The 57,671-nt window shown below is 59.8% G+C and carries 51 protein-coding genes (2 of these 51 only partly in view); 28 read left to right on the top strand and 23 right to left on the bottom strand.

Translation table 11 applies throughout. From position 1 onward, the window contains the following. Positions 1-218 carry the beginning of a bifunctional protein-disulfide isomerase/oxidoreductase DsbC gene (gene dsbC / locus ACM6G4_RS21735; protein ID WP_056726158.1) on the bottom strand. 514 nt of this gene lie to the left of the window's left edge, so only the first 218 of its 732 coding nucleotides appear in the window; it begins with the start codon at positions 216-218; its stop codon lies off the left edge, out of view. Between the two features lie 167 nt (positions 219-385). Further along, positions 386-1,282 carry a site-specific tyrosine recombinase XerD gene (gene xerD, locus ACM6G4_RS21730; protein WP_056726159.1) on the bottom strand — a complete coding sequence of 299 codons (897 nt, stop codon included), beginning with the start codon at positions 1,280-1,282 and terminating at the stop codon, positions 386-388. Between the two features lie 107 nt (positions 1,283-1,389). Between xerD and ACM6G4_RS21725 the strand changes: the two genes are divergently transcribed. Next, a complete protein-coding gene (locus tag ACM6G4_RS21725) occupies positions 1,390-3,192 on the top strand; it encodes a cation:proton antiporter (RefSeq protein ID WP_414914601.1) in 1,803 nt (600 codons plus the stop codon). A 147-nt stretch (positions 3,193-3,339) separates the two neighbouring features. Here the strand turns inward: ACM6G4_RS21725 and rplS are convergent, their stop codons facing one another. The 5 genes from rplS to ffh form a co-directional block, all read right to left on the bottom strand. Next, the gene (gene rplS / locus ACM6G4_RS21720; protein ID WP_003175895.1) at positions 3,340-3,690 is read right to left on the bottom strand and encodes a 50S ribosomal protein L19; all 351 of its coding nucleotides are present in this window, start codon (positions 3,688-3,690) and stop codon (positions 3,340-3,342) included. A 45-nt stretch (positions 3,691-3,735) separates the two neighbouring features. After that, on the bottom strand, positions 3,736-4,488 hold the full coding sequence (gene trmD / locus ACM6G4_RS21715; protein WP_007897583.1) for a tRNA (guanosine(37)-N1)-methyltransferase TrmD: 753 nt from the start codon (positions 4,486-4,488) through the stop codon (positions 3,736-3,738). Positions 4,489-4,490: 2 nt separating this feature from the next. After that, positions 4,491-5,027, bottom strand: a complete 537-nt coding sequence (rimM, locus tag ACM6G4_RS21710; protein ID WP_056726161.1) for a ribosome maturation factor RimM — start codon at positions 5,025-5,027, stop codon at positions 4,491-4,493. A gap of 5 nt (positions 5,028-5,032) precedes the next feature. After that, entirely contained in the window at positions 5,033-5,284 is a 252-nt protein-coding gene (rpsP, locus tag ACM6G4_RS21705; protein ID WP_007972721.1) for a 30S ribosomal protein S16, read from the bottom strand. A gap of 250 nt (positions 5,285-5,534) precedes the next feature. Continuing rightward, positions 5,535-6,911, bottom strand: coding sequence for a signal recognition particle protein (ffh, locus tag ACM6G4_RS21700; protein WP_056726162.1), 1,377 nt, complete (start codon positions 6,909-6,911; stop codon positions 5,535-5,537). Positions 6,912-7,121: 210 nt separating this feature from the next. Between ffh and ACM6G4_RS21695 the strand changes: the two genes are divergently transcribed. From ACM6G4_RS21695 to rlmF, 5 genes are all read left to right on the top strand, one after another. After that, a complete protein-coding gene (locus ACM6G4_RS21695) occupies positions 7,122-7,934 on the top strand; it encodes an inner membrane protein YpjD (protein WP_414914600.1) in 813 nt (270 codons plus the stop codon). Positions 7,935-7,946: 12 nt separating this feature from the next. Beyond that, entirely contained in the window at positions 7,947-9,179 is a 1,233-nt protein-coding gene (locus ACM6G4_RS21690) for a transporter associated domain-containing protein (RefSeq protein ID WP_056726164.1), read from the top strand. A 262-nt stretch (positions 9,180-9,441) separates the two neighbouring features. Further along, entirely contained in the window at positions 9,442-10,758 is a 1,317-nt protein-coding gene (locus ACM6G4_RS21685) for an MFS transporter (protein WP_414914599.1), read from the top strand. Between the two features lie 236 nt (positions 10,759-10,994). Further along, positions 10,995-13,841 (top strand): valine--tRNA ligase, encoded by a 2,847-nt coding sequence (locus tag ACM6G4_RS21680; protein WP_414914598.1) that lies wholly within the window; start codon positions 10,995-10,997, stop codon positions 13,839-13,841. A gap of 224 nt (positions 13,842-14,065) precedes the next feature. Continuing rightward, positions 14,066-15,094 carry a 23S rRNA (adenine(1618)-N(6))-methyltransferase RlmF gene (gene rlmF / locus ACM6G4_RS21675; protein WP_056726168.1) on the top strand — a complete coding sequence of 343 codons (1,029 nt, stop codon included), beginning with the start codon at positions 14,066-14,068 and terminating at the stop codon, positions 15,092-15,094. Positions 15,095-15,166: 72 nt separating this feature from the next. On the opposite strand, the gene ACM6G4_RS21670 is transcribed toward rlmF, so the two are convergent. Further along, a complete protein-coding gene (locus ACM6G4_RS21670) occupies positions 15,167-15,448 on the bottom strand; it encodes an HU family DNA-binding protein (protein ID WP_007905514.1) in 282 nt (93 codons plus the stop codon). A gap of 396 nt (positions 15,449-15,844) precedes the next feature. Between ACM6G4_RS21670 and yejK the strand changes: the two genes are divergently transcribed. Next, a complete protein-coding gene (gene yejK, locus ACM6G4_RS21665) occupies positions 15,845-16,849 on the top strand; it encodes a nucleoid-associated protein YejK (protein WP_007972706.1) in 1,005 nt (334 codons plus the stop codon). Further along, on the top strand, positions 16,849-17,199 hold the full coding sequence (locus tag ACM6G4_RS21660) for a glutaredoxin family protein (protein WP_414914597.1): 351 nt from the start codon (positions 16,849-16,851) through the stop codon (positions 17,197-17,199). Before yejK ends, ACM6G4_RS21660 begins: the two co-directional genes overlap by 1 nt. A gap of 130 nt (positions 17,200-17,329) precedes the next feature. Here ACM6G4_RS21660 and ACM6G4_RS21655 read toward each other — a convergent pair whose 3' ends face one another. The 5 genes from ACM6G4_RS21655 to ACM6G4_RS21635 all read right to left on the bottom strand — a co-directional run bounded on the left by ACM6G4_RS21655 (position 17,330) and on the right by ACM6G4_RS21635 (position 21,241). Continuing rightward, positions 17,330-18,265 (bottom strand): glutathione S-transferase family protein, encoded by a 936-nt coding sequence (locus tag ACM6G4_RS21655; RefSeq protein WP_414914596.1) that lies wholly within the window; start codon positions 18,263-18,265, stop codon positions 17,330-17,332. An 88-nt stretch (positions 18,266-18,353) separates the two neighbouring features. Further along, positions 18,354-18,665, bottom strand: a complete 312-nt coding sequence (locus tag ACM6G4_RS21650) for a GIY-YIG nuclease family protein (RefSeq protein ID WP_056726171.1) — start codon at positions 18,663-18,665, stop codon at positions 18,354-18,356. 40 nt (positions 18,666-18,705) lie between these two features. Further along, a complete protein-coding gene (locus ACM6G4_RS21645) occupies positions 18,706-19,176 on the bottom strand; it encodes a nuclear transport factor 2 family protein (RefSeq protein ID WP_414914595.1) in 471 nt (156 codons plus the stop codon). A gap of 111 nt (positions 19,177-19,287) precedes the next feature. Beyond that, positions 19,288-20,592, bottom strand: coding sequence for a CynX/NimT family MFS transporter (locus ACM6G4_RS21640; RefSeq protein ID WP_414914594.1), 1,305 nt, complete (start codon positions 20,590-20,592; stop codon positions 19,288-19,290). Then, entirely contained in the window at positions 20,582-21,241 is a 660-nt protein-coding gene (locus ACM6G4_RS21635; RefSeq protein ID WP_056726174.1) for a FadR/GntR family transcriptional regulator, read from the bottom strand. The genes ACM6G4_RS21640 and ACM6G4_RS21635 overlap by 11 nt, the downstream gene beginning before the upstream one ends. Before the next feature lie 267 nt (positions 21,242-21,508). Here ACM6G4_RS21635 and ACM6G4_RS21630 point away from each other — a divergent pair, with 267 nt between their 5' ends. After that, positions 21,509-23,134, top strand: coding sequence for a S8 family peptidase (locus ACM6G4_RS21630; RefSeq protein WP_414914593.1), 1,626 nt, complete (start codon positions 21,509-21,511; stop codon positions 23,132-23,134). Between the two features lie 65 nt (positions 23,135-23,199). Here ACM6G4_RS21630 and ACM6G4_RS21625 read toward each other — a convergent pair whose 3' ends face one another. The 4 genes from ACM6G4_RS21625 to ACM6G4_RS21610 all read right to left on the bottom strand — a co-directional run bounded on the left by ACM6G4_RS21625 (position 23,200) and on the right by ACM6G4_RS21610 (position 27,379). Beyond that, positions 23,200-23,964, bottom strand: a complete 765-nt coding sequence (locus ACM6G4_RS21625) for an amino acid ABC transporter ATP-binding protein (protein ID WP_008053474.1) — start codon at positions 23,962-23,964, stop codon at positions 23,200-23,202. Between the two features lie 28 nt (positions 23,965-23,992). Continuing rightward, the gene (locus tag ACM6G4_RS21620) at positions 23,993-25,090 is read right to left on the bottom strand and encodes an amino acid ABC transporter permease (protein ID WP_056726176.1); all 1,098 of its coding nucleotides are present in this window, start codon (positions 25,088-25,090) and stop codon (positions 23,993-23,995) included. 10 nt (positions 25,091-25,100) lie between these two features. Then, positions 25,101-26,282, bottom strand: a complete 1,182-nt coding sequence (locus ACM6G4_RS21615; protein WP_056726177.1) for an amino acid ABC transporter permease — start codon at positions 26,280-26,282, stop codon at positions 25,101-25,103. Between the two features lie 65 nt (positions 26,283-26,347). Continuing rightward, a complete protein-coding gene (locus ACM6G4_RS21610; protein WP_007972676.1) occupies positions 26,348-27,379 on the bottom strand; it encodes an amino acid ABC transporter substrate-binding protein in 1,032 nt (343 codons plus the stop codon). A 468-nt stretch (positions 27,380-27,847) separates the two neighbouring features. Between ACM6G4_RS21610 and ACM6G4_RS21605 the strand changes: the two genes are divergently transcribed. The 5 genes from ACM6G4_RS21605 to ACM6G4_RS21585 all read left to right on the top strand — a co-directional run bounded on the left by ACM6G4_RS21605 (position 27,848) and on the right by ACM6G4_RS21585 (position 33,177). Then, entirely contained in the window at positions 27,848-28,504 is a 657-nt protein-coding gene (locus ACM6G4_RS21605; protein ID WP_414914592.1) for an alpha/beta hydrolase, read from the top strand. Positions 28,505-28,602: 98 nt separating this feature from the next. Next, on the top strand, positions 28,603-30,093 hold the full coding sequence (gene rhlB, locus ACM6G4_RS21600) for an ATP-dependent RNA helicase RhlB (protein WP_056726179.1): 1,491 nt from the start codon (positions 28,603-28,605) through the stop codon (positions 30,091-30,093). A 138-nt stretch (positions 30,094-30,231) separates the two neighbouring features. After that, on the top strand, positions 30,232-31,176 hold the full coding sequence (locus tag ACM6G4_RS21595; RefSeq protein WP_414914591.1) for an ornithine cyclodeaminase family protein: 945 nt from the start codon (positions 30,232-30,234) through the stop codon (positions 31,174-31,176). A gap of 141 nt (positions 31,177-31,317) precedes the next feature. Further along, positions 31,318-32,451, top strand: coding sequence for an NAD(P)/FAD-dependent oxidoreductase (locus ACM6G4_RS21590; RefSeq protein WP_414914590.1), 1,134 nt, complete (start codon positions 31,318-31,320; stop codon positions 32,449-32,451). 84 nt (positions 32,452-32,535) lie between these two features. Then, complete coding sequence (locus tag ACM6G4_RS21585) at positions 32,536-33,177, top strand: helix-turn-helix transcriptional regulator (protein WP_414914589.1); 642 nt, start codon at positions 32,536-32,538, stop codon at positions 33,175-33,177. Positions 33,178-33,261: 84 nt separating this feature from the next. Here ACM6G4_RS21585 and ACM6G4_RS21580 read toward each other — a convergent pair whose 3' ends face one another. The 4 genes from ACM6G4_RS21580 to moaC all read right to left on the bottom strand — a co-directional run bounded on the left by ACM6G4_RS21580 (position 33,262) and on the right by moaC (position 35,527). Then, positions 33,262-34,038 carry an ABC transporter substrate-binding protein gene (locus tag ACM6G4_RS21580; RefSeq protein ID WP_056726183.1) on the bottom strand — a complete coding sequence of 259 codons (777 nt, stop codon included), beginning with the start codon at positions 34,036-34,038 and terminating at the stop codon, positions 33,262-33,264. Positions 34,039-34,358: 320 nt separating this feature from the next. Next, entirely contained in the window at positions 34,359-34,811 is a 453-nt protein-coding gene (moaE, locus tag ACM6G4_RS21575; protein ID WP_414914588.1) for a molybdopterin synthase catalytic subunit MoaE, read from the bottom strand. Between the two features lie 3 nt (positions 34,812-34,814). After that, positions 34,815-35,057, bottom strand: a complete 243-nt coding sequence (gene moaD / locus ACM6G4_RS21570) for a molybdopterin converting factor subunit 1 (RefSeq protein ID WP_223465437.1) — start codon at positions 35,055-35,057, stop codon at positions 34,815-34,817. Further along, the gene (moaC, locus tag ACM6G4_RS21565) at positions 35,054-35,527 is read right to left on the bottom strand and encodes a cyclic pyranopterin monophosphate synthase MoaC (RefSeq protein WP_223548606.1); all 474 of its coding nucleotides are present in this window, start codon (positions 35,525-35,527) and stop codon (positions 35,054-35,056) included. The genes moaD and moaC overlap by 4 nt, the downstream gene beginning before the upstream one ends. A 613-nt stretch (positions 35,528-36,140) precedes the next feature. On the opposite strand from moaC, the gene ACM6G4_RS21560 reads away from it, so the two are divergent. Further along, positions 36,141-36,584: an HIT family protein gene (locus tag ACM6G4_RS21560; RefSeq protein WP_414914587.1), complete on the top strand. Its 444-nt coding sequence runs from the start codon at positions 36,141-36,143 to the stop codon at positions 36,582-36,584. Positions 36,585-36,715: 131 nt separating this feature from the next. On the opposite strand, the gene ACM6G4_RS21555 is transcribed toward ACM6G4_RS21560, so the two are convergent. Together ACM6G4_RS21555 and ACM6G4_RS21550 are read right to left on the bottom strand one after the other, a co-directional pair. Beyond that, positions 36,716-38,110, bottom strand: a complete 1,395-nt coding sequence (locus ACM6G4_RS21555) for a PhoH family protein (protein WP_008050144.1) — start codon at positions 38,108-38,110, stop codon at positions 36,716-36,718. Positions 38,111-38,446: 336 nt separating this feature from the next. Beyond that, positions 38,447-39,571, bottom strand: coding sequence for a polysaccharide deacetylase family protein (locus tag ACM6G4_RS21550; protein WP_414914586.1), 1,125 nt, complete (start codon positions 39,569-39,571; stop codon positions 38,447-38,449). A gap of 244 nt (positions 39,572-39,815) precedes the next feature. Here ACM6G4_RS21550 and yaaA point away from each other — a divergent pair, with 244 nt between their 5' ends. From yaaA to ACM6G4_RS21485, 13 genes are all read left to right on the top strand, one after another. Further along, positions 39,816-40,595: a peroxide stress protein YaaA gene (gene yaaA, locus ACM6G4_RS21545; RefSeq protein WP_056726188.1), complete on the top strand. Its 780-nt coding sequence runs from the start codon at positions 39,816-39,818 to the stop codon at positions 40,593-40,595. Between the two features lie 827 nt (positions 40,596-41,422). Continuing rightward, on the top strand, positions 41,423-42,739 hold the full coding sequence (locus ACM6G4_RS21540) for a nucleotide sugar dehydrogenase (RefSeq protein WP_046041959.1): 1,317 nt from the start codon (positions 41,423-41,425) through the stop codon (positions 42,737-42,739). A 200-nt stretch (positions 42,740-42,939) separates the two neighbouring features. Next, positions 42,940-44,421 (top strand): mannuronan synthase, encoded by a 1,482-nt coding sequence (alg8, locus tag ACM6G4_RS21535; RefSeq protein WP_409078410.1) that lies wholly within the window; start codon positions 42,940-42,942, stop codon positions 44,419-44,421. Between the two features lie 36 nt (positions 44,422-44,457). Then, positions 44,458-45,627 carry an alginate biosynthesis protein Alg44 gene (locus ACM6G4_RS21530; protein ID WP_056726190.1) on the top strand — a complete coding sequence of 390 codons (1,170 nt, stop codon included), beginning with the start codon at positions 44,458-44,460 and terminating at the stop codon, positions 45,625-45,627. A gap of 15 nt (positions 45,628-45,642) precedes the next feature. Then, positions 45,643-47,142, top strand: a complete 1,500-nt coding sequence (gene algK, locus ACM6G4_RS21525; protein ID WP_414914585.1) for an alginate biosynthesis TPR repeat lipoprotein AlgK — start codon at positions 45,643-45,645, stop codon at positions 47,140-47,142. Beyond that, positions 47,139-48,623, top strand: a complete 1,485-nt coding sequence (locus ACM6G4_RS21520; protein WP_414914584.1) for an alginate export family protein — start codon at positions 47,139-47,141, stop codon at positions 48,621-48,623. The genes algK and ACM6G4_RS21520 overlap by 4 nt, the downstream gene beginning before the upstream one ends. A 26-nt stretch (positions 48,624-48,649) precedes the next feature. Next, positions 48,650-50,239, top strand: a complete 1,590-nt coding sequence (algG, locus tag ACM6G4_RS21515) for a mannuronan 5-epimerase AlgG (RefSeq protein ID WP_414914583.1) — start codon at positions 48,650-48,652, stop codon at positions 50,237-50,239. 10 nt (positions 50,240-50,249) lie between these two features. Next, positions 50,250-51,701 carry an alginate O-acetyltransferase gene (locus tag ACM6G4_RS21510; RefSeq protein WP_056726194.1) on the top strand — a complete coding sequence of 484 codons (1,452 nt, stop codon included), beginning with the start codon at positions 50,250-50,252 and terminating at the stop codon, positions 51,699-51,701. Positions 51,702-51,709: 8 nt separating this feature from the next. Next, positions 51,710-52,834, top strand: a complete 1,125-nt coding sequence (locus ACM6G4_RS21505; RefSeq protein WP_056726195.1) for a mannuronate-specific alginate lyase — start codon at positions 51,710-51,712, stop codon at positions 52,832-52,834. Positions 52,835-53,029: 195 nt separating this feature from the next. After that, positions 53,030-54,595 (top strand): MBOAT family O-acyltransferase, encoded by a 1,566-nt coding sequence (locus ACM6G4_RS21500; protein ID WP_414914582.1) that lies wholly within the window; start codon positions 53,030-53,032, stop codon positions 54,593-54,595. An 11-nt stretch (positions 54,596-54,606) separates the two neighbouring features. Next, positions 54,607-55,782 carry an alginate O-acetyltransferase gene (locus tag ACM6G4_RS21495; protein WP_414914581.1) on the top strand — a complete coding sequence of 392 codons (1,176 nt, stop codon included), beginning with the start codon at positions 54,607-54,609 and terminating at the stop codon, positions 55,780-55,782. 14 nt (positions 55,783-55,796) lie between these two features. Further along, positions 55,797-56,453 (top strand): alginate O-acetyltransferase AlgF, encoded by a 657-nt coding sequence (locus tag ACM6G4_RS21490; RefSeq protein ID WP_414914580.1) that lies wholly within the window; start codon positions 55,797-55,799, stop codon positions 56,451-56,453. 208 nt (positions 56,454-56,661) lie between these two features. Continuing rightward, a protein-coding gene (locus ACM6G4_RS21485) for a mannose-1-phosphate guanylyltransferase/mannose-6-phosphate isomerase (RefSeq protein WP_056726199.1) crosses the window boundary here: on the top strand, positions 56,662-57,671 show its 5' portion. Its footprint extends 442 nt past the window's final position; only the first 1,010 of its 1,452 coding nucleotides appear in the window; the start codon lies at positions 56,662-56,664; its stop codon lies beyond the right edge, outside the window.

Below are 57,671 nucleotides of genomic sequence, written 5' to 3'. Positions count from 1 at the left end.
ACGTACTGGCCGTCGGCGCTGGCGTACAGCACACGGCTGCCCTTGAGCTTGACTTCGTACAGGCCTGGCAACGGGCTGGCGGTGATGGTCTCTACCGGCACTTCGAGCTGGAGGTTTTCCAGGCTTTTACGAATGGCTTTGTCGGCCGCGTCATCGGCGACGGCAAAGGTGCTGACCAACGCAATGGCTGCGGCGGCGAAAATCTGGGTCAGACGCATGAGAACTCCTGAAGGCGAACATATGGGACGATCAGAACGCCCGTGCCGAAACACCGGGTCATAACCGCCCATCGTGCAAACCGGCCCAGCCTATCACATAAGGTCCGCAGGGCCGAATGCACCTGATGCAAGACATTTGTGGCTGCACAATCCGACAGGTTTTTCGGTCAACCCCGGGGGTGATGCCTGGCATGCAGATCCTGCAAACGCGCTCTGGCAACATGGGTGTAGATCTGCGTCGTCGATAAATCGCTGTGCCCCAGCAGCATCTGCACCACCCGCAGGTCTGCGCCGTGGTTGAGCAGGTGCGTGGCGAAGGCATGGCGCAAGGTGTGTGGCGACAGCGACTTGCCGATCCCCGCCACCTTGGCCTGGTGCTTGATCCGGTGCCAGAAGGTCTGGCGGGTCATCTGCTCGCCCCGCTGGCTCGGGAACAACACATCGCTGGGACGCCCGCCAAGCAGTTCGCTGCGGGCATCACGCATATAGCGCTCGACCCAGACAATCGCCTCCTCGCCCATCGGCACCAGCCGTTCCTTGCTGCCCTTGCCCATCACTCGCAACACGCCTTGACGCAAATTGACTTGCTCCAGGGTGAGGCTGATCAGCTCGGTCACCCGCAAACCACAGGCATACAGCACTTCAAGCATGGCCCGGTCGCGCTGGCCGATGGCCTCGCTCAAATCGGGCGCCTTCAGCAAGGCTTCCACATCCGCCTCGGACAAGGACTTTGGCAGCGGCCTGCCGAGTTGCGGCATATCAACGCGCAATGTCGGATCGACCGAGATCATCTTTTCCCGCAGCAGGTAACGATAAAAGCCACGCACCCCCGAGAGAAAGCGCGCAGTGGAACGAGGCTTGTAGTTTTGCTCCAGACGCCAGGCCAGGTGGTCGAGTATCAACTCGCGCCCGGCATTGACCAGCTCCAGCCCTTTGTCCTGCAGCCAGCCGTTGAACAGCGCCAGGTCACTGCGATAGGCATCGCGGGTGTTATCGGAAAGGCCTTTCTCCAGCCACAGGGCATCGAGGAATTGGTCTATCAGCGGGTGATCGATGGCAGGCATGGGCACTCGAATCACGCAACCTTGAGGCCGCGCGCAAAATTAAAATTGGACATGGAAACGGCCGCTAGTCTTTCATAGGCCGCCATTTCAAGGAACAGGGAGCAGCAATGAGCGAGCAGCAGATTTTATTGGCATTTGGCGGGATAGGCGCGGCGGCGCTGCTTTGCCAATGGCTGGCCTGGCGCTTGAAACTGCCGGCGATTCTTTTTCTGCTGTTGACCGGCATCCTGGCCGGCCCCGTGCTGCACTTGCTCGACCCGCAGGAAATGTTCGGCCCACTGTTGATGCCGCTGGTGTCCCTGGCCGTGGCGCTGATCCTGTTCGAGGGCAGCCTGACCCTGCATCTGTCCGAATGGCGCGAAATCGGCAGCGTTGTCCATCGGCTGGTCACCATTGGCGCCCTCTCTACCTGGGTGGTCATTGCTGTCGCCACTCACTGGCTGCTGGATTTCGACTGGATGCTGGCCATCCTGTTCGGCAGCCTGACCCTGGTGACCGGGCCGACCGTGATCGTACCGATGCTGCGCGTCGTGCGCCCGAAAGCGTCGATTGCCAACATCCTGCGCTGGGAAGGCATTGCCATCGACCCCATCGGTGCCCTGCTGGCGGTGGTCGTCTATAGCTTCATCATCGCCAGCTCCAAAGGTAACGGTCTCGAGGAAAGCCTGCTGACCTTCGGCGGCGTGATTTTGTGCGGCAGCCTGTGCGGTGTTTTGGGTGGCTGGTTGCTCGGTACACTGATTCGCCGCCAGTGGCTGCCGGAATACCTGCACAACCTGGCAGCGCTCGCGGCAGTCCTGGGTATTTTCATTGGCTCCAATGAAGTCACCAACGAATCCGGGTTGCTGGCCGTGACCTTGATGGGCATGTGGCTGGCCAACATGAAAGGCGTGGACGTGCGGCACATCCTGCACTTCAAGGAGAACCTCAGCGTACTGCTGATCTCCGGCCTGTTCATTCTGCTGGCGGCCCGGCTGGACCTGAACGCCATGATCGGCCTCGGGCCTCTGGTGCTGATTTTGCTGCTGGTCATTCAGTTCATCGCCCGACCATTGAATGTGCTACTGAGCACGGCGGGCTCCAGCCTGGGTTGGCGCGAGCGAGCGTTGCTGGCGTGGATTGCCCCAAGGGGCATCGTGGCAGCGGCAGTGTCGGCGATCTTCGCCATTCGCCTGCATGAGGCCGGTCACCAGGGAGCATTGCTGCTGGTGCCGCTCACCTTTGCGGTGATCATCGGCACGGTGGTGTTGCAAAGCGCGACGGCACGACCGCTGGCTCGCCTGCTGAAGGTGGCGGAACCGGCACCGAGCGGCTTCCTGATCATCGGCGCCAACGGACCTGCGCGCACGCTGGGCAAGGCCCTGCAACAAATGGGCAGTCGTGTACTGCTGACGGATTCGAGCTGGGAAAACATTCGCTCAGCGCGAATGGAAGGCTTGCCTACCTATTTTGGCAACCCGGCCTCGCAACATGCCGATGCGCACCTGGACCTGGTCGGCCTCGGGCATTTGCTGGCGTTGTCCCCCTCCGGCGAAATGAACACCCTGGCGCTGATGCGCTTTCGTCATGAACTGGGCCATCAGCGCATGTTCGGCCTGGCCAGCGGCCAGGAAAGCCGCCGCACCGACAAACACCGTACCAGCCTGGAACATCGCGGCAATCAACTGGGCAGCGAAACGCTGACCTACGCCAAGCTCGCCAGTCAGTTGAGCCAGGGCGCCGAGTTGTACAGCACAACGCTGACGGACGGGTTCAGTTGGGACAATTACCGCGCGCTGCATGGTGAGCGTGCCACCCTGCTGTTCGTGCGCGACGACAGCGGTTGGGTGCACGTGGTAACACCGGACAGTGTATTGAAGCCCACGGCAGGGTGGACGCTACTGGCATTGATCCAGCCCGAAAACCACTAGGGCCAAAAAGATCGCAGCCTTCGGCAGCTCCTACAGGGTGAATATCGTAGGAGCTGCCGAAAGCTGCGATCCTTTCAAACGGGCACCAAATCGCAGGCAACAAAAAAGCAGCCCGCAGGCTGCTTTTTTTTGCATCGGAAGCTGGACTTAAGCCAGTTTTTCCTTGATGCGAGCTGCTTTACCCGACAGGTCACGCAGGTAGTACAGCTTGGCTTTACGTACGTCACCGCGACGCTTGACAGCCATGCTGTCGATTTGCGGGGAGTAGGTCTGGAAAGTACGCTCTACGCCAACACCGTTGGAGATTTTACGAACGGTGAATGCACTGTTTACGCCGCGGTTACGCTTGGCGATAACAACACCTTCGAACGCTTGCAGACGCGAACGGTCGCCTTCCTTCACTTTCACCTGAACGACAATGGTGTCGCCCGGGGCAAAGGTAGGGATCTCTTTGGTCATCTGCTCTGCTTCGAGTGCAAGGATGATTTTGTTAGTCATGCTGTGCTCCTAAGGTAAATCGTCGGATCTACCATCGATACGTTGTTAACTATCGTCCCGCTCGCGGATGTATTCCTCGAGCAGCTTCTTCTCTTCTCCAGAAAGCGAGCGGCTTTCCAGAAGATCGGCGCGTCGTTCAAAGGTCCGACCAAGGGACTGCTGTAAACGCCAACGCCGGATGTGCGCGTGATTGCCACTTAGCAATACGTCGGGAACACGCTGATCCGCATACACCTCCGGTCGGGTGTAGTGCGGGCAATCCAGCAAACCATCCGTAAAGGAATCTTCCTCGGCGGAGTCCGCATGCCCTAAAGCTCCAGGCAGCAGTCGTGTAACCGCATCGATCAGGACCATCGCCGGCAGCTCGCCGCCAGACAGTACATAGTCGCCAATCGACCACTCTTCATCGACATGAGCATCAATAAAACGCTCGTCAATGCCTTCATAGCGGCCGGCAATCAGGATCAATGCATCCAGATTCGCCAACTCGCGTACCGCCGACTGAGTCAGTTGACGGCCTTGGGGGGACAGGTAAATTACCTTCGCCGCCTCCCCGGCTGCTGCCTTGGCCTGAACCAGAGCATCTTCCAGGGGCTTGATCTTCATCACCATGCCCGGACCACCGCCAAACGGGCGATCGTCCACAGTGTGATGTCGATCCGTCGTGTAGTCTCGCGGATTCCAACAGGTGAGCTGCAAGAGCCCCTGTTTCACCGCCCGACTGGTGATGCCGTACTCGCTGATGGCGGAAAACATCTCGGGAAACAGACTGATCACTTCTACGCGCAAGTTAGCCACGCTTAGAAATCCGCGTCCCAATCCACCTTCATCTCGCCCGCTGCCAGGTCGACGGCCAACACGCATTGCTCCGTATAGGGCAACAGGCGTTCGCGATCATCCAGGCTGCCAGCGCAAGGCTTGACCACCATGACATCGTTCGAGCCGGTCTCCAGCAGGTGATCGATTTTCCCGAACAGTTGTCCGAGGGTGTCGATGACCTTGAGACCTTCCAGCTGGTACCAGTAGTACTCGCCGTCGGTGAGTTCAGGGAACAGGTTGCGCGGCACGCAGATCTCATAACCGGCCAGAAGACGAGCTTCTTCGCGATCATCAAGACCCTTGAGCTTTGCGACCAGGAACTTGTCGTTCCCGCGTCCGCTGACCAGCTCTACCTGCTTTACATTACCGTCACGCTTGAGCGTCCAGGTCTTGTATTCCAGCAGGTTTTTGATCGGATCAGTAAAGGAGTACACCTTTACTTCGCCGCGAACGCCGTGAACAGAATAAATCTTGCCGATAACGATCAAATCATCAGCAATGGCTGGCGTCGCGTTCATATTGCTCAGGCCGCAGCCTTAGCAGATTCCTTCAACAACTGAGCAACGCGCTCAGAAGGTTGTGCACCAACGCTCAGCCAGTAGGCTACGCGCTCTTGGTTCACGGACAGACGAACTTCCTGACCACGGGCAACAGGGTTGAAGTAGCCAACCTGTTCCTTGTGCGAACCGTCGCGCGGGTTGCGGCTGTCGGTTACGGTCAAGTGGTAAAACGGGCGCTTTTTGGAGCCGCCAAGGGCAAGACGGATTGTTAGCATGTGAACATCGTTCCTGTAGTCGGTGCTGCAAATCTAAAGGCACAGCGGGCATAGGTGCCCGAAAGGCCGCATATTCTAAGGAATATCCGGACTTTTGCAAATGACTTTTTCCGGCGGTCTATCGGCCGCCATGCAGATTTGCTATAGAGCCGTCGTTGAAAACGGCCGGTCAGCTCCCGCCAAGTGCGGGTTTGCTGGAGATCCCGCTTCCTTGCGGGTCTGCGCCGGTGCGATGACCGGCGCGGATTCTTTACATCTTTGGCATGCCGCCGCCGGGCAACATTCCGCCCATGCCGCGCATCATCTTGGCCATTCCGCCTTTTGCAGAGAACTTCTTCATCATCTTCTGCATCTGCTTGTGCTGCTTGATCAAGCGGCCGATGTCCTGCACCTGGGTGCCGGAACCCATGGCGATCCGGCGCTTGCGCGAACCGCTGATCATCTCAGGGTCGCGGCGCTCGGCCGGGGTCATGGAGTTGATGATGGCTTCCATCTGTTTGAATTGCTTCTCTGCCGCGCCCTGGGCATTGCCCATTTGCGCCAGGTTCACGCCACCCATGTTCGGCAGCTTGTCCATGAGCCCGCCGAGGCCGCCCATGTTCTTCATCTGTTGCAGCTGATCGCGGAAGTCTTCGAGGTCGAAGCCTTTGCCCTTCTTTAATTTCTTTGCAAGCTTGTCGGCCTTGTCCTTGTCGAGGGTCGCTTCCGCCTGCTCGATGAGGCTGAGCACGTCGCCCATGCCGAGGATGCGCGAGGCGATACGCTCAGGGTGGAACGGATCGAGCGCTTCGCTCTTCTCGCCCATACCGATGAACTTGATCGGCTTGCCGGTGATGGCGCGCACCGACAGGGCGGCACCGCCACGGGCGTCGCCGTCGACCTTGGTCAGGATCACACCGGTCAGCGGCAATGCATCGCCGAAGGCCTTGGCCGTGTTGGCGGCGTCCTGGCCGGTCATGGCATCGACCACGAACAGGGTTTCGACCGGGTTGATCGCGGCGTGCAGGGCCTTGATCTCGCCCATCATCTCTTCATCGATGTGCAGGCGACCGGCGGTATCGACGATGACCACGTCGATGAATTTGAGTTTCGCTTCTTTAATAGCCGCTTGCGCGATCTCGACCGGCTTCTGGCTCAGGTCGGACGGGAAGAAGGTAACGCCGACTTCGCCGGCGAGCATTTCCAGCTGCTTGATCGCCGCTGGACGATAAACGTCCGCGGACACAACCATGACCGACTTCTTCTTGCGCTCTTTAAGGAAGCGCGCGAGCTTGCCGGCGGTGGTGGTCTTACCCGCGCCCTGCAAACCGGCCATGAGGATGACGGCGGGCGGAACGGCGCTCAGGTTCAAATCTTCGTTGGCCGCGCCCATCAGGCTTTCGAGTTCGGCCTGGACGATCTTCACGAAGGCCTGGCCCGGCGTCAGGCTGCGCGACACCTCGGTACCAACGGCACGTTCCTTGACCGAATTGACGAAGTCCTTGACCACCGGCAGGGCGACGTCGGCTTCGAGCAACGCCATGCGCACTTCACGCAGGGTGTCTTTGATGTTGTCTTCGGTCAGCTTGGCCTTGCCGGTGACATGGCGCAGCGTCTGCGAGAGACGGTCGGTTAAGTTTTCAAACATTGCGCGATCCTTTCAGGCCCTGTGTAGACCGGGATAATGGCGGCCCGGACCGGACTAAACGTGTGCTCGGCGAGCCTGCGGCGTGGGCAGGTCGCGGATTATAGCGAAGACTGTGGCCGGCGGACACCTCGCTGTCGGGTTGCGCGGTCTTTCGTGCGGCGGGGGTTCTATGCCAAACTCAGCGACTTTCGGGCTTGCCTAACAGGATTTATGCTCCCCTTGTCACCCAGCTTGCTAACTACCCTCGCCGCCGCCTGCTTGTATGCCGCTGCGACCATTTACCAGGGCACTCGCCTGGCGTCCGGCGCCAAGGTCAACAAACGCCTGCTGGTCATGCTCGGCATGCTCGCCGTATTGGCCCACAGCGTCAGCCTGCTCGCCCACCTGCTGACCCCGACCGGCCTGGCCCTGGACTTCTTCAGTGCCGCCAGCCTGATTGCCGTGGCGGTCATCGCACTGACCCTGCTGGCCTGTTCGCGGATTCCGGTGGAGAACCTGCTGGTCCTGCTGTTCCCGCTTGGAGCCCTGACCGTGATGCTGGCGCATTTTGCCCCTGCCGGCACGGTACAGGTCATCGATGAGGAGCCGGGCATCCTCGCCCATATCCTGCTTTCGATCCTGGCCTACGGCATGTTCACCATCGCGGTGTTCCAGTCCTTGCTGCTGCTGATCCAGGACCACCAGCTCAAGCACAAGCACCCCTCCGGGCTGATCAAGAACTTCCCGCCGCTGCAAACCATGGAAAGCCTGCTGTTCGGCTTCCTCTGGGCCGGCTGGACGCTGTTGTCGCTGTCGCTGATTTCCGGATGGTTGTTCGTCGAGAATCTGTTCGCCCAGCATCTGGTGCACAAAACCCTGCTGGCCTGCCTGGCCTGGATCGTTTTCAGCGTACTGCTGTGGGGACGCAATCGCCTCGGCTGGCGCGGGCACAAAGCCATTCGCTGGACCCTGGCCGGTTTTTGCCTGCTGATGCTGGCGTATTTCGGCAGCAAGCTGGTTCGTGAATACATCCTGCATATCTGACGGGCGGCATTAATGGACGACTTGCCCATAGGGCCGATGCTCGCGGTAGTGACCCTGCTGGTTTTATGGTCGGGGCTGTTTACCGCCATCGAAGCGGCGCATCAGCATTTGCTGGCCCAGCGCACCGCAACGCGCTCCAGCGACAAACCGGTGGCGAAACTCAACTTCCCCCTGGCCAGCCTGATTTTTTGCAACACCCTGTGCCGCGCACTCGTGGTGGTCATCAGCACCTTGCTGGCCATTTTCACTTGGGCGGAGAACGGTCCGTGGGTCGCCTGCCTCGGGGCGGGCACCATGTTGCTGGTGTTTTCCGACTACTTGCCACGCGCCCTGGCCGCTCGCTATCCGGATGCGATCCTGGCCCAGGGCAACAACCTGCTGCGGCTACCGCTGAAAATCATCTATCCCGCGGCATGGCTGCTCAATAGCATCAGCCATTTGCTGACGCGGCCATTCGCCCGTAAAGCCAAAGTGGTGCAACAGAGTGAGGACGAAACGCTGACGGAACGGCATGCGCCCTCCGAAACCGTCAGCCGCCCTCACCCGCTGCCAGGCATCCACGCGCTGGACAACATCACTGTCAATGACATCCTGGTACCGCGCAGTGACGTGGACGGCATCAATCTCGATGACTCCATCGAAGAAATCATCGAACAGTTGCGCCACAACAGGCGTACTCGCCTGCCGGTGTTCCACAGTGATATCAACCAGGTCGAAGCCGTCCTCAACACCCGGCACATCCTTCACTTGCTGCCCGATGCCAGCCTGACCAGGGAAGCGTTGCTGGCGGCCAGCCACGAACCGTACTTCGTGCCGGAAAGCACCCCGTTGCAGCTGCAACTGCTCAACTTCCACAAGCAGCAGCGGCGCCTGGGCATGGTGGTCGACGAATACGGCGAAGTGCTGGGCATCGTCACCCTGGAAGACATTCTCGAAGAAATCGTCGGCGAGTTCGAAAGCCAGCAGAGCCTGGACAATCCGCACATTCATCCGCAAGCCGACGGACGCCTGGTGATCGACGGTGCCGCGTCCATTCGCGAACTGAACAAGAGCCTCGGCTGGCACCTGCCCAGCGATGGCCCGAAAACCCTGAATGGCCTGGTTACCGAGGCCCTGGAAACCATTCCCGAAAGCGCGGTGTGCCTGAAGATCGGCCGGTATCGCCTGGAAATTCTCGAGACCGAAGACAACCGGGTCACGCGGGTGCTGATCTGGCAGACCAGCTCGATGCCGGTTGTTATCTAACTGCCAGGCAAATCTTTCGTGGCCACTCAAGCCACTTGTTCGATCGTTAGCCACCTTTCTATAATCGAAGCGCTTACCCAAGCCTCGCCGGCCCCCGTGCTTACCCCGCACTTCGCAGCTTCCGGCCCGTCCATCAGCAAAGCCCGCAACAGACCGCCGACTGTTCCTACCTTGAACAGCGACCGTGCCTCCACCCACATCCCTGGGTTCTCGACCATAATAATTCGCTCCACTGGAGCACATGACAGTCAGGGATAACCGCATGACGACCAGCACGACTTACAGCGCCTCCACACCTGCACAACCGACGAACTCCGCCACCCGCGTGGCCACCGCGAGCTTCATCGGTACCGCCATCGAGTTCTACGACTTCTACGTCTATGCCACCGCCGCCGCGCTGGTGATCGGCCCGGTGTTCTTTCCGCAGACATCCGGCACCGCCCAGATGCTTTCGGCGTTTCTCACGTTCGGCATCGCCTTCCTTGCGCGCCCCTTGGGTTCTGCCCTGTTCGGCCACTTCGGCGACCGTATCGGCCGCAAGTCGACCCTGGTCGCCTCGCTGCTGCTGATGGGCGTGTGCACCACGTTGATCGGCGTGCTGCCGGGATACGACAGCATTGGCGCCTGGGCACCGATCCTGCTTTGCGTCCTGCGCTTCGGCCAAGGCCTTGGGTTGGGCGGTGAATGGGGTGGCGCGGCATTGCTGGCCACGGAGAATGCGCCGAAAGGCAAGCGCGCGTGGTTCGGCATGTTCCCGCAACTGGGTCCATCCATCGGCTTTCTGGCGGCCAACGGCCTGTTCCTGACCTTGGCCGTGGTGCTGGACGATGAACAGTTCCGCTCATGGGGCTGGCGTATTCCCTTCCTGCTCAGCGCCGCACTGGTGATGGTCGGCCTGTATGTGCGCCTCAAACTGCATGAGACCCCGGTATTCGCCAACGCCGTGGCGCGCCAGGAACGAGTGAAGATCCCGCTGTTCGAGCTGTTCGGCCAATACTGGATGCCCGTATTGCTGGGTGCCGGCGCGATGGTGGTGTGCTATGCGCTGTTTTACATCTCCACCGTGTTTTCCCTGAGTTACGGCGTGGCAACGCTCGGCTACAGCCGCGAAACCTTCCTCGGCCTGCTGTGCTTCGCGGTGCTGTTCATGGCTGCCTCCACCCCGCTGTCGGCCTGGGCCAGCGACCGTTACGGGCGCAAACCGGTGCTGATCATCGGCGGAGTGCTGGCGATCCTGTCCGGCTTCCTCATGGAGCCGTTGCTGACCCAAGGCTCGACCTGGGGTGTGGCGCTGTTCCTGTGCATCGAACTGTTTCTGATGGGCGTGACGTTTGCACCGATGGGTGCGCTGCTGCCGGAGCTGTTCCCCACCCACGTGCGCTACACCGGCGCCTCGGCGGCCTACAACCTGGGCGGTATCGTCGGCGCGTCCGCGGCACCGTTCTTCGCCCAGAAACTGGTGGCGATGGGCGGGTTGAGTTACGTCGGCGGTTACGTGTCCGGGGCGGCGGTGCTGAGTTTGATTGCAGTGCTGTGCCTGAAGGAAACGCGGCATAACGATTTGAATCGCATCGACTGATAGACCGCCATCGCGGGCAAGCCACGCTCCCACAGGGTTACTGTCGTACTACATTTTTGTGATCGACACCGACACTGTGGGAGCGTGGCTTGCGCGCGATGGCGTCATTGCAGACACCCCGCCCGAAAAACCACAACTTTCCCCCACCCATTGTCACCTCGCTCTACGCGCATTGGCTCATCCCCGCTATACTTCCCGGCTTTTCCTGAATAAATGCCAATAGGGTCCCGCCGCGCATGGATAAGACCTACCAGCCGCACGCCATTGAAACTTCCTGGTACAACACCTGGGAGTCAGAGAATTACTTCGCCCCGCAAGGCGCGGGCGAGTCCTACACCATCATGATCCCGCCGCCGAACGTCACCGGCAGCCTGCACATGGGTCACGGCTTCAACAACGCGATCATGGACGCCCTGATCCGTTTCCGCCGCATGCAGGGTCGCAACACCCTGTGGCAGCCGGGTACCGACCACGCCGGTATCGCCACGCAGATGCTGGTAGAGCGTCAGCTCGAAGCCAAGGGCCAGAGCCGCCACGACCTGGGCCGCGAGAAATTCCTCGAGAAAGTCTGGGAGTGGAAGGATGAGTCCGGTGGCAACATCAGCCGTCAGATCCGTCGCCTCGGTTCGTCCGTAGATTGGAGCCGCGAGCGCTTCACCATGGACGACGGCCTCTCGGAAGCCGTTAAAGAAGCTTTCGTACGCCTGCACGAAGACGGCCTGATCTACCGCGGCAAGCGCCTGGTCAACTGGGACACCAAGCTGCACACGGCGATTTCCGACCTCGAAGTGGAGAACCACGACGAGAAAGGTTTCCTGTGGAACCTGAAATACCCACTGGCTGACGGCGCCAAGACCGCTGAAGGCAACGATTTCCTGATCGTCGCGACCACTCGCCCGGAAACCATGCTCGGCGACTCCGCCGTGGCCGTTAACCCGAACGATGAACGCTACAAAGCCCTGATCGGTAAATTTGTCGAGCTGCCACTGGTTGGCCGCCGCATCCCGATCATCGCCGACGATTACTGCGACCCTGAATTCGGCACCGGTTGCGTGAAAATCACCCCGGCCCACGACTTCAACGACTACGAAGTCGGCAAGCGTCACAACCTGCCGCTGCTGAACATCTTCGACAAGAACGCCGCCGTTCTTCCAGCGTGCCAGGTGTTCAACCTCGACGGCACGCTGAACGAAACCATCGACGGCAAGATCCCGGCCGAATACGCCGGTCTCGACCGCTTCGAAGCGCGCAAGCAGATCGTGGCCGCGTTCGACGCTGCCGGCCTGCTGGTCAGCGTTGACGATCACGCCCTGAAAGTACCGAAAGGCGACCGCTCCGGCACCGTCATCGAGCCTTGGCTGACCGACCAGTGGTACGTGTCCACCAAGCCTTTGGCCGAGCCTGCGATTGCCGCCGTTGAAGACGGCCGTATCCAGTTCGTGCCGAAACAGTACGAAAACATGTACTTCTCGTGGATGCGCGACATCCAGGACTGGTGCATCAGCCGTCAGCTGTGGTGGGGCCACCGGATTCCGGCCTGGTACGACGAGTCGGGCAAGGTCTACGTCGGTCGCGACGAAGCCGAAGTGCGGGCCAGGAACAACCTCGGCCCGGACGTTGCGCTGCAACAGGACAACGACGTTCTCGACACCTGGTTCAGCTCGGGCCTGTGGACGTTCTCCACCCTCGGCTGGCCGGAAAAAACCGAGTTCCTGAAAAAATTCCACTCCACCGACGTCCTGGTGACTGGCTTCGACATCATTTTCTTCTGGGTTGCCCGGATGATCATGCTCACCATGCATTTGGTGAAAAACGAAGACGGCACGCCGCAGGTTCCGTTCAAGACCGTGTACGTGCACGGCCTTGTGCGTGACGGCCAGGGCCAGAAGATGTCCAAGTCCAAGGGCAACGTCCTGGATCCGCTGGACATCATCGACGGCATCGAGCTCGAAGCCCTGGTGCAGAAACGCACCTCCGGCATGATGCAGCCGAAACTGGCGAAGAAGATCGAGAAGCAGACCCGCGACGAGTTCGCCGAAGGCATCGCCAGCTACGGCACCGACGCCCTGCGCTTCACCTTCTGCTCGCTGGCGTCCACCGGTCGCGACATCAAGTTCGACATGGGCCGCGTCGAAGGCTATCGCAACTTCTGCAACAAGATCTGGAACGCGGCGCGCTACGTGCTGGACAAGGGCGAAGACTGCGGCCAGAACGGCGAAGCCTATGAACTGTCCCTGGCTGACCGCTGGATCATTTCGCAGCTGCAACGCACCGAAGCCGAAGTGACCCGTCAACTCGACCAGTTCCGTTTCGACCTGGCCGCACAAGCCTTGTACGAGTTCATCTGGAACCAGTATTGCGACTGGTACCTGGAACTGTCCAAGCCTGTGCTGTGGGACGAAAACGCCCCCGTCGAACGTCAGCGTGGCACCCGTCGCACCCTGGTTCGCGTACTGGAAGTGGCGTTGCGCCTGGCGCACCCGTTCATGCCGTTCATCACCGAAGAAATCTGGCAGCGCATCGCGCCGCTGGCTGGCATCGATGGCAAGACGATCATGCTGCAACCTTGGCCAGTGGCCAATGAAACCCGCATCGATCAAGCCGCCGAAGACGACATCGAATGGCTCAAAGGCCTGATGCTCGGCACCCGCAACATCCGTGGCGAAATGAACATCGGCCCAGGCAAGCCGCTGCCGCTGTTCCTGAAGAACGTCAGCGCCGAAGACCAGCGTCGCCTGACCGAGAACGAAGCCCTGCTGAAGAAGCTGGCGCGCCTCGAATCGATCACCGTGCTGGCTGCTGGCGAAGAAGCACCGCTGTCCGCCACCGCGCTGGTCGGCGAAATGGAAGTGCTGGTGCCAATGGCCGGCCTGATCGACAAAGGTGCGGAACTGGCGCGCCTGGACAAGGAAATCCAGCGTCTGCAAGGTGAAGTGCAACGAGTCGGCGGCAAGCTGTCCAACGCCGGTTTCGTTGACAAGGCACCAGCCGAAGTCATCGAGAAAGAACGCGCCAAACTGGCCGAGGCCGAACAGGCCCTGGGCAAGCTGGCCGAGCAACATGCGCGGATTGCCAGTTTGTAACGGCAAGTCGCAATGAAGAAGGGAGACCCAAGTGGTCTCCCTTTTTTATCCAAAAACACAACAAATCCCCTGTAGGAGCTGCCGCAGGCTGCGATCTTTTGACTTTGCTTAAAAAACAGGATCAAAAGATCGCAGCCTGCGGCAGCTCCTACGGGTTCGGCGCATTCGCCATCAATGTGGGACAATGCCCGCCACTTTTAGCCATACCCGAATCGACCACCGCCATGACCGCCCCCCGCTCCCCCAAGCCTGCGCGCAAAAAGCCTGCCCCGAAGACCCCGGCCACGGCCGTCGCCCCGAAGGAAAAGGCCAGTCTGCATCCGCGCAATCGCCATCAGGGTCGCTACGACTTTCCGACGCTGATCAAAAGCGCGCCGGAACTGAAGAAGTTCGTGATCATCAATCCGTACGGCAAGGAAAGCATCGACTTCGCCAGCCCGGAAGCCGTGCGGGTGTTCAACCGGGCGCTGCTCAAGTCGTTCTATGGCATCGCTCACTGGGACATTCCGGCCGACTACCTGTGCCCACCGGTGCCAGGCCGTGCCGACTACGTGCACTTCCTCGCCGACCTGCTGGCCAGTGGCAATGACGGTGTGATCCCCCGTGGCGCCGCCGTGAAGGTGCTGGATATCGGCATGGGCGCAAACTGCGTGTATCCGCTGATCGGTTACAGCGACTATCGCTGGCAGTTCCTCGGTTCCGATATCGATGCGACCGCCATCGCCGCGGCAAAGGCCATCGTTCAATCCAATGGCCTGAACAAAGCCATTCAGGTACGCCAGCAGAGCAATCCCAAGCAGATCCTCACAGGCCTGCTGGAGAGCACGGAGCGCTTCGACCTGACCATGTGCAACCCGCCATTCCACGCCTCGCTGGACGAGGCCACGCGGGGCAGCACGCGCAAATGGCGCGCCCTGGGCAAAGCCGATCCGAAACGCAAGCTGCCGGTGTTGAACTTTGGCGGCCAGTCGGCCGAGTTGTGGTGCGAAGGCGGAGAAGTACGCTTCGTGACCCAACTGGTCAGCGAAAGCGTGCAGGTAGCCCAGCAGGTGTTGTGGTTCAGTACATTGGTGTCAAAGGCGTCCAACCTGCCGGCGATCCAGACCGCCCTGAAAAAGGCCGGCGCCCTGGAAAGCCAGGTAGTGGAAATGTCCCAGGGGCAGAAGCAGAGCCGCTTCGTCGCCTGGACCTTCCAGACCAAAGCGCAGCAACAGGCCTGGCGCCAGGCACGATGGAGCAACGCTCAAGCGTAGTGAGCGCTTTATCGCGCCCACAAAAAAACCGTGCCCGGATCGCTCCGGTGCACGGTTTTTTCTTAACAAGTCTTACTTGTTAACAGCGTCGGTCAGGCCTTTGGCCACAACCAGCTTGATCACTTTCTTGGCAGCGATTTCGATGGCAGCGCCAGTCGAAGGGTTACGGCCAGTACGGGCAGGGCGCTCAGTCACTTTCAGTTTGCCGATACCTGGCAGAGTGATTTCGCCGCCGTTTTCCAGCTGATCGGCAACGATTTGGCCCAGTTGGTCCAGAGCGTTACGCGCGGTGGTTTTCGGCGCGTCGATAGCTTCAGCGATGTCGGCGATCAGTTGGTCTTTAGTAAGAGCCATTTAGTGTTCCTTCCCTATCAAATTCATATGGATTGCACAGTGCAATGTCAGCCATCGAGCCCGATCTTTTGGATCTGGCACCCTCGGCCAAATAACCTCGGGATCGGGGTTATAGATACCGAAATCAGGGTTTGGTTCGACCTGACAAATGCTGACTGCACGCTTAACGCAGTGACTTCGCGCAAGACCGGGCAAAGCTAGCACACAGACGTGGAAATATCCGCCTCTAGCTACCCATTTGGTCAGCTTTATTGCGCTAAAACAGGAAAAAACTGCATAAGCGCCGTCGGTCACCCGTCAATTGCCCTTCACACCGCGCCAAAACCAGTGGTTGCGGTACACTGAGCGCTTTTTCGGGGGAGCACGCCCTCCTCTCTTCACTCAGCCGAGAAGCCCATGCCGATCCGTCATTGCATCGTCCACCTGATCGACAAAAAACCCGACGGCACACCTGCAGTTCTCCACGCCCGTGACTCTGAACTGGCTGAGTCCGCGGCCATCGAGAACATGCTCGCCGACCTCAACGAAAGCTATAACGCCAAACAGGGTAAAGCCTGGGGCCTGTTCCATCCGGAATCCGGTGCGTTCCCGTTCAGCGGCTGGCTGAAGGAGTACCTCGAGGGCAGCCAGGATTTCACTGCGTTCAGCCGCGTGGCGGTCGAACATCTGCAAAAGCTGATGGAAGAATCGAACCTGTCGGTCGGCGGCCACGTGCTGTTCGCCCACTATCAGCAAGGCATGACCGACTACCTGGCCATCGCCCTGCTGCACCACAGCGAAGGCGTGGCCGTGACCGACGAACTGGACGTCACGCCGTCCCGTCACCTGGACCTTGGCCAGTTGCACCTGGCGGCGCGGATCAACGTTTCCGAGTGGCAGAACAACAAACAATCCAAGCAATACATTTCGTTCATCAAAGGCAAGAACGGGAAAAAGGTTTCGGAGTACTTCCGCGATTTCATTGGTTGCCAGGAAGGCGTCGACGGTCCGGGTGAAACCCGTACCCTGCTCAAGGCCTTCAGTGATTTCGTTGAAAGCGAAGACCTGCCGGAAGACGACGCCCGCGAGAAGACCAAGACCCTGGTGGATTACGCCAGCAGCCAGGCCAAGCTCGGTGAGCCAATGGGTCTGGAAGAATTGTCCGGACTGATCGACGAAGAACGCCCGAAGGCCTTCTACGATCACATCCGCAACAAGGATTACGGCCTCTCGCCGGAAATCCCGGCCGATAAGCGCACCCTGAACCAGTTCCGCCGATTCACCGGCCGCGCCGAAGGCCTGTCGATCAGTTTCGAAGCGCACCTGCTGGGCTCGAAGATCGAGTACGACGAAGAAGCCGGCACGCTGATCATCAAGGGCCTGCCCACTTCACTCACCGATCAGCTGAAGCGTCGCAACTGATGCTCGGCGGCGTACTGAAGAAATTCCTGCTGATCCTGCTGGTGGTCGTGGCCTATCAGAACTGGGGCAAGATCGAGCGGGTGTTCAATCCATCGCAAGTGGTGCCGGCGCAGACTCAGGCCAAGGCCAACGTCGTGCTCTACGCCACCGAGTGGTGTGGCTACTGCAAGCTGACCCGGCGCTTCCTCGATCAGAAAGGCATTGCGTACAAGGAGTTCGATATCGAGAAGGATACAGTCGCGCGCGCGGACTATCAGGCACTGGGCGGTGGCGGCATTCCGATCATCGATGTGAACGGGACGCTGATTCGCGGGTATGACCCGGATGCGATTCTGGCGGCGTTGAAGTAACCCCAGCAGATTTGCACGACAGCTGTGGCGAGGGAGCTTGCTCCCGCTGGACTGCGCAGCAGTCCCTCTTCAAGGGGCCGCTTCGCGACCCGACGGGAGCAAGCTCCCTCACCACAGCTGTATGTCGGTTTCAGCAGGCTTCGATCCGGAAGCCAAACCGCGGGAAGTGCACATGCACCACACCGCCACGCTCGTCCTCTCGCCGTACAATCAGCTCCTCGCGGCCGGCAAACAACAACTCCCCCGCCACCGGATCAACGCCGTAGTCCGTGGCTGCGATCACTACCTGCTGCCCCACCGTGAATCCATTGGGATCGACAAACTGCTGATCTGGCAAAGCCGCTGGCGTGGACGTGCGCGCCACTGCCAGAGCCTCTTCGGAACTCATCTCGCTGGATGCACCATGACCGAAGCCCAATACCCGCGCATGCCATGCATTGACTGCCGGATAAGCTTCGACCAACGGAGCCGTCACCGGCGTGGCCTTGAGAAACCAGAGGCAATGAGCCAGGGCAAAGTCGGCAATCGACGGCTCGCCAAACAGGTAGTCACCCTCCTCGCGCTGCAACTGTTGCTCCAGGCGCGACATGATCGTTGGCCACTGATGCTTCGCCTGTTCGGTAGACAATTTTGTAGCGCTGCCACCACTGAACAAACCGGCACGGTCGGCCAAAAACGCCTTGATCGCTTCCTGCGGTAAATTGCCGAAACGCACGGCAATCGATTCCGGCTGGAACACCAGGCTGACCGCATGCTGGAACACCACCGAATCAACCCAGGCGGCAAACGACGCGGTGATCATTTCCTGACCTTCCGGGAACAACGCCGGCAAGGCCTTTTCCTGATCAAGTCGCCGGGCAATCAATGCCGTGTCGCAATAGATATCGGCACCGACCTGCAGCACTGGTGTCTTGCGGTAGCCACCGGTCAATGCCGTGAGATCCGGCTTGGGCATCACTGGCGAGATCTTCACCGAGCGCCAGGACAAGCCCTTGAAGCCCAGCAGCAGGCGGGCCTTCTCGGCAAAGGGGGACGTCGGGTAATGATGCAGAATCAACTCGGACATGCTCGGCTCCGCCGCAAGAATCAGGAGTCCGCAGCTTAGCGCGCAATCACCTGGCAGCCTACAGATCTGCCTGATGGGAACTGATCAGTCAGAGTGATAAGCCAGGGGCGGCGTTCGCCACCAGGCATTCCTTGGCGCTCTTCTTGAGTTTTTTGATCAGCCGCTCCTGACGCAACGCATCGCTTTTGTCGCGACAGCGTTCGGTGTAGACCAGGGCCATGGCCGGGCTGGAAAGAAAGAATCGCGCGCCCTTGCCGCTTTGATGCTTGGCAAAGCGACGCACGGGATCATCGCTGATCCCACAATAGAGCGAACCGTTGGCAGCGCGAACGAGATAGACGAACCAGGATTTGCTCGCGGGGGTGTCGGCGTCGACAGGGCTTTCGCTAAGGGTGGTCACGTAACGATCAGGGCTTGAAAGGAAACAAGCCGCGATCTTATCAGCGACTGGCCTGGAATGCCTTCAACCCCTTCAGGGCCTGTGATCGAACGGCGTTGCGAACAAGTGGCGTCCAGCCCAGCAGCAGGCCTTTGAAACCCAGGGCCTGACGCGACCATGTCCACAGGTCGAAACTGTCGTGATGCTCGCAGATCTTGCCATCGCGAAAGACAAAGCGTGCCTGGATGTCATTGACCACGGTATTGCCGGTCTGGCTGAACAGATAGGTCGCGACCCAATGGGCGCTACCGGTACGATCATCGGCACGGACATGATCGAAGGTCAGGGAGAAATCCTTGGCGCGGGTGGTGAGCATGCACCACATATCGCCGGCATCACGACCATGAAGCTCGCCGAACGCCGGGTCACTGAACACCACGTCATCGGTGTAGCAGGCAGCCATGGCTTCGCCATCGAGACGCTGGAAGGCCTGGTAGAAGCGGGTGATCAAGGCGCTATGGACTTCACTCATGGGCAGACTCCCTGTTGTGCAATGGGTATCGAACGATTGCCTGCACGATAGTCTGCAAACGGGTCGAACACTATCGGCATTCGCAAGACGAATACCGACAGTGTGCGGGGATCAGACCTTTTCGCTTTCGACCTGCACATACAACGCACGCCCGGCCCCCAGGCCGGCGAGAATCGCACCAAGGCCGATGACACCGAAGATCCAGCCCACGGCCGTCCAGCCGCCGGTCCAGTCATGCACGATGCCGACCGCGAACGGCCCCATGGACGCCAGGGTGTAACCGAAGCCCTGGGCCATGCTCGACAGGTTCGCCGCGACATGGGAGTCCCGCGAGCGCAACACGATAAGGGTCAATGCCAGGCTGAACGTAGCGCCCTGCCCCAACCCCAGCACAATCGCCCAGCCCCACAGACCTTCAATCGGAGCGTACAGGCAACCGAACAGTCCGCCGAGGGTCAGGGCCATCACGATCACAATCGCCAGGCGCTGATCCTTGCCCCGTGTCGCCAGCCATGGCGCGGCGAGGGAGCTGATCAGTTGAACGATCACCGAACCCGAGAGCACCAGTCCGGCCTGGGTCGGGGTCAGGCCACGGCCGATCAGGATCGACGGCAACCAGCCGAACACGATGTAGGCCAGGGACGATTGCAAGCCCATGTACAGGGTCACCTGCCAGGCCAGCGGATCGCGCAGTAATCCCCGAACCCGGTAGGCCACGTTATGTGCGCCGTGTTTCTGGCCGACTTGCGGCAACCAGAACAGCGCGGCCGCCAATGCCGGAATGACCCAGAAGCCGAGGCCCATCGCCCAGCTCTTGTCAAAGTGTTCACTCAACGGCACGGTCGCACCCGCCGCCATTGCCGCCCCCAGACACAGGGCCATGGTGTAGACACCGGTCATGGTCCCGGCCTGCTTCGGGAAATCGCGCTTGACGATGCCCGGCAGCAACACGCCGATCACGCCGATGCTGGCACCGGCCAGCACACTGCCGGCAAACAGGCCGATTTCACCGAACGAACTGCGCAGGATGATCCCGCCCGCCAGGGCCAGGAGAATACCCAGCACCACTCGCTCCGCACCAAATCGCCGCGCCAGCACAGGTGCCAACGGCGCAAACAGGCCCAGGCAAAGCACCGGCAACGTGGTCAGCAATCCAGCCTGAGAAGCTGTCAGACCGAGGGACTTCGACACCTCGCTGAGCATCGGCGCCATGCTCGACAGCGCCGGGCGCAGGTTCAGCGCCACCAGTATCAGGCCCAGCAGCAACAGCCAGGGCCGACGCAGAACCGGGTGGGTGTGCTGGACCTGTTCGTCATCGGCCTCGGCATCGATCAGCAGTTCTTCCAGCTCGGCCGAACGTTTGGGGGCTGTGGATAACTCACTGCGGTGCATGGACTTCTCGGTTTCAAGGTTCATTGATCAACTGCCTCGACAGGGCCTTGGCCCGTTCCGGGTCGCGTTGTTCGACGGCATCGAGCAAGGCGATGTGCAGGTCGAACACTTCCTGACGGCGCGGGACGATGCTCAGGGTCTGGCGCAATTGGGCGCCGACGATACTGGAGAAATAGCGATACAACTCGCTGAGGGTCGGGTTGTGCGCGGCGTCCACCAGACGGCGGTGGAACACCAGGTCGCAGGCGATGTAGGTGTCGAGATCGCCGTGATAGTGGCTACCGCTGACACCCAGGGCCTCGTGCAATGCCACCAGATCTTCGTCGGTACGGCGCATCGCTGCCAGGCCAATGGCCTCGACTTCGAGGATGTGCCGGGTTTCCCGTGCCTGTTCAAGGGAACAACGGGACAGCGCCTTCAAGGTATCGAGCGGATCGACCACCGCCCGCAGGTAACTGCCGTCACCCTGACGGACTTCGATCAACCCGGAAAATGCCAACACGCGCATGGCTTCGCGCACGGTGTTGCGGCTGATGCCCAGCTCAGCGGACAACTCAGGCTCGGTGGGCAAGCGCTGGCCCACGACCCAGGTGCCCTGGTTGATACGCAGGCGCAACTGATCCAAGGCCTGATCGACCAGGGATCGTTTCACCAATGGAGAGATTTCTGACATGGAATTCGCCCTCTCATCCAATCATAGGATGAATTTTCTGACATGATAGTCAGCTTCGCCCAATCAGGCAAGGCACCCTCCTTCGCGTATCACCCTGTTACCTGAAGACTCCTTAAGACAGAAGGTGAAATTCCTGACGCCTGAAAGTGATTTCCCACCCAGGCCACATGAAAGAGCTGACATCCGAAATTGAGACAGGCCATCAGACTTTCGGACTTTTAATGCGGGCACTTTCGCTCGAATGTCTGAAGGGAATGGGAACAACCGATGGAAGAAGTCATTTTCGGCAAGAAGCACAGCCGACGTTTTTTACTGGAAAAGGATCGGCAACTGCTCGTTGTACGCAGCCAGGCCGGGAGCAGGCTTGACGAAACGTTACACTGCGAAAAAGCTCGACAGGCATTGGCCGACAGTGAGTTGGTACTACACATCGAGGACGCCGACGTTCAGCTATTCAAACTGCCGGACAATGCCGATGTTCGCCAATGCAAGGCGTTGCTGCGCGAGTTGCCAGACGTACGTTTCGCCGGCAGCGCTCTGGTCGATCCTCATACCCGGGAACCTGTTTTCTACACCGAAAACATTTTCCTGAAATTCGTCGATCGACTCACTGCGACAGAGTGCCTGGTTATCCTCGATGAATTGGGTCTGACCATCAAACAGCAGGTTCCCTACGCGGCCAATGCCTTTTTCGTATATCACGCACATTGTCGCGGCACTGAAGTCTGCTCATTCACACTTCAATTGCTCGAACGTCAGGACGTCGACTACTGCCACCCGGAAATACTGCGTCCGGGCCAACGCCGGACGATCCATGACAACCAATGGCACCTGAAAAAAACCACCGTCACCTATCAAGTTCAGGTCGATGCCAGCGCCAATGTCGAGGCAGCCCATGCCTTGACCCAGGGTGAAGGCATCGTGATCGCGATCATCGACGATGCCTTTGATATCGATCACCCCGAGTTCGCCGGAACCGGCAAAATCATCGGAGCAAAAAACTTTGACCGCCTGAACGCCCCTCAAGGCCCACGGCCTAAAACCCCCCTTGAGCGCCACGGTACAGCAGTCGCCGGTGTTGCATGCGCCAATGGTGAAGCCGGCGCCAGCGGCGTGGCACCTCGAGCCAGTCTCATGCCGTTGAAACTGACCAAGCCACTAGGCGCCCGAGCCGAAGCAGACGCGTTTTTCTGGGCTGCGGACCAAGGGGCCGATGTCATTTCCTGCAGTTGGGGGCCATCGGAAGGACATTGGGCTGACCCTACCGACGCCAGGCACACTCAGGAGTTTGCGCTGGCCGCGAGCACCCGCCTGGCCATAGAGTACGCCGCGACCAAAGGCCGCCAGGGCAAAGGCTGCGTCATTTTTTTTGGTGCCGGCAACGGCAACGAGAGCGTGGACAACGATGGCTATGCCAGCCATCCCATGGTCATTGCCGTGGGTGCCTGCAATGATCAAAATCGTCGCAGCGCCTACAGTGACTACGGCAAAGCATTGTGGTGTTGCTTCCCCAGCGGGGACCAGCAACACCCCGATCCAAAGTTCAAACCCGCCACTTCAGTCCCGCAGACCCGAGGCATTCGAACCACGGATCTGAGCGGCCGGTTTGCCGACCCGATCAATGCGGCCTACACCGAACTGTTCAGCGGCACTTCCAGCGCCTGCCCTGGAGCCGCAGGCGTGGCAGCACTGGTACTGGGGGTCAACCCGGCACTGGACCGCGAACAGGTTCGGCAGCTGCTCGCCGATTGCTGCAACAAAATCAGCCACGCCGACGACGGCCCCCTTGGTCAATACGATCAAAACGGCCACAGTCATTACTACGGTCATGGTCGCCTCAATGCCCTGCGGGCAGTGCAGCTGGCACTGGAACGCGGCAAAACCGCAGACTGACCCGCACTCATAAAAAAAGCCCCACCGAACAATCGGCGGGGCTCATTGAGACAGTCACTGACCGATCAATGCAGGATCTGGCTCAGGAACAGCTTGGTGCGTTCATTCTGCGGGTTATCGAAGAAGTCGTTCGGCGCAGCCTGTTCGACGATTTCGCCCTTGTCCATGAAGATCACGCGGTTGGCCACGGTGCGGGCGAAGCCCATTTCGTGGGTCACGCAGAGCATGGTCATGCCGTCTTCGGCCAGGCCGATCATGGTGTCCAGTACCTCTTTCACCATCTCCGGGTCGAGTGCCGAGGTCGGTTCGTCGAACAGCATGATCTTCGGCTTCATGCACAGCGCACGGGCAATCGCCACACGCTGTTGCTGACCGCCAGACAGCTGCCCCGGGTACTTGTGCGCCTGCTCCGGAATGCGTACGCGTTCCAGGTAGTGCATGGCGATTTCCTCGGCCTTGCGCTTGGGCATCTTGCGCACCCACATCGGCGCCAGGGTGCAGTTCTGCAGGATGGTCAGGTGCGGGAACAGGTTGAAGTGCTGGAACACCATGCCGACTTCACGACGGATCGCTTCGATCTGCTTGAGGTCGTTGGTCAGCTCCACGCCATCAACCACGATGCGGCCCTGCTGATGCTCTTCCAGACGGTTGAGGCAGCGGATGGTGGTGGATTTGCCGGAACCTGACGGGCCGCACAGGACGATACGCTCGCCCTGCTTGACGTTGAGGTTGATGTCCTTGAGTACGTGAAACTGACCGTACCACTTGTTCACGCCCTGCATCTGAATAATGCCTTCAGGGCTCACAGGCTGTTTGATTGCTTCGCTCATCACAAAACTTCCTAAATTAGGTAGCGACTTAGCGCTTGTGGCCAGTGTCGAGCTTGCGTTCCAGATGCATGGAATAGCGCGACATACCAAAACAGAAAATCCAGAACACCAGGGCGGCGAACACATAGCCTTCGGTGGCCATGCCCAGCCATTTCGGGTCGGCGGCGGCTTGCTTGACGCTATTGAGCAGGTCGAACAGGCCGATGATGATCACCAGACTCGTGTCCTTGAACAGCGCAATGAAGGTGTTGACGATGCCGGGGATCACCAGCTTCAGGGCTTGCGGCAGAATCACCAGGCCCATGCTGCGCCAGTAACCCAGGCCCATCGCCGCCGCCGCTTCGTACTGACCTTTTGGAATCGCTTGCAGGCCACCGCGCACCACCTCGGCCACGTAGGCCGACTGGAACAGGATCACGCCGATCAGCGCCCGCAGCAGCTTGTCGAAGTTCATGCCTTCAGGCAGGAACAACGGCAGCATCACCGAGGACATGAACAGCACCGTGATCAACGGCACGCCGCGCCAGAATTCGATGAAGGTCACGCAGACCACGCGAATCGCCGGCATGTTCGAACGACGGCCCAGCGCCAGGACGATGCCCAGTGGCAACGCACCGGCGATGCCGACGGTGGCGATCACCAGGGTCAGCATCAGGCCGCCCCACTGGCTGGTCGCCACGGCGTCCAGTCCCAATACGCCGCCATGCAGCAGGCACCAGGCAATGATCGGGTACAGCACCAGGAAGCTCAGCCCGTACACCGCCTTATGGTGAAAGCGCGAGATGAACAACGGCGCCACGCCGACAATCGCCAGCCACACCGTCAGGTCCACGCGCCAACGCAGTACCGGCGGGTAGTAGCCGTACATGAACTGGCCGAAACGCTGCTGGATGAACACCCAGCAGGCGCCCTCCTTGGTGCAGTCGGCCTGGCTGGTGCCGACCCAGTTGGCGTCAAGGATCGCCCACTGCAGGATCGGCGGTACCACCAGGTAGATGAGGTAGAACGCGAACAGGGTCAGCAGGGTGTTGAGCCAGCTGGAGAACATGTTCTCGCGCATCCACGCCACCGCACCGATGCTGCGGTTCGGTGGCGGCATGTCAGGTTTGAAAGTATGAGTACTCATGCGCTTTTCCTTACCGCTCGATCAGCGCAATGCGCTTGTTGTACCAGTTCATCAGCAGGGAAATGCTGATACTGATCGCCAGGTACACGCTCATGGTGATGGCAATCACCTCGATCGCCTGGCCGGTCTGGTTGAGCACGGTCCCGGCAAACAGCGAGACCATTTCCGGATATCCGATACCGGCCGCCAGCGAGGAGTTCTTCGCCAGGTTCAGGTATTGGCTGGTCAGCGGCGGGATGATCACGCGCAGGGCCTGCGGAATGATCACCTTGCGCAGGGTCGGACCGTTGCGCAGGCCGAGGGAATGCGCCGCTTCGGTCTGGCCATGGCTGACCGACTTGATGCCCGAACGCACGATCTCGGCGATGAACGCTGCGGTGTACACCGTCAGGGCCAGGGTCAGCGCCAGCAGTTCCGGGATCAACACCCAGCCACCGACGAAGTTGAAGCCTTGCAGTTTCGGCATTTCCCAGTGCACCGGTGCGCCGAAAATCAGCGCGCACAGCGCAGGAATGACCAGGAACATCGCCAGACCGACCCAGAACTTGTGGAACGGCACCCCGGTGGCTTCGAAGCGCTTGGTCGCCCAGCGGCTCATCAGCACGATGGCGACGATGGCGACTACAACGCTGATCACAAACGGCCAGAAACCATCCGCCATCAACGCCGCCGGCATGTTCAGGCCGCGGCTGCTGACAAAGAAGGTGTCGCCGAAGTTATGACTGTTGCGCGGCCCCGGCATGGTCAGGAACACCGCGAAGTACCAGAACAGGATCTGCAGCAGCGGCGGAATGTTGCGGAAAACTTCCACGTACACCGTCGCCACCTTGGCGATGATCCAGTTCTTCGACAGTCGCGCCACACCCACGATGAAACCCAGGATCGTCGCCAGGATCACACCGATGAAGGTCACCAGCAAGGTGTTGAGCAGGCCGATGACAAACACCCGGGCGTATGTGTCCGCTTCGGTGTAGTCGATCAGGTGTTGAGCGATGCCGAAACCGGCACTGCGCTCCAGAAAGTCGAACCCGGAGGTAATGCCCCGGTGTTGCAGGTTGGTTTGCGTGTTATCGAACAGAAACCAGCCCAGCGAGACCACCGCGATAATCGTGATGATCTGGAATACCCAAGCACGCACGCGTGGATCGCTGAGGCTGAGCCTCTGCTTTGGCGCGCCGATTGAATTTTGCATGAAGTGCCCCGCAAATAATGGAACAGAACATCACCCGGTGGTTGGCCCACCGGGTGATAGAACCATCAGCGCACTGGTGGTGCGTATTGAATGCCGCCAGCGTTCCACAGAGCGTTCAGCCCGCGGTCGATTTCCAGCGGAGTACTCTTGCCGAGGTTTTTCTCGAACACTTCGCCGTAGTTGCCGACTTGCTTGACGATCTGCACGACCCAGTCTTTCTTCACTTTCAGGTCTTTGCCGTATTCACCGTCGGTACCCAGCAGACGGGCAACGTCAGGGTTCTTGGTGCCCTTGGCTTCGGCTTCGACGTTCTTCGAAGTGATGCCGGCTTCTTCAGCGTTGAGCATGGCGTAGCCAGTCCAGCGCACGATCGCCAGCCACTCGTCGTCGCCATTACGCACGACCGGGCCCAGAGGTTCCTTGGAAATGGTTTCCGGCAGAACCACGTAGTCTTTCGGCGAAGCCAGCTTGCTGCGCTGGGCGAACAGCTGGGATTTGTCGGAGGTCAGTACGTCGCAACGACCGGATTCCAGCGACTTGGCGCTTTCGTCGGAGGTGTCGAAGGTGATCGGGGTGTATTTCAGGCCGTTGCCGCGGAAGTAGTCGGAAACGTTCAGTTCGGTGGTGGTACCAGCCTGGATGCAGATGGTTGCACCGTCCAGTTCCTTGGCGCTCTTGACGCCCAGCTTGTTGTTTACCAGGAAGCCGATGCCGTCGTAGTAGGTAATGAAGCCCGGGAATTTCAGGCCCATGCCCGCGTCGCGGGAGCTGGTCATGGTGGTGTTGCGCGACAGAATGTCGATTTCGCCGGACTGCAACGCGGTGAAGCGCTCCTTGGCGTTCAACTGGCTGAACTTGACCTTGGTCGCGTCGCCGAAGACAGCCGCCGCTACTGCACGGCAGTAGTCAGCATCGATACCGACGATCTTGCCGGTGGAATCCGGAACCGAGAAGCCTGGCAAGCCATCGCTGACGCCACACTGCACGAAACCTTTCTTCATCACTGCATCCAGGGTTGCGCCCGCCTGGGCAAACCCGCTGACACCGAGTACTGCGGCTGCAGTCACGATAGCCAGGGTGGATTTCAACATCTTCATTCAAACCTCCAGTTTTGCTCTTGTTGTGTCGGAGCGTGAGTCCTGTCGCACCCTTTTGAGGCGTAGTCGACCCGTGTTGGCTTGTTTTGGGGTCAACCGACGTAAGACGTTAGCTATGAGTCTAGTAGGAGAAAATCCACGTCATGGAAAACTCACTCTCACCAGTCGGCCGAACGGGCTGTAGCCCTTTCACGTTCGCGAAGCCCCGTAGCGGCCATTGGCGAACATCCATCACCGGATTCATTGCTATCCCACAGTCGGCAGTACACTGATAGTGTTACCGCCGGGCGCGAGATGGGTTGCACCGTTTCCCCATAGCAAAGCCCGTACCACACCGCTCGCCGAAGCGGTTCAGCTGCAGGTCAATAGCAAAACTTGTACGCTTGCGACACTTTATTAACGGATCAACCTGACGCGCACTTTGATCACGCACTTATATGTACGCGCACGCACAACATTGGAGCAGATATGACCGAGCCCTTGATTCTTCAGCCCGTAAAGCCCGCAGACGCCTGCGTTATATGGCTGCACGGCCTGGGCGCCGATCGCTACGACTTCCTGCCGGTGGCCGAAGCGCTGCAGGAAACCTTGCTGAGTACCCGCTTCGTTCTCCCGCAGGCACCGCATCGCCCTGTCACTATCAACGGCGGCTACGAGATGCCGAGCTGGTACGACATCCTGGCCATGAGCCCGGCGCGCGCGATCAACCGCGAGCAGCTGAAAGAGTCGGCGAACCGTGTCATTGAATTGATAGAAGTGCAGCGAGCCAGCGGAATAGACGCCTCGCGGATCTTCCTGGCAGGTTTTTCCCAGGGCGGCGCCGTGGTTTTACACACCGCATTTCTGAAATGGCAGGGCCCGTTGGGTGGCGTCGTTGCCCTTTCTACTTATGCACCGACCTTCAGCGACGAACTGCAACTGTCCGCCAGCCAGCAGCGGATTCCGGTGCTGTCGATGCACGGCCAGTACGACGATGTGGTGCAAAACTCGATGGGGCGTAGCGCCTACGAGCATTTGAAGCTGCGTGGTGTCACCGTGACATGGCAGGAATACCCAATGGGTCACGAAGTGTTACCCGAAGAAATTCGCGACATCGGCGTCTGGCTCGCCGAGCGCTTGCGTTAAGCATTTGTGTTTAAAAACACCCTTTGATCCATCCCACTACGCCGCGCCCGATTCTTGCATTACACTGCCCGGCGTACATTCCTTAATCAATTGATGAGATGACCGTGCTCAAAGCACTCAAGAAAATGTTCGGTAAAAGCGAGACTGAGCAACTCGCGCCAGTTCCCAGCCCTGCGTCTCACGCTCCCGGCCACCGCACCGACGGTAATCAGTCTGAACGAGCCACCGCCACGGCGGCACCCAAGCATGAGCCGAAGACCGCAATGGCTGACCTGCCTGCGGCGATAACAGCCCCGGAACAGCCGCTCAGCGAAACGCCAAAACCCGCCAGACCGCGCCGCGAACCCAAGCCAAAGGCACCGGTCATCCCATGGAAACTCGAAGACTTCGTCGTCGAGCCCCAGGAAGGCAAGACCCGCTTCCACGATTTCAAACTCGCCCCGGAACTGATGCACGCCATCCAGGACCTGGGCTTCCCGTATTGCACGCCGATCCAGGCACAGGTACTGGGCTTCACCCTCGCGGGCAAAGACGCCATCGGCCGCGCCCAGACCGGTACCGGCAAGACCGCTGCGTTCCTGGTCTCGATCATCACCCAGTTGCTGCAAACCCCGCCGCCGAAAGAGCGCTACATGGGTGAGCCACGGGCACTGATCATCGCACCGACCCGCGAACTGGTAGTGCAGATCGCCAAGGACGCCGCCGACCTGACCAAGTACACCGGCCTCAACGTCATGACGTTCGTCGGTGGCATGGACTTCGACAAACAGCTCAAGCACCTCGAGGCCCGCCACTGCGACATCCTCGTGGCCACGCCGGGCCGCCTGCTGGACTTCAACCAGCGCGGCGACGTGCACCTGGACATGGTCGAAGTGATGGTGCTGGACGAAGCCGACCGCATGCTCGACATGGGCTTCATCCCGCAAGTGCGCCAGATCATTCGCCAGACGCCGCCGAAGTCCGAGCGTCAGACGCTGCTGTTCTCCGCGACCTTCACCGAAGACGTGATGAACCTGGCCAAGCAATGGACCACCGACCCGTCGATCGTCGAGATCGAGTCGCAGAACGTGGCCAACGAAAACGTCGAGCAGCACATCTACGCGGTGGCCGGTGCCGACAAATACAAACTGCTCTACAACCTGGTCAACGACAACGGTTGGGAGCGGGTGATCGTCTTCGCCAACCGCAAGGATGAAGTACGACGCATCGAAGAACGCCTGGTGCGTGACGGTATCAACGCCGCGCAACTGTCCGGCGACGTGCCGCAGCACAAGCGCATCAAGACCCTCGAAGGCTTCCGCGAAGGCAAGATTCGCGTACTGGTCGCCACCGACGTGGCCGGTCGCGGCATCCATATCGACGGCATCAGCCACGTGATCAACTTCACCCTGCCGGAAGTGCCGGACGACTACGTGCACCGCATCGGTCGTACCGGCCGCGCCGGTGCCGACGGTGTGTCCATCAGCTTTGCCGGTGAAGACGACTCCTACCAGCTACCGTCCATCGAGGAAAAGCTGGGGCGCAAGATCAGCTGTGAAACGCCACCGACGCATCTGTTGCGGGCCGTTGAACGCAAGCGCCCGCATTAAGGGACGCTGAAAAGACAAGCGCAGCCGGAAACGGACTGCGCTTTTTTTTCGTCCGGCTTTTTTTCAACAGGTGCTTGCTGTAGATATCTAAAAGTCCATAATAGACAAATCAGTTTACTCTCAGCTCCGGAGCCGACCATGTCCAGCACGCCCCAAGTGATCCCCCAAGCCCAGGCTCGCGAGCTACTGGCGCAGGTCGATGTGCCACAGATCCTGCGCAAACTGTTCCGCGACCTGGCCGCCGGGCAAGCCGTACAACCGGCGCAGCAACTGGTGGAATTTCCACAGGGCGCCGGCGACTTCATTAACTACTTGGGTGTGCTTGCCGGAGAAGGCGTATACGGAATCAAGACGTCGCCGTACATCGTCCGTGAGCAGGGGCCGCTGGTGACGGCGTGGACGTTGTTGATGTCGATGCAGACCGGCCAGCCGCTGCTGCTGTGCGATGCCGGCGAACTGACCACCGCGCGCACCGCGGCGACCACCGCCGTCGCGGTCGATGCCCTCGCACCACTCACAGCCAATCGCCTTGCCATTATTGGCAGCGGCAAAGTGGCCCAGGCGCACCTGCATTACGTGAAAGGCCTGCGCGACTGGCAGAGCATCAGCCTGTACTCGCCGAGCGTGAGCGAAGACGCCGAAACCGTGCGCCTGCTGAAAAACATCGAGCCACGCCTGAACATCGTCGACAGTCGCGAAGCTGCCGTTCAGGACGCCGACGTGATCATGCTCTGCACCTCGTCCGCCGGTCCGGTGATCGATCCTTCGAGCTTGCGCAAACCGGCGTTGATCACCTCCATCAGCACCAATGCGCCGCGCGCCCATGAAGTGCCGCCGCAAAGCCTCAACGACATGCAGGTGTTCTGCGACTATCGCCTGACCACCCCGGGCTCGGCCGGCGAAATGCTGATCGCCGCCAAACGGCACGACTGGGACAAGGGCGCGATTGTCGGCGACCTGCCCGACCTGCTCAGCGGAAAAGTCCTGCGCCCTGATTACGATCGCCATGTGTTTTTCCGCTCCATCGGCCTGGGCCTGGAAGACATTGCGCTGGCCAACGCGATCTATCGCCTCACGCACTGACACCAAATTCATCCTGTAGGAGCTGCCGAAGGCTGCGATCTTTTGACTTTGCTTTTGAAAAGATCGCAGCCTCGTTTCACTCGTCAGCGCCTACAAGAGATCACCATAAATCCGGCATTTACGCCCCAACAGGAGACGTTCATGAGCCAGGCAGATTTCATCATCATCGGCGGCGGGATTGCCGGTGCTTCCACGGGGTTCTGGCTTTCGCAGCACGGCCGCGTGATCGTGCTCGAGCGCGAATCCCATCCGGCCTATCACTCCACCGGCCGCTCGGCGGCGCTGTATACCGCCGCCTACGGCACCCCGCAAGTGCGGGCATTGACCCTGGCCAGCCGGGACTTTTTCGACAACCCGCCCAGTGGTTTCTGCGAACACCCGCTGCTGACCCCGCGCGGCGAAATGACCGTGGACTTGACCGGTGACCCGGACGAGCTGAACAGGCAATACCAGAGCGCAAAAACCACGGTGCCGGAGATGCAGTTGCTCGACGCCGACGCGGCCTGCGCGTTAGTACCGATCCTGCGCCGGGAAAAGGTCCACGGCGCCATCTACGACCCGACCGCCAGCGACATCGACACCGATGCCCTGCACCAGGGCTATTTGCGCGGCATCCGCCGCAACCAGGGCGAAGTGCACACCGACAGCGAAGTCGTCAGCCTGAGCCGCGACAGCCAGGGTACATGGCACGTCCAGACCGGCAGCCAGACCTTCAGCGCACCGGTCATCATCAACGCCGCCGGCGCCTGGGCCGACAAGGTCGGCCAACTGGCTGGCGCCAATCCCCTGGGCCTGCAACCCAAACGCCGGGCCGCGTTCATCTTCGCCGGTCCCGAAGGCGTGGACATCCACCACTGGCCGATGCTGGTCAGCCTCGACGAATCCTTCTACATGAAACCCGATGCCGGGATGTTCCTCGGTTCACCGGCCAACGCCGACCCGGTGGAACCCCACGATGTGCAGCCCGAAGAGCTGGACATTGCCATGGGCATCTACCAGATCGAAGAAGCCACGACCCTGACCATTCGCCGCCCGACCCGCACCTGGGCCGGCCTGCGCAGCTTCGTCAGCGACGGCGACTTGCTGTCCGGCTTCGATCCACAGGTACCGGGGCTGTTCTGGGTCGCGGCACAAGGCGGTTATGGCATCCAGACCTCACCGGCCATGGGCCAGGCCAGCGCGGCACTGGTGCGCGGTGTCGCGTTGCCCGAGTCGCTCGGCCATTTCGGGCTGAATGCCGAAATGCTCTCCCCTGCCCGCCTCGGCGGATCCTGATCCTCAGGTGACGTGCCCACACGATTACGGCACACTTTCAGCGCCCCTTTGATGGGGCGCTGACGCTGCCTGGAGTTCCACTGTATGAACGCTCCCGAAAAAGACTCGGCCCTGGACGACACATCCCTGGATAACTTCCACGCGATTGCCGACGCCATCGCCACGTTGTTTTTCCCCCACGCCGAAGTGGTGCTGCACGACTTGCGCACGCAAAAGGTCGACTACATCGCCAACAACCTGTCCAAGCGGGAAATCGGCGACGACTCGGCGCTGGAAGACATGCTCAGCGACGATGTCAGCGAACGAAACATCGGGCCGTACGAAAAGCTCAACTGGGATGGTCAGAAGATTCGCAGCCTCAGCACGGTGCTTCGGGACAGTGAAGGTCGTCCACAGGCGATGCTGTGCATCAACCTGAATATTTCGTTGTTCGAAAATGCCAAGGCCGCCCTGGACCTGTTCCTGTCGCCGACCAAGCTGATCCCGCAACCGGATGCGCTGTTTCGCGATGACTGGCAGGAGCGGATCAACACCTTCCTCCACGCCTGGCTGCGCGAGCGGCAGTTGAGCCTGAATCTGCTGACTCGCGACCACAAGCGCGAACTGGTGCTGGCGTTGCACGCCGAAGGCGCGTTCAAGGGCAAAAGCGCCTCGAACTACGTGGCCAATGTGCTGAACATGGGCCGGGCGACGGTGTACAAGCATTTGAAGGAATTGAAGGGCTGAAAATCAAAAGATCGCCGCCTGCGGCAGCTCCTACAGTGAAACGCATTCCCCTGTAGGAGCTGCCGCAGGCGGCGATCTTTTTGATCAATCGCCGTAAATGTCGGACTTGAAATACTTGTCCGAAATCTTCTGGTACTCACCACTGGCACGAATGCCATCAATGGCCGTGTTCAGCTCGCTGACCAGTTCGGTATTGCCCTTGCGCACCGCAATCCCGGCACCCTCGCCCACATATTTCGGATCTTTCAGCTCCGGCCCGGCAAAGGCGTAACCCTTGCCGCGCGGCATCGACAGGAAGTCATTGAGTGGAATGGTGTCGGCAAAAATCGCATCGAGGCGACCGGCTGCCAGGTCCATGTAGATTTCTTCGTTGTTGCTGTAGCGCTTGACGTTGATGCCCTTTGGCTCGAACACCTCGGTGGCGTAACGGTCGGTCGTGGTGGCGCGCTGCACGCCGACGGTCTTGCCCTTGAGGCTGGCGTACTGGTCATCCACCACCGCGCCATCCTTCATCACCAGGCGCGACGAAGTGAAATAGTACTTGTGGGTGAAGTCCACCGACTTCTTGCGGTCTTCATTGATGGTCATGGACGACAGCGCCATGTCGATTTTCTTCACCTTCAGAGAAGGAATCAGACCGTCGAACTCGCCTTCGACCCACACACACTTGACCTTCATCTGCGCGCACAGGGCATTGCCGATGTCATAGTCGAAACCGACGATTTCGCCTTTGTCGGTTTTCGAGGCGAACGGTGGATACGCCGCTTCGATACCGATGCGCAAGGTTTTCTCGGCGGCGAACACAGAGCTGCACGCCAACAGGCTCAGGGCCAGACCGGTGATGAGGGGGAACTTCTTCATGTTCGTTTTCTCGCGGTTGTTGTTGGTTTGGCAAGACAGAAGAAAAAGCTGAAACGGGTGGAAACCTTTTTTGTACTTATAATTCCATACTGGACTTTTATGTATAAATCGTCAATGAGGCAAATGCAGCCCGTTCCGGCCGATGGTCGGGTGGTGGTTCTGCAAGGTATTGGGTGAGCCAGATGGCCCCTTCGTCGGAACGCCGCCCGGACCAAGCCCGCTCCCACAGGGTTCTGTGTCGTACACAAAATTTGTGTTCAACCAGATCCATTGTGGGAGCGGGCTTGCTTGCGAAGGCTGACTTGAGAACGCCGCAGAAACTACTGCTTCCAGCGAACCGCCGCCGCATGATCACTGTCACGCCCCTCGACCCAACGCGGCCCGTCACTGGTGATTTCTTTCTTCCAGAACGGCGCACGGGTTTTCAGGTAGTCCATGACAAAGGCGCAGGCGTCGAATGCCGCCTGACGATGGGCGCTGGCCGCGCCAACGAAGACAATCGGCTCGCCCGGCTCCAGGGCGCCGATGCGGTGCAGCACTTCCAGCTTGAGCAACGGCCAGCGCTGCTCGGCCTCGATGGCGATCTTTCCGAGGGCCTTTTCAGTCATGCCCGGATAGTGTTCGAGGAACATCCCGGCCACATCGAGGCCGTCATTGAAGTCGCGTACGTAGCCGACAAAACTCACCACCGCACCCACGCCGACATTGGCATCGTGCATGGCATTGACTTCGGCACCCGGGTCGAACGCGGTGGACTGCACGCGAATCGCCATGGCTCAGCCTCCGGTCACAGTCGGAAAGAACGCCACTTCATCGCCCTCGCTGACCGGCTCGTCGAGCTGGCACAGGTCTTCGTTGCGGGCGCACATCAGGTTCTGTTCGCTCAACACCTCGGCACCGTCACGTTGGGCCAACAGTGCGCGGACGTCGTCGACTGTGGAGAAGTTGCCTTCCACTTTCACCGAGTCCAGCCCCAGCGCTTCACGATAACGGGCGAAAAACTTCACGGTAACGTTCATGACTGCTCCGCTTGGAAATGTCCGCTCTTGCCGCCGACCTTCTCCAGCAGACGCACGCTTTCGATGGTCATGCCGCGGTCAACGGCCTTGCACATGTCGTAGATCGTCAGCGCGGCGACGCTGGCGGCGGTCAGGGCTTCCATTTCAACGCCGGTCTGCCCGGACAGCTTGCAGCGCGCCACTATACGCACCGAATCATCGCCTTCGGCACTGAGCTCGACCTTGACGCCGGTGAGCATCAACGGGTGGCACAGAGGAATCAGGTCGCTGGTTTTCTTCGCTGCCTGAATGCCGGCAATGCGCGCCACGGCAAACACATCACCCTTGGGGTGGCCGCCGCTGACGATCATCTGCAGGGTTTCGGGCAGCATGCGCACCAGCGCTTGAGCGGTCGCCTCACGGAACGTCACGGTTTTTTCAGTGACGTCGACCATGTTGGCGCGACCTTGGGAATCGAGATGAGTCAGCACGGGATTACTCCTGATCAGGAGCGTCGATTGTAAACCTGCGGGTCAATTTTTCGCACGCTTGATTATCGGCACACCACAAACCAATGTGGGAGCGAGCTTGCTCCGGGCGGCGTTCCGACGATAGTGGCCTGTCATTAACCCGAGATGTCGACAGACACACCGTCATCGCGAGCAAGCTCGCTCCCACAGGTTCTTCATACACACGGACTCGGTGGACAGCTTCAGATGCGATTCCTTATTAAGTTTTAAAAACACAAATTAAAGTCATACCAAACAACAGAAAGAAATGTAACAAAAGCCTACTGAAAATTCGCTTTTCCTGACATCACTGATCAATTTTAATGGGTGCACCAGCCGATAAGTTACTGATTATTTTATAACAAATTTCGACGTGAGAATTCTCCGTAAGTACGCACTCATGGCCCGCCATGAAACTTCCTACAACTACACATTAGACCGATTTGTTAATTCGAGAAAAAATGACCAGCAAAGCTAACGATCTTAAAAATTTCAGCACTGAGGTATCGCATCAGGTTTTTTCTACTGACCTCCGGCAGCAGCTCAACGGGGCAGGTCCTACACTTCAACCATGGTGGCACACGGGAGGCCAGTCATGCCAGCGCGGACAATTCACTCAGGAAAACACATCGTAATCTCTCACTGCCGGGACTGCGACATCCCTGGCTACATGATTATTTCTCTTAAGCGGGACATATCAAGACTCGCAGAACTAAATCCGGCTGAAAGTGCTGAACTGATGAAAGGCTTGGCATTTACGGAGCGAGCTTTAAATACTCTATTTTCTCCTGAGAAAATATACATAATGCGTATTTCCGAGCTCAATCATGAGCTACATTTTCATGTTTTCCCCAGGTATGCCTCCGTGACCCAGTTATATTTGGCGGAACACAATGAACGTATTATTGATGGCCCCTTCTTTTTCAGCTGGACGCGAAAAAAGTTTAGTAGCTCACAGCCTGAGCCGAGCCAAGAGGTATTGAACGCTCAATCAATTCTGACGGAAACCCTCAAGGGCTATTTTTCGCAATCTCTGTAAACAAGACTGCTTTCGGCCCCAGGCTTTGCAGAAACACATTCATCGGTATTGGGTCTGCCCTGAGGCACGGGCCTTTACGTGGCGTACAAAAAAACCGGGCGACCTCGCGGCCGCCCGGCTCCGGTGGACAGTTACAAATGCGATTCGGCGTATTCGGCCAGGATCGAGCGTGGTACCCCTTGCAGGGTGATGTGCACCCCGTTCGGGAAGTCCTTGAAGCGTTCAGTGAGATAGGTCAGCCCGGAGCTGGTCGCGGACAGGTATGGGGTGTCGATCTGCGCCAGGTTGCCCAGGCACACCACTTTGGAACCGGCGCCGGCACGGGTGATGATGGTTTTCATCTGGTGCGGCGTGAGGTTCTGGCATTCGTCGATCAGGATCAGGCTCTGCTGGAAGCTGCGGCCCCGGATGTAGTTGAGGGATTTGAACTGCAACGGCACTTTGCTGAGGATGTAGTCAACGCTGCCATGGGTGCTTTCGTCATCCATGTGCAAGGCTTCGAGGTTGTCGGTGATGGCGCCCAGCCACGGCTCCATTTTTTCCGCTTCGGTGCCGGGCAGGAAACCGATTTCCTGGTCCAGGCCCTGCACGCTGCGGGTGGCGATAATGCGCCGATAACGCTTGCTGACCATGGTCTGCTCGATCGCAGCGGCCAGCGCCAGGATGGTTTTACCCGAGCCCGCGGCACCCGACAGGTTGACCAGGTGGATGTCCGGATCGAGCAAGGCGTACAACGCCAGGCTCTGATAGATATCACGCGGCTTGAGCCCCCAGGCTTCCTGGTGCAGCAGCGGTTCCTGGTGCAGGTCGAGGATCAGCAAGCGGTCTTCTTCAATCTCCTTGATCCAGCCGACAAAGCCCTGTTCATCAATGATGAACTCGTTGATGTGCACCGCCGGCAGGTTGTCGATCAATTGCACCTGATGCCAGGTGCGGCCGTGGTCCTGACGGGTTTCGACCTTGCTCACGCGGTCCCAGAAAGAGCCGGTCATGTTGTGGTAGCCGTTGGGCAGCAAGGACACGTCGTCGACCAGTTGGTCGGTGCTGTAGTCCTCGGCCGCGATCCCGCAGGCGCGCGCCTTGAGGCGCATGTTGATGTCTTTGGTGACCAGCACCACGGGCTTCTTCGGGTCGCGCGCGTGCAGGTCGATCAGCTGGTTGATGATTTTGTTGTCGTTCAGGTGCTCGGGCAGAATCAGGTTCGGCTCGGCATGCTTGCTCATCAGAATTGACAGCAAACCCTTGGGTCCGCTTTTGCCACGCTGGATCGGCACACCCTGCTCGACATCCTCGGGTGAGGCATCGCCCAGAGTCTTGTCGATCAGGCGGATGGCCTGGCGGCATTCGGCGGCTACGCTGTGATGCCCGCTCTTGAGCTTGTCCAGCTCTTCAAGCACGGTCATCGGGATCGCGACGTGGTGTTCTTCGAAGTTAAGCAGCGCGTTTGGATCGTGAATCAATACGTTGGTATCGAGTACATAAAGGATTGGCTGGTTGGAAGAAGAGCTACGTCCGTGATCATCCATACTCGGTCACCTTTGTGGGAGCCATTCGACGCAATACCTTGACGGTGCTGCGCCTCGAAGTGACTGCCGAATACACCTGCGGGGACTCAAGTGTTCTGCATACATGCGGGGTCTTGGAAGACGCCACCTGTGTTGCAGGTTTCGGCGGTCTGTCTTCGTAATACTCCAAAACGTGTGACAGAAAAAAGTACTTTGACGCTTTTTTGAAGTTTATTTTGCAGATTGACCAATAGCACTTGGCGGACTGCCATCACCCGTTTACAGTCGGAAGTCCACCTGCAACGAATCCCCTTCCAAAATCGCCATAAACCCAATGTTTACGGGGCTTTGTCGTTTTCAGCGAAACGCATCCTGGCAATCCTCCCAGCCGATCCCGACAGGCGCCGTTTGCGTGACCAGCCACGGCAATGCCGTTTTCACTGCATCCTGTTTCACATTGAAATTGATCACCCCGTGCCGCCACAGCAGCATCAGGGTCAGCACCCGTTGCGCACTCGGGTTGCCCTTGAGTTTGCCGGCACCGTCCTGGGCGTCGATGTCCCACAGCGCTACCTGCAGCCCCTGAGTCTTGAAGAAGCCTTCAGCATCGGAGCGGCGCTGGCCATCGGGCGGACGGAACAGGGGCACGTAGTTCTCCGGCAGCTTGCTCTTGACCAGTTCGGCGCTGCGGCGCACCGAGTCCTGCCAGTCCTGCCAGTGGCTGTGGGAACGGAACTCCCAGCCTTGTACGCCGATGCATTGGCTCGAGTAGGTCTCTTGCAGGTTGCTCACCGAAGCGTCGGCCAAACGCGCCTGGATGTCCTTGCCGAGGACGAAGAATGTCCCGCTCAGGTTCGACTTGCGCAGGTACTCGGCGACCCAGGCAGTGTTATCCGGCGCGGCGTTGGCGGCGCTGTCGAAGGTCAGCAGAAACAGCCGGTCATGCATCCCGTCGCCACTGCGCTCATAGTCGCCAAAACGATCGACTTCGCTGCTGGTTTGCGGGAACAGAGCGGCCTTGCGCAACTGTTCGTCCAGGTATTGGGTATGGAACACGCGGCTCGGCTCGGCCCACTTGATGTAGTAGCTGTCTGCGCCGACCTGGAACCTGGCAGCCTGCTCGCGCAAGGTGGGCATGTCTTCGACCAGGAAACAGAAGGAGGCATCCTGGTCGCAGCTCTGCTGGGCGAAGTTGTAGTTGGCCAGCAGCCGTTGCCACATGCGCTGGCGAACCCTGTTGACCGACTCCAGATTGATCGTGCGCAGGCCCAGGCGCTGGGCCAGGCCGGGTTCATCCAGCGCCTCGCTGGCCAACAGGACGCTGGAAAACATGAGGATCTCGGCTCTGGACGCCACGTCGAACAGCGTCGGATTACCGAGTTTTTCCGGCCAGGTGCTGCGATCGAGCGTCGCCACATCACCCGGTGCCGCGACGGCGCCAAAGCTCAGTAGCCAGATCGAGATGAGAAAAGCGATACGCAATGGGATGTCTCCATAACAAAACCCGCGCGGCACTATATCCCGGGAAGATCAAAAGATCGCAGCCTACGGCAGCTCCTACGCGATCCGATTCCATTTTTGAGCCAACCCGGTCCCGTAGGAGCTGTCGAGCGAAGCGAGGCTGCGATCTTGTCCCATGACACCACCGATCACCTATCACGCTCATAGCTGGAGTCAACACGAACAACCCCCTAGAATCGCCGCCACGATTAAAGGAGACGACTTCATGCTGATGGTGATTTCACCCGCCAAGACCCTCGACTATGAAACACCGCCGGCGACCCAGCGCTTCACCCAGCCGCAGTACCTGGACCACTCCCAGGAGTTGATCCTGCAATTGCGCGAGCTGACACCCGCGCAAATCAGCGAGTTGATGCACGTCTCCGACAAGATCGGCGGGCTCAACGCCGCGCGTTTCGGCAGCTGGACGCCCGCGTTCACCCCGGAAAACGCCAAGCAGGCGTTGCTGGCCTTCAAGGGCGATGTGTACACCGGCATGAATGCGCAAACCCTCAGCGAAGCCGATTTCGACTACGCCCAAAAACACCTGCGCATGCTCTCGGGCCTCTATGGCTTGCTGCGCCCGCTGGACCTGATGCAACCCTATCGCCTGGAAATGGGCACCAGGCTGGCCAACGCCCGAGGCAAGGATCTGTATGCCTTCTGGGGCTCGCGCATCAGCGAATGGCTGAACGAAGCCCTGGTCGATCAGGGCGATGACGTGCTGCTCAACCTGGCGTCCAACGAGTACTTCTCGGCGGTCAAGCGCAACGCCTTGAACGCGCGCATCATCAATACCGAATTCAAGGACCTGAAGAACGGCCAGTACAAGATCATCAGCTTCTACGCGAAAAAGGCCCGCGGCTTGATGAGCCGCTTCGTCATCGAAGAACGCATCAATGACCCGGCCACCCTCAAGCAATTCGACGTTCAAGGCTATCGCTACAGCGCCGAACAGTCCAAGCCGGACAATCTGGTGTTTCTGCGCGATCACGCACCAGAGTGATGCATCCGGTCGGCGCACGACCTTCACACCCGCTCGTGCGCCGACCCTCGACTCACTTCAGCCTTCCCCGCCTTTTCGCCATTTTCATGGCGCCAGAAAAACACCACTCGATTTTCTAACTTTAGTTTCACTCGACTTCAATCATTTTTTTGCGTAGTGGCACTGACTTTTTTTAACAGTGGTGGCACAAAAATATCCCAGCCAATGAACCGCCTATATATAAAGGGCGAAACGGCAAGTGCTATCAATTTGAGAGCAGTGCCATCTTTCACAATATTTCAAGAAATTTCAGATTTCGCGATGAGCGGACTGGAACTATGTCCAAACGCGCCGCTCATACCACCGGTAACGATTCTCGCCGAGCGTGTACGAGATAACTTACGCAGATAAGCGATTCATGTTGCGAAGTTGAAACACTAACTTGCGCTGACTAATCACTGATTTGGACAACAGCAATCGGACAGGAGATAACGCGGTATGACTATCCCCTACAAGGCCACGACAGCGCCCCATATAAACGTGCTCACCCGAGCACCCAACCGCTTGATCCACGGGCTTTCGGCCTGACATCAAGCGTACAAGGCCGTTGCACCCGCATCCTTCCGACAGGAGGATCGGCTGCATAACAGGGCAAATCATAACAACAAGGCCTAGTTGCGCACACTTTGAGTGCACTTATTTAGACACTCGTAACTTATATGCCAGCACAGGGCATTGTCGTGCCTGTAAGGCACACTTGCGAGTGCACTAAAACACGCTGAACACCATTAACTCCGGCCATCTAATGGCTTGATGTATACAGGCTTGATAACAGAGAGGTAATTGCGATGCGCATCAGCATTTTTGGTTTGGGTTACGTCGGCGCAGTATGTGCCGGTTGCCTGTCTGCACGGGGCCATGACGTCGTTGGCGTCGATGTGGCCAAAGACAAGATCGATATGATCAATGCCGGCAAATCGCCGATCGTTGAACCGGGCCTGGGTGAACTTCTGGCCCAAGGCATCCAGACAGGTCGTCTGCGTGGCACCACCAACTTCGCCGAGGCGATTCGCGACACCGACCTGTCGATGATCTGCGTGGGCACGCCAAGCAAGAAGAACGGCGACCTGGAACTGAACTACATCGAGGCCGTATGCCGCGAAATCGGTTTTGTCCTGCGCGACAAGACCACCCGCCACACCATCGTCGTGCGCAGCACCGTGCTGCCGGGCACCGTGGCCAACGTGGTCATCCCGATTCTCGAAGACTGCTCCGGCAAGAAGGCCGGTGTTGATTTCGGCGTGGCCGTGAACCCTGAGTTCCTGCGCGAAAGCACCGCCATCGCCGACTACGACCAGCCGCCAATGACCGTCATCGGCGAATTCGACAAGGCGTCCGGCGACGTCCTGCAATCGCTGTACGAAGAGCTCGACGCACCGATCATCCGCAAGGACATCGCGGTCGCCGAGATGATCAAGTACACCTGCAACGTGTGGCACGCCACCAAGGTCACCTTCGCCAACGAAATCGGCAACATCGCCAAGGCGGTCGGCGTCGACGGTCGCGAAGTGATGGACGTGGTCTGCCAGGACAAGACCCTCAACCTGTCCCAGTACTACATGCGCCCAGGTTTCGCCTTCGGCGGCTCGTGCCTGCCAAAAGACGTGCGTGCCCTGACCTACCGCGCCGGTTCCCTCGACGTGGAAGCGCCGTTGCTCAACTCGCTGATGCGCAGCAACGAATCCCAGGTGCAGAACGCTTTCGACATCGTTTCCAGCCACGACAAACGCAAAGTCGCCCTGCTGGGTCTGAGCTTCAAGGCCGGCACCGACGACCTGCGCGAAAGCCCGCTGGTCGACCTGGCGGAAATGCTGATCGGCAAGGGCTACGACCTGAGCATCTACGACAGCAACGTCGAGTACGCCCGCGTTCACGGTGCGAACAAGGACTACATCGAGTCGAAGATCCCTCACGTCTCGTCCTTGCTCAACTCCGACTTCGACGCGGTGATCAACAACTCCGACGTGATCATCCTCGGCAACCGTGACGAGAAATTCCGCGCCCTGGTGCAGGACGTTCCACACGGCAAGCAGGTGATCGACCTGGTGGGCTTCATGTCCAAGGCCACCAGCACCAATAGCCGGGCCGAAGGCATCTGCTGGTAACGCGGTATCTGTAGGAGCTGCCGCAGGCTGCGATCTTTTGGCGCCGGCGTGATTGCTGAAGATCAAAAGATCGCAGGCTTCGCCAGCTCCTACAGGGATTCTGGCGTCATCCAGAGCGGGTGCCGCCAGTTTTCACAGGCCTGCCTTAACCCCATCGGGCCACCCCAAAGGCTCGCCCGAGATCGAGACGGATGCAGATTATGCACAGGCTAAAGCACGGCCTACTCCAGGCCGCCGGTTGGCTGTTCTACCTGAGTTTACTGATGGGTCTCGCCATGGCGTTGCCCGTGTCCACGTTCGACTCCGAGTCGAAGGACTTCATTTTCCTGATTGGCGCCGTGGGTATCTGGCGCTACTCGATGGGTGCCACTCACTTTGTGCGCGGCATGATTTTTCTGTACATCGTCTACCCGTACCTGCGGCGCAAAGTGCGCAAGCTGGGCAAAGCGGCTGACCCGTCCCACGTGTTCCTGATGGTCACCAGTTTCCGCATCGATGCCCTGACCACCGCGCAGGTCTACAGCTCGGTGATCCGCGAAGCCATCGACTGCGGCCTGCCGACCACCGTGGTCTGCTCCATCGTGGAAATGTCCGATGAGCTGCTGGTCAAAAGCCTGTGGAACCGGATGAACCCGCCGTCCCGGGTCAAGCTCGACTTCGTGCGCATTCCCGGCACCGGCAAACGCGATGGCCTGGCCTACGGCTTCCGCGCCATCTCCCGGCACCTGCCGGATGATCGCGCCGTGGTCGCTGTCATCGATGGTGACACCGTGCTGGCCGAAGGCGTGGTGCTCAAGACCGTGCCGTGGTTCCAGCTGTTCGGCAACGTCGGTGGCCTGACCACCAACGAATTCTGCGAAGTGCGCGGCGGCTACATCATGAGCGAATGGCACAAGCTGCGTTTCGCCCAGCGCCACATCAACATGTGCTCGATGGCCTTGTCCAAGCGCGTGCTGACCATGACCGGCCGCATGTCGGTGTTCCGCGCCACCGTGGTCACCAACCCGGACTTCATCGCCGACGTGGAAAGCGACTCGCTGCAACACTGGCGCCTGGGCCGCTTCAAGTTCCTTACCGGCGATGACAAGTCCAGCTGGTTCAGCCTGATGCGCCTGGGCTACGACACGTTCTACGTGCCCGACGCGGCGATCAACACCGTTGAACACCCGCCGGAAAAGAGCTTCATCAAGGCCAGCCGCAAACTGATGTTCCGCTGGTACGGCAACAACCTGCGGCAGAACTCCCGTGCCCTGGGCCTGGGGGTCAAACGCCTTGGCGTGTTCACTTCGGTGGTGCTGTTCGACCAGCGCGTGTCGATGTGGACCTCGCTGCTGGGCCTGACCGTGGCGTTGATCGCCAGCTTCAAGTACGGCACCGCGTTCATCCTGGTGTACCTGCTGTGGATCGGCATCACCCGGTTCATCCTGACCTTGTTGCTGTCGTGCTCCGGACACCGGATCGGCCCGGCCTACCCGGCAATTCTCTATTACAACCAGATAGTCGGCGCGCTGGTGAAGATCTACGTGTTCTTCCGCCTCGACCAACAGTCCTGGACTCGCCAACCCACTTCCCTGACCCGTGATCTCGCCAGCTTTCAACGTTGGTTCAACACCTGGTCGTCTCGGACCATGACCTTCTCTGCCGGCAGCATTTTTGTCGCCGTGCTGCTGTTGATGGTCTGACCGAACTCGCCTGAATTAACTAGGAAAACGCCCCCTATGAATACCGCCGTCAACGCCAACGTAGTGCACGAATCCGAAGCCCAGCGCCAACACGCCCGAGTGAAAATCCCGGCCAAGTTGCGTTTTTTCGGCCCTGACCGGACGCCGGTCGAAGCCCGGGTGATCGACCTGTCCGCCGGTGGCCTGGCATTCAACGCCGGTCAGTTGCCGCTGAAGGTGGGTGACGTGTACAAGGCCCGCCTGCAATTCGTCATCGACAACCTCGGCCTGGCCATGGACGTCGAGTTGCAGGTCCGCTCCTTCGACCGCGAGACCGGACGCGCCGGCTGCCAGTTCCAGAACCTGGAACCACGGGACATCTCGACCCTGCGCCACCTGATCACTTCGCACCTGGCGGGCGACATCGTCAGCGTAGGTGAAATGCTGGCGACCCTGCAGCGCGACAACTTCACCAAGGCACGCAAGACGAAGGACGGCGGCCACGGCATGTCCGCGTTCGGCCGCCTGAAAGCCGTGACCTTCAGCCTGGGGATCTTCGTTGTCGGCGTGGCTGCATTCGGCTTTGTCTTCAAGTCGGTGTACGGCATGTACTTCGTCAGCCATGCCCAGGCCGGCCTGGTCAGCGTGCCGGGCGTGAACATCACCATGCCCCGCGACGGCACCGTGCAGAGCCTGGTGAAAGCCGACGGCGTGGCCGCCAAGGGCGCACCGCTGGCAACCTTCAGCACCAGCATGCTCGACGTGCTCAAGGGCCATCTGGACGAAGACCAACTGCAACCGGCCAAGGTTGAAGAACTGTTCGGCAAGCAGATGACCGGCACCCTGACCTCGCCTTGCGACTGCACCGTGGCCCAGCAAATGGTCGCCAACGGTCAGTACGCCAGCAAGGGCGACGTGATCTTCCAACTGGTCCCGCGGGGCGGCGAAGCCAATGTTGAAGCGCGCTTCTCCTATCGCCAGTTCGGCGACGTGCGCCCGGGTACTTCGGTGCGCTTCCAGATCGCCGGCGAGGACAAGAGCCGCACCGGCAAGATCGTCAGCAGCACCAGCCTGAAAAGCGCCGATCTGTCTTCGGACATCCGCGTGCTGATCCAGCCGGACGAAACCCTGGACAGCTCCCTCGCCGGCCGCCCGGTGGAAGTGAACAGCGACCGTGGCCCGAACCTGAACTGGCTGATCGACAAAGCCATGGCTGTCGGTCTTTAAGTCGAGGACATGCCTGTGACTACTCCAACCCTCAACACGCCGCCGACCCTGTGGGAGCGAGCTTGCTCGCGATGGGATCGACGCGGTCTGTCTGATGCACCGAGTCGCCTGCTTCGCGAGCAAGCCCGCTCCCAAATGGGCTCTTTGTGTGCCGTTGCATTGGCGGTGAGCCTCGCCGGTTGCGCCGGCCTGCCCGACCAACGCCTGGCCAACGAAGCGCTAAAGCGCGGTGACACCACCACTGCCGCGGCGAACTACCGGCAACTGGCAGACCTGGGCTACAGCGAAGCCCAGGTCGGCCTGGCCGATATCCAGGTCGACAGCCGTGACCCGGCGCAGATGAAACAGGCCGAGGCGACTTACCGCGCCGCAGCCAGCGTTTCGCCGCGCGCCCAGGCACGCCTCGGTCGTCTGCTGGTGGCCAAGCCCGGTTCCACCGAAGCGGAACAACACGAAGCCGAAACCCTGTTGAAAAAAGCCGCTGCGGCAGGCGAAGGCAATACGCTGATCCCGTTGGCGATGCTGTACCTGCAATACCCGCACAGCTTTCCCAACGTGAACGCCCAGCAGCAGATCAGCCAATGGCGTGCCGAGAACAAACCGGAAGCGGGTCTGGCGCAAGTGCTGCTCTATCGCACCCAGGGTACCTACGACCAGCATCTGGATGACGTGGAAAAAATCTGCAAGGCCTCGCTCAACATCAGCGATATCTGCTACGTCGAACTGGCCACGGTCTATCAGAAACAGGCCAAGCCAGAGCAACAGTCCGAGCTGATCAAGCAGATGCAAGCGGCTCATGCCCAAGGCACCGTTTCGGCGCAGCGCGTCGACAGCGTCGCCCGCGTGCTCGCCGATGCCTCCCTGGGCAAGACCGACGAGAAAACCGCGCAGTCGCTGCTCGAACCGATCGCACCGGGCTACCCGGCATCGTGGGTCACCCTCGCGCAATTGCTCTACGACTTCCCGGAACTGGGCGACGTCGACCAGATGATGAAGTATCTGGAAAACGGTCGCGCCGCCGACCAGCCTCGCGCCGAACTGTTGCTGGGCAAGCTCTACTTCGAAGGCAAACTGGTGCCGGCCGACGCCAAGGTCGCCGAAGCGCATTTCCAGAAAGCCGTCGGCCGTGAAGTCGCTGCCGATTACTACCTCGGCCAGATCTATCGCCGTGGCTACCTGGGCAAGGTCTACCCGCAGAAGGCTCTCGACCATCTGTTGACCGCTGCGCGCAACGGCCAGAACAGCGCCGACTTCGCCATTGCCCAACTGTTTTCCCAAGGCAAGGGCACCAAGCCTGATCCGCTGAACGCCTACGTCTTCAGCCAACTGGCCCTGGCCCAGAACACTCCGCAAGCCACCGAGCTTGCGCAAACAATCCAAACGCAATTGCCGCCCGACCGGTTGGCCGAAGCCCAACGCCTGTTGAAACAAGAACAGGCCGTGCGCGGTGCCCTGAGCCCGAACACGCCGGAAATGCATGCCCTGCAAGAAGAAGATGGCGAGGAATCCCAATGAAGTTGAATCCATTCATGAAGGCCGGTATTGGCCTGACATTCGCGCTGATCTGGTCTTGCCCGACGCTTGCTGCGATGACTGAAGAAACCAAGAACTTCGGCCTGGACGTGAAAATCACCGGCCAGTCCGAAGATGACCGCGACCTCGGCACCGCTCCCGGCGGCGACGTCAATGGCGTCGGCCTCGACCTGCGTCCGTGGGTCTACGGCGAAAGCGGCGCGTGGAGCGCCTACGCCATGGGTCAGGCGGTGACGTCCACTGACATCATCGAGACCGACACCCTGCAACAATCCGATGGCGCCGAGAACACCGACAACGGTGATCGCGAGACCAAGAAAAACTACCTGGCCATGCGTGAGTTCTGGGTCGGCTACAGCGGCTTCACGCCCTACCCCGGCGAGATCCTGAAGTTCGGTCGCCAGCGCCTGCGCAATGACGACGGCCAATGGCGCGACACCAACATCGAAGCCCTGAACTGGACCTTCGACACGACCCTGCTGCGCGCCAACGTCGGTATCGCCGAACGCTTCAGCGAGTACCGCACCGACCTCAAGGAATTGTCGCCACAAGACAAGGATCGCCTGCACGCCTACGCCGATACCGCGTACCAGTGGACACCGGGCAACTGGGTCGGCATTCGCGGTCATCACACCCATGACAACGGCAAGCTCGATTACCCGGAGCCGGGTGTACCGACCGATTCGCTGGACAAGAAACAGAACGGCGACATCAGCTGGCTCGGCCTGACCGCCGACAGCGACGCCTACAACTGGCGCAACACCAACACCGTCAATTACTGGGGCAGCATCACCGGCATGAGCGGCGACATCGACAAGGTCAACCCGCTGAACGCCGACGGCACGCCGCCAACTGAAGCCAAGCGCGGTGAAGACCTCAACGGCTGGGCCACCGATGTCGGCGTGCGTTTGCGCCTCGATCCGCAATGGCAAGTCGGTGCCGCCTATGCCCGCGCCAGCGCCGACTACGAACAGAACGGTCTGGAAAGTAACCGCTCGAACTACACCGGCACTCGCTCGCGCGTGCACCGTTTCGGCGAGGCCTTCCGTGGCGAAATGAACAACATGCAGAGCGCCACCCTGTTCGGTTCGTGGATGCTCAACGACGAATACGACGCCAGCCTGATCTACCACAAGTTCTGGCGTGTCGACGGCAATAAGCCGGTCGGCAGCAATGGCATCAACGCCGTCGAGAACAACACCGACGATGTGACCGGCGCGATCCTCTCCAGTACTTCGCTGCCACTGAACGATGGCGAGAAAGACCTCGGTCAGGAAATGGATCTGGTGGTCACCAAGTACTTCAAGCAAGGCTTGTTGCCGGCGTCGATGAGTCAGGCGATCGATGAGCCTTCGGCCCTGGTGCGCTTCCGTGGCGGCGTGTTCAAGCCAGGCGATGCGTATGGCAAGGAAGTCGATTCGTACATGCACCGTGCGTTCATCGACGTGATCTGGCGCTTCTGATGCAAACCGCGAAGGGAGTCTCCCAGATGAATCATCCAGCCCGAAAAGGCTCGATCAGCCTGTTGGCCGGCGCGATGCTGCTGGCCAGTGCGACTGGCTTCGCCAATGTGGCGTCGGCCAATGTGGAACCGGCCAAGCCGGTAACCACGGCCAAGGAACTGCAACAGGCCAAGACCTACACCGTCAGCAGCGCACCGACCGCGCCGCTGGAACTGGCCAAGCCGAAACTGCCGGACGTTTCCGGCTACACAGCCGAAGCCATCGCCGCGAAGATCGTGCGCAGCAAACCGGGCAAGATCAGCCTGCGCCGGATGATGCAGGAAGACGCCCTGAAGGACTTCATCGGTGGCGACAACAAGATGGCCGAGTGGGTGGTGCGTCAGCACGGCATCCCCCAGGCGATCTTCGTCGACGATGGCTACATGAACCTCAAGGACCTGGCGAAAAAGGTCCCCAAGCAGTACTTCAGTGAAACCTCGCCGGGTGTGTACCTGGCGAAGTTGCCGATCGTGGTCGGTCGTCACGGCATCCTGGAAATCGACAAGCAGACCCAGGAACTGCGCCTGTCCCAGGAGGCCGGTGCGTTCCTGGTCAACGACGGCCAGCTGTTCGTGCGCGACACCAAAATCACCGGCTGGCGCGAGAAGGACAACGGCCCGGCGACGTTTACTTCGCCGAAGGAGTTCCGTCCGTTCCTGCTGTCCTGGGGTGGTACCGAGACCTACATCGCCAACAGCAAGATCGCCAGTTTCGGCTATGCCAACAGTAAGTCCTACGGCGTGAGTATTTCCCAGTACACGCCGAACATGGCCAAGGTGCTCAAGCGCCCTGAGCCGACCGGCTGGATCGTCGGCTCCGAGTTCTCGGACATGTGGTACGGCTTCTACTGCTATGAGACCCGCGACTTCGTGGTCAAGGGCAACACCTACAAAGACAACATCGTCTACGGCATCGATCCGCACGACCGTTCCCACGGTCTGATCATTGCCGACAACACGGTGTACGGGACCAAGAAGAAGCACGGGATCATTATTTCCCGTGAGGTCAACGACAGCTTCATCTTCAACAACCGCAGCTATGACAACAAGCTGTCGGGCCTGGTGATCGACCGTAACAGCGTCAACAACCTGATTGCCCACAATGAGATCTACCAGAACCACACCGACGGCATCACCCTCTACGAGAGTGCCGACAACCTGCTGTGGGGCAACAAAGTCGTCAGCAACCGCCGCCACGGCATCCGCATTCGTAACAGCGTGAACATTCGCCTGTACGAAAACGTCTCCATGGCCAACGGCCTGACCGGTGTCTACGGGCACATCAAGGACCTGAGCAACACCGACCGTGACATCAAGCTCGACCCGTTCGACGCCCAGGTGTCGCTGATCGTGGTCGGCGGTGAGTTGGCGGCAAACGGCAGCGGACCGCTGTCCATCGACTCGCCGCTGAGTGTCGAGTTGTATCGCGTGTCCATGCTCGCACCGACCAAATCCAGCGGCATCAGCTTCACCGGCATTCTTGGCGAGCGCCAGGATGAAATTCTCGACCTGCTGGTGCGCCAGCAGAAAGCCGTGCTGATCGACCCCGTCGAACGCCAGACCGAAATGCGGGACTGAGGATAATCTTATGCACCCACACTTGATCAAACTACTCAGCCTTTCGGCCCTGACCGCCGGCATTCTCGCGGCCAGCGGCGGCGCGCGTGCCGATGAAGTCCAGGCTCCAAAATTCACTGCCGAACCGTGCTGCAGCCTGTGCCCGGCCGCCCACGACCCGAAGAACTACACCACCCGTTATCAGCAGAATTTCACCACGCTGGTGCAGGCCCAGGGTGACTGGCTGTTCCGTACGCAAGAAGACTTGCGCACCGAATTCGACACCACGCCCGCCGGCTACAAACGCATGAAACAACTGCACGATGCGTTCAAGAGCAAAGGCGTGGAACTGGTTGTCGTGTACCAGCCGACCCGTGGCCTGGTGAACCGCAACAAGCTCAACCCGGCGGAGAAGGCCAGCTTCGACTTCGACAAGGCGCTACGAAACTACAAGTCCATGCTCGGTCGTTTCGCGCAGATGGGCTACGTCGTTCCGGACCTGTCGCCGCTGACCAACGAGTCGTTGCCCGACACCCTGCCCGCCCACGATTTCTACTTCCGTGGCGACCAGCACTGGACCCCGTACGGCGCCCAGCGCACGGCGAAAATCGTCGCCGAGAAGGTCAAGCAATTGCCTGAGTTCGCCGACATTCCCAAGCGCGAATTCGAGACCAAAAAATCGGGTCGCATGGGCAAGACCGGAACATTGCACAACATGGCCGGTCAACTCTGTGGCACCAGCTACGCGATCCAGTACATGGATCAGTTCACCACCGAGCCGAAGGGCGAAGCGGGCGATGGCGATCTGTTCGGCGATTCCGGCAATCCGCAAATCACCCTCGTGGGTACCTCCCACAGCGGCAAGAACTACAACTTCGCCGGTTTCCTCGAAGAGGCCATCGGCGCCGACATCCTCAACGTAGCGTTCCCCGGCGGCGGCCTGGAAGGTTCGATGCTGCAGTATCTGGGCAGCGACGAGTTCCAGAAGAACCCGCCGAAGATTCTCATCTGGGAATTCTCGCCGCTGTACCGCCTCGACCAGGAAACCATCTACCGCCAGATGATGGCGCTGCTGGACAACGGTTGCGAAGGCAAGGATGCACAGATGTCCGGCAGCGCCACGCTCAAGCCGGGCAAAAACGAGTTGATGGTCAACAGCAAGAACATGGACCTGCGCAACGGTAGCCACCAGGTCGACATTCGCTTCGCCGACACGTCGGTGAAAACCCTGCAAGCCACCCTCTGGTACATGAACGGTCGCCACGAGGACATCAAGATCGACAAACCGGAAACCTCCGACACCGACGGGCGTTTCGCCTTCGAGTTGCGCACGGACGAAGACTGGGCCTCGCAGAACCTGCTGGCCGTTGAAGTCCAGGGCCCGGAACAAGCGGGTGCCGCGCCACAGAAAGTCGAAGCGAAAATCTGCAAACGCAACGTATTCCCGGGCGCCGAACAGCGTACTGCTTCGGTCGGGCAATGAGGTCTGCTATGCGCTATCCGAAATTTTCAACTCTGTTGGCACCGACGCTCTTGAGCCTGGCGATGTTCGCCGGGGCCACGCAAGCGGCTGCGCCACTGCGTCCACCCCAGGGCTATTTGGCGCCTGTGGATAAATTCAAGACGGGCGACAAGAGCGAAGGCTGCGATGCGGTGCCGACGCCGTACACCGGATCGTTGCAATTTCGCAGCAAGTACGAAGGTTCGGACAAGGCCCGCGCGACCCTGAACGAGCAGTCGGAAAAAGCCTTCCGCGAAAGCACCGCCGACATCACCAAGATCGAGCGCGGCATCAGCAAGCACGTGATGCAGTTCATGCGTGACGGTCGCCCGGAACAGCTTGACTGCATGCTGAACTGGCTGACGACCTGGGCCCAGGCCGATGCCTTGATGTCCAAGGACTTCAACCACACTGGCAAGTCGATGCGCAAATGGGCGCTGGGCAGCATGGCTTCGGCGTACATCCGCCTGAAGTTTTCCGACTCCCGCCCGCTGGCCACCCATCAACAGCAAGCGCAGTTGATCGAAGCCTGGTTCAGCAAGATGGCCGATCAGGTGGTCAGCGACTGGGACAACCTGCCGCTCGACCAGACCAACAACCACTCGTACTGGGCCGCCTGGTCGGTGATGGCCACCTCCGTCGCCACCAACCGTCGCGACCTGTTCGACTGGGCAGTGAAGGAATACAAGGTCGGCGCCAACCAGGTCGACGCCGACGGCTACCTGCCCAACGAACTCAAGCGTCAGCAACGGGCCCTGGCTTACCACAACTACGCCCTGCCGCCGCTGGCGATGATCGCCAGTTTCGCTCAGGTCAACGGTGTGGACTTGCGTCAGGAAAACAATGGCGCACTCAAACGCCTGGGTGACCGGGTGCTGTCCGGGGTGAAAGACCCGGATGAGTTCGAGGAAAAGAACGGCAAGGAACAGGACATGACCGACCTGAAGGTCGACTCGAAATTTGCCTGGCTCGAACCGTTCTGTTCGCTCTACACCTGCTCGCCCGAGGTGCTGGCGAAGAAGCACAAGATGCAACCGTTCAAGTCCTTCCGCCTCGGCGGTGACCTGACCAAGGTCTACGACCCGGCCAATGAAAAGGGCAGCAAGGGTTCCTAGACCAGACACAACCCCCTGTAGGAGTTGCCGAAGGCTGCGATCTTTTGATCCTGTTTTTAAAAAATCGCAGCCTTCGGCAGCTCCTACAGGGTCGGTGTCGAAAGTAGGTTTTGTGAGTTAGCCCCCCGGATTTCCGTGGGGGGTTTGGGGGGGCCGTTGGCCCTTGACTGTTGGTTCAAACAAGGAGAGACCGGGATGGTTTTTTCATCCAACGTGTTCCTGTTTTTGTTCTTGCCGATCTTCCTCGGCTTGTACTATCTGAGCGGGCAACGCTATCGCAATTTGCTGCTGCTGATTGCCAGTTACGTGTTCTACGCCTGGTGGCGTGTGGACTTCCTCGCGCTGTTCGCCGGCGTCACCCTGTGGAACTACTGGATCGGCCTGAAAGTCGGTGCCGCCGGGGTCAGGACCAAACCGGCGCAGCGCTGGTTGCTGCTCGGCGTGGCCGTCGACCTGTGCATCCTCGGCTACTTCAAGTACGCCAACTTCGGCGTCGACAGCATCAACGCAATGATGACGTCGGTGGGCCTTGAGCCCTTCATCCTGACTCACGTGCTGCTGCCGATCGGGATCTCGTTCTATGTCTTCGAGTCCATCAGCTACATCATCGACGTCTACCGTGGCGACACCCCGGCGACCCGCAACCTGATCGACTTCGCGGCGTTCGTGGCGATCTTCCCGCACCTGATCGCCGGCCCCGTGTTGCGTTTCCGCGACCTGGCCGACCAGTTCAACAACCGCACCCACACCCTCGACAAGTTCTCCGAGGGCTGCACGCGGTTCATGCAGGGTTTCATCAAGAAAGTCTTCATCGCCGACACCCTGGCGGTGGTGGCCGACCACTGCTTCGCCCTGCAAAACCCGACCACGGGCGATGCCTGGCTCGGCGCGCTGGCGTACACCGCGCAGCTGTATTTCGACTTCTCCGGTTACAGCGACATGGCCATCGGCCTTGGCCTGATGATGGGTTTCCGTTTCATGGAGAACTTCAAGCAGCCGTATGTCAGCCAGTCGATCACCGAGTTCTGGCGGCGCTGGCACATCAGCCTGTCGACCTGGCTGCGTGACTATCTGTACATCACCCTCGGCGGTAACCGCAAAGGCACGCTGATGACCTATCGCAACCTGTTCCTGACCATGCTGCTCGGTGGTCTGTGGCACGGCGCGAACATCACCTACATCGTCTGGGGTGCATGGCACGGCATGTGGCTGGCGATCGAGAAAGCCATCGGCCTGAACACCTCGCCACGCAGCTTCAACCCGATCCGCTGGGCACTGACCTTCCTGCTGGTGGTGATGGGCTGGGTGATCTTCCGCGCGGAAAACCTGCACGTCGCCGGACGCATGTACGGCGCGATGTTCAGCTTCGGCGACTGGTCGCTGTCGGAACTCAACCAGGCCAGCCTCACCGGCCTGCAAGTGGCAACCCTGATCGTGGCCTACGTGACCCTGGCGTTCTTCGGCCTGCGGGATTTCTACACCAATCAGCCTCCGGTCAAGACCAAGCCTGCCGTGAATGTCGACACCGACGGCCCGGCCGCTGCGACACCGGGAACGATCAAGGCCGTGCCAGGGGATAACCCGGCGAACATCCACCAGCCTGGCTACACCGTCGGCGTCGAAGCCCAGGTGCAACCGGCCTACTGGACCGCTGACTGGTCGCGCTACGTGATGCGTGCACTGGTGCTGCTGCTGTTCATCGCCTCGATTCTCAAACTCTCGGCGCAAAGCTTCTCGCCGTTCCTTTACTTCCAGTTCTGAGGGATCTGACCATGACCCGCTCATTACGCATCTTCTACATCGCGCTGTTCCTGGTGACCCTGCTGGTGCTCGGTCTGTGGTCGGTGCGCAGCTTCTTCGGCTTCAGTACCAACGCCGATGCGACGGTGCTCAACGGTCGCTGGACCAAGGCCGTGGAAACGCACTACGACGACGAGTTCCCGATCAAGCGCCTGGGCACCAACCTCTGGGCCGCGCTGGATTTCAAACTGTTCAACGAAGGTCGTCCGGGCGTGGTGCTCGGTCGCGACCAGTGGTTGTACAGCGATGAAGAATTCCACCCGGTGGTCAACGAAGAGCTGAACCTGCAAGGCAACTACGCGCTGGTCGAAGGCGTGCGCCAGACCTTGAAGGAAAAAGGCGTGCAACTGGTGATGGCCGTGGTTCCGGCCAAGGTGCGCCTGTACCCGGAACACCTCGGTGAGGTGAAACCGGCGAGCATCCACGCCAACCTCTACAAGGACTTCCACCAGCGCCTGGCCGCCGACCGGATTCCGGCCCCTGACCTGCTCGGCCCGCTGCAACAGGCCAAGCAGGATGGCCAGCAAGTGTTCCTGCGCACCGACACCCACTGGACGCCGCAAGGTGCCGAGATCGCCGCCAACCGTCTGGCCAGGACCATTGCCGACAAATACCCGCTGAGCGGCGAGCCGCAGCGCTTCGTCACCGAACCTGCCGAGACCGTCACCCACAAGGGCGACCTGCGTCTGTTCCTGCCACTGGACCCGCTGTTCGAAAACCTGATGCCTAAACAGGAGCAATTGCAGAAGCGCAATACGGTCGCGGCTGAAGATCAATCCGCCGGTGACGACGCGCTGTTCGCCAACACCGAAGTGCCGGTGGCCCTGATTGGCACCAGCTACAGCGCCAACCCGAACTGGAACTTCGTCGGCGCGCTCAAGCAAGCGCTGAACAGCGATGTGGTCAATTACGCCGAAGACGGCCATGGCCCGATTCTGCCGATGCTCAGCTACCTCAAGAGCGACGCCTTCAAGAACAGCCCGCCACAGGTGCTGATCTGGGAGTTCCCTGAACGATATCTGCCTGTGAACAACGAAATCGGCGACGCCGACCCGCAGTGGGTCGCAGAGCTTAAACAAGCCGGCGCCCGCCAACAAAACGTAGCCATCAACAACAAATCCGAGACGCCCGACCGGGCGCAAAACTGAAAGAGAGGTACACCATGACTTTCACTACAACTCCTCGTCGTCTCGCCAAACGCCTTGCCCTGGTTGCCGGCCTCAGCGTGCTGTCGGTACAGGCTTTCGCCGGTGGCGACGCCGCCCTGTACGGCCCGACCGCACCGAAAGGCTCGACCTTCGTGCGTATCTACAACGCCAGCAACGCCGAAGTCAGCGCCACCGTCGGCAACACCAACCTGAGCGATGTCGCGCCACTGTCGAGCAGTGACTTCAGCTTCATGCCGGGCGGCGACTACAGCGCCAAGGTCGGTAGCCAGAGCCTGCCGGTGAAACTGGCCGGCGACCACTATTACACCCTGGTCAACAACGCCAGCGGCGCACCGCAACTGATCGAAGAGCCGCCGTTCAAGAACAAGCAGAAGTCCCTGGTACGCGTGCAAAACCTCAGCGACAAGGCACTGACCCTGAAGACCGCCGATGGCAAGACCGACGTAGTCCCGAACGTTGCGCCCAAGGGTCGCGGCGAACGTGAAATCAACCCGGTCAAGGTCAGCCTGGCCTTGTACGACGGCACCACCAAGGTCGGCGACGTGAAACCGGTCGCCCTGGAACGCGGTGAAGCCGCGGTGCTGTACGTCACCGGCAGCGGCAGCAGCCTGTCGCCGGTCTGGGTAAAACGCCCGGTGTCGACGCGCTAAAGAACTTTCCGCAGAGGTAACGTCGATCTCTGTAGGAGCTGCCGCAGGCTGCGATCTTTTGATTCTCGGCGTCATTGAATGCGCCAAAAGATCGCAGCCTTCGGCAGCTCCTACACAGGCAGCGCAACCCCTGCGACACGGAACAAAAACAAGAGTGAAACGACAGAACGCAGTAGCTCTAACCAATCGATATTCAAGGAGTAACAACATGATTCCGGTGATCTTGTCAGGTGGTAGTGGCTCACGTCTTTGGCCGCTTTCCCGTAAACAATTCCCTAAGCAGTTCCTGGCCCTGACCGGCGAACACACCCTGTTCCAGCAAACCCTGGAACGCCTGGTGTTCGAAGGCATGGACACGCCAATCGTGGTCTGCAACAAGGACCACCGCTTCATCGTCAACGAGCAATTAGCGGCGCGCAAACTGGAAACCCAACGCATCCTGATGGAACCGTTCGGTCGCAACACCGCGCCGGCCGTGGCCCTGACTGCGATGATGCTGGTCAGCGAAGGTCGCGACGAGCTGATGCTGGTACTGCCGGCCGACCACGTGCTGGAAGACCAGAAAGCCCTGCAACGCGCCCTGGCCCTGGCCACCGTCGCCGCCGAAAACGGTGAAATGGTGCTGTTCGGCGTGCCGGCCACCAAGCCGGAAACCGGTTATGGCTACATCAAGTCGACCAACGACTCGCTGCTGCCTGAAGGCGTCAGCCGTGTCTCGCACTTCGTCGAAAAACCCGACGTGAAGCGCGCTACCGAGTTCGTCCAGTCCGGCGGTTACTTCTGGAACAGCGGCATGTTCCTGTTCCGCGCCAGCCGCTTCCTCGAAGAGCTGAAGAAGCACGATCCGGACATCTACGACACCTGCCTGCTGACCCTGGAGCGCAGCCATCAGGATGCCGACACCATCACCTTCGACGAAGCCACCTTCGCCTGCTGCCCGGACAATTCCATCGACTACTCGGTGATGGAAAAAACCCAACGCGCCTGCGTCGTGCCGCTGACCGCGGGCTGGAGCGATGTCGGCTGCTGGTCGTCGCTGTGGGAGGTCAATAAAAAGGACGCCAACGGCAACGTCACCAAAGGCGACGTGGTGATCCAGGACAGCAAAAACTGCATGATCCACGGCAACGGCAAGCTGGTGTCGGTGATCGGCCTGGAAAACATCGTCGTGGTCGAAACCAAGGACGCCATGATGATCGCCCACAAGGACAAGGTCCA

The organism is Pseudomonas sp. IT-P258, from assembly GCF_949767825.1.
Classification (GTDB): Bacteria; Pseudomonadota; Gammaproteobacteria; order Pseudomonadales; family Pseudomonadaceae; genus Aquipseudomonas; species Aquipseudomonas monachiensis.
Note: the sequence above shows the minus strand (reverse complement) of the source record. Positions and strands in the feature narration are given on the sequence as shown.

Coding starts and splice junctions, on each gene's coding strand:
- ACM6G4_RS21520 (WP_414914584.1), top strand. CDS start 47,139: ATGAAGTTGAATCCATTCATGAAGGCCGGTATTGGCCTGACATTCGCG.
- ACM6G4_RS21605 (WP_414914592.1), top strand. CDS start 27,848: ATGACCGAGCCCTTGATTCTTCAGCCCGTAAAGCCCGCAGACGCCTGC.
- ACM6G4_RS21690 (WP_056726164.1), top strand. CDS start 7,947: ATGGACGACTTGCCCATAGGGCCGATGCTCGCGGTAGTGACCCTGCTG.
- ACM6G4_RS21695 (WP_414914600.1), top strand. CDS start 7,122: ATGCTCCCCTTGTCACCCAGCTTGCTAACTACCCTCGCCGCCGCCTGC.
- xerD (WP_056726159.1), bottom strand. CDS start 1,282: ATGCCTGCCATCGATCACCCGCTGATAGACCAATTCCTCGATGCCCTG.
- ACM6G4_RS21560 (WP_414914587.1), top strand. CDS start 36,141: ATGCCAGCGCGGACAATTCACTCAGGAAAACACATCGTAATCTCTCAC.
- ACM6G4_RS21645 (WP_414914595.1), bottom strand. CDS start 19,176: ATGAGTGAAGTCCATAGCGCCTTGATCACCCGCTTCTACCAGGCCTTC.
- ACM6G4_RS21490 (WP_414914580.1), top strand. CDS start 55,797: ATGACTTTCACTACAACTCCTCGTCGTCTCGCCAAACGCCTTGCCCTG.
- ACM6G4_RS21585 (WP_414914589.1), top strand. CDS start 32,536: ATGAACGCTCCCGAAAAAGACTCGGCCCTGGACGACACATCCCTGGAT.
- ACM6G4_RS21625 (WP_008053474.1), bottom strand. CDS start 23,964: ATGAGCGAAGCAATCAAACAGCCTGTGAGCCCTGAAGGCATTATTCAG.
- moaD (WP_223465437.1), bottom strand. CDS start 35,057: ATGAACGTTACCGTGAAGTTTTTCGCCCGTTATCGTGAAGCGCTGGGG.
- ACM6G4_RS21510 (WP_056726194.1), top strand. CDS start 50,250: ATGCACCCACACTTGATCAAACTACTCAGCCTTTCGGCCCTGACCGCC.
- ACM6G4_RS21660 (WP_414914597.1), top strand. CDS start 16,849: ATGCTCGGCGGCGTACTGAAGAAATTCCTGCTGATCCTGCTGGTGGTC.
- ACM6G4_RS21595 (WP_414914591.1), top strand. CDS start 30,232: ATGTCCAGCACGCCCCAAGTGATCCCCCAAGCCCAGGCTCGCGAGCTA.
- yejK (WP_007972706.1), top strand. CDS start 15,845: ATGCCGATCCGTCATTGCATCGTCCACCTGATCGACAAAAAACCCGAC.
- ACM6G4_RS21590 (WP_414914590.1), top strand. CDS start 31,318: ATGAGCCAGGCAGATTTCATCATCATCGGCGGCGGGATTGCCGGTGCT.
- ACM6G4_RS21635 (WP_056726174.1), bottom strand. CDS start 21,241: ATGTCAGAAATCTCTCCATTGGTGAAACGATCCCTGGTCGATCAGGCC.
- ACM6G4_RS21655 (WP_414914596.1), bottom strand. CDS start 18,265: ATGTCCGAGTTGATTCTGCATCATTACCCGACGTCCCCCTTTGCCGAG.
- ACM6G4_RS21630 (WP_414914593.1), top strand. CDS start 21,509: ATGGAAGAAGTCATTTTCGGCAAGAAGCACAGCCGACGTTTTTTACTG.
- ACM6G4_RS21680 (WP_414914598.1), top strand. CDS start 10,995: ATGGATAAGACCTACCAGCCGCACGCCATTGAAACTTCCTGGTACAAC.
- ACM6G4_RS21500 (WP_414914582.1), top strand. CDS start 53,030: ATGGTTTTTTCATCCAACGTGTTCCTGTTTTTGTTCTTGCCGATCTTC.
- ACM6G4_RS21615 (WP_056726177.1), bottom strand. CDS start 26,282: ATGCAAAATTCAATCGGCGCGCCAAAGCAGAGGCTCAGCCTCAGCGAT.
- ACM6G4_RS21685 (WP_414914599.1), top strand. CDS start 9,442: ATGACGACCAGCACGACTTACAGCGCCTCCACACCTGCACAACCGACG.
- yaaA (WP_056726188.1), top strand. CDS start 39,816: ATGCTGATGGTGATTTCACCCGCCAAGACCCTCGACTATGAAACACCG.
- moaE (WP_414914588.1), bottom strand. CDS start 34,811: ATGGCGATTCGCGTGCAGTCCACCGCGTTCGACCCGGGTGCCGAAGTC.
- algG (WP_414914583.1), top strand. CDS start 48,650: ATGAATCATCCAGCCCGAAAAGGCTCGATCAGCCTGTTGGCCGGCGCG.
- ACM6G4_RS21530 (WP_056726190.1), top strand. CDS start 44,458: ATGAATACCGCCGTCAACGCCAACGTAGTGCACGAATCCGAAGCCCAG.
- ACM6G4_RS21495 (WP_414914581.1), top strand. CDS start 54,607: ATGACCCGCTCATTACGCATCTTCTACATCGCGCTGTTCCTGGTGACC.
- ACM6G4_RS21505 (WP_056726195.1), top strand. CDS start 51,710: ATGCGCTATCCGAAATTTTCAACTCTGTTGGCACCGACGCTCTTGAGC.
- alg8 (WP_409078410.1), top strand. CDS start 42,940: ATGCACAGGCTAAAGCACGGCCTACTCCAGGCCGCCGGTTGGCTGTTC.
- rimM (WP_056726161.1), bottom strand. CDS start 5,027: ATGAACGCGACGCCAGCCATTGCTGATGATTTGATCGTTATCGGCAAG.
- ffh (WP_056726162.1), bottom strand. CDS start 6,911: ATGTTTGAAAACTTAACCGACCGTCTCTCGCAGACGCTGCGCCATGTC.
- rlmF (WP_056726168.1), top strand. CDS start 14,066: ATGACCGCCCCCCGCTCCCCCAAGCCTGCGCGCAAAAAGCCTGCCCCG.
- ACM6G4_RS21555 (WP_008050144.1), bottom strand. CDS start 38,110: ATGGATGATCACGGACGTAGCTCTTCTTCCAACCAGCCAATCCTTTAT.
- ACM6G4_RS21540 (WP_046041959.1), top strand. CDS start 41,423: ATGCGCATCAGCATTTTTGGTTTGGGTTACGTCGGCGCAGTATGTGCC.
- ACM6G4_RS21670 (WP_007905514.1), bottom strand. CDS start 15,448: ATGGCTCTTACTAAAGACCAACTGATCGCCGACATCGCTGAAGCTATC.
- ACM6G4_RS21640 (WP_414914594.1), bottom strand. CDS start 20,592: ATGAACCTTGAAACCGAGAAGTCCATGCACCGCAGTGAGTTATCCACA.
- ACM6G4_RS21725 (WP_414914601.1), top strand. CDS start 1,390: ATGAGCGAGCAGCAGATTTTATTGGCATTTGGCGGGATAGGCGCGGCG.
- ACM6G4_RS21610 (WP_007972676.1), bottom strand. CDS start 27,379: ATGAAGATGTTGAAATCCACCCTGGCTATCGTGACTGCAGCCGCAGTA.
- rplS (WP_003175895.1), bottom strand. CDS start 3,690: ATGACTAACAAAATCATCCTTGCACTCGAAGCAGAGCAGATGACCAAA.
- rhlB (WP_056726179.1), top strand. CDS start 28,603: ATGACCGTGCTCAAAGCACTCAAGAAAATGTTCGGTAAAAGCGAGACT.
- rpsP (WP_007972721.1), bottom strand. CDS start 5,284: ATGCTAACAATCCGTCTTGCCCTTGGCGGCTCCAAAAAGCGCCCGTTT.
- ACM6G4_RS21580 (WP_056726183.1), bottom strand. CDS start 34,038: ATGAAGAAGTTCCCCCTCATCACCGGTCTGGCCCTGAGCCTGTTGGCG.
- ACM6G4_RS21620 (WP_056726176.1), bottom strand. CDS start 25,090: ATGAGTACTCATACTTTCAAACCTGACATGCCGCCACCGAACCGCAGC.